At 68.7% G+C, this 57,671-nt stretch carries 49 protein-coding genes and 1 pseudogene (1 of these 50 cut by a window edge); 32 read left to right on the top strand and 18 right to left on the bottom strand.

Annotated features, from left to right (window positions below; translation table 11 throughout):
* On the bottom strand, positions 1 to 356 hold the 5' portion of the coding sequence (locus tag LPC10_RS06740) for a dimethylamine monooxygenase subunit DmmA family protein (protein ID WP_231346005.1). The gene continues 250 nt to the left of window position 1, outside the view; 356 of the gene's 606 nt are visible here — the first part of the coding sequence; its start codon is at positions 354 to 356; its stop codon lies beyond the left edge, outside the window.
* Positions 357 to 416: 60 nt separating this feature from the next.
* Positions 417 to 2,042 (bottom strand): APC family permease, encoded by a 1,626-nt coding sequence (locus tag LPC10_RS06735; RefSeq protein ID WP_231346004.1) that lies wholly within the window; start codon positions 2,040 to 2,042, stop codon positions 417 to 419.
* A 462-nt stretch (positions 2,043 to 2,504) separates the two neighbouring features.
* Between LPC10_RS06735 and LPC10_RS06730 the strand changes: the two genes are divergently transcribed.
* Together LPC10_RS06730 and LPC10_RS06725 are read left to right on the top strand one after the other, a co-directional pair.
* Entirely contained in the window at positions 2,505 to 3,671 is a 1,167-nt protein-coding gene (locus LPC10_RS06730; protein WP_231346003.1) for a helix-turn-helix transcriptional regulator, read from the top strand.
* Positions 3,658 to 4,725: a LuxR C-terminal-related transcriptional regulator gene (locus tag LPC10_RS06725; RefSeq protein ID WP_231346002.1), complete on the top strand. Its 1,068-nt coding sequence runs from the start codon at positions 3,658 to 3,660 to the stop codon at positions 4,723 to 4,725. Before LPC10_RS06730 ends, LPC10_RS06725 begins: the two co-directional genes overlap by 14 nt.
* A 593-nt stretch (positions 4,726 to 5,318) precedes the next feature.
* Here the strand turns inward: LPC10_RS06725 and LPC10_RS06720 are convergent.
* Positions 5,319 to 5,504, bottom strand: a complete 186-nt coding sequence (locus LPC10_RS06720; protein WP_231347154.1) for a hypothetical protein — start codon at positions 5,502 to 5,504, stop codon at positions 5,319 to 5,321.
* 251 nt (positions 5,505 to 5,755) lie between these two features.
* Between LPC10_RS06720 and LPC10_RS06715 the strand changes: the two genes are divergently transcribed.
* From LPC10_RS06715 to LPC10_RS06670, 10 genes are all read left to right on the top strand, one after another.
* Complete coding sequence (locus tag LPC10_RS06715) at positions 5,756 to 6,082, top strand: YnfA family protein (protein WP_231346001.1); 327 nt, start codon at positions 5,756 to 5,758, stop codon at positions 6,080 to 6,082.
* A 178-nt stretch (positions 6,083 to 6,260) separates the two neighbouring features.
* Positions 6,261 to 6,401, top strand: coding sequence for a hypothetical protein (locus tag LPC10_RS06710; protein WP_231346000.1), 141 nt, complete (start codon positions 6,261 to 6,263; stop codon positions 6,399 to 6,401).
* A gap of 559 nt (positions 6,402 to 6,960) precedes the next feature.
* Positions 6,961 to 7,050 carry a K(+)-transporting ATPase subunit F gene (locus LPC10_RS06705; RefSeq protein WP_231345999.1) on the top strand — a complete coding sequence of 30 codons (90 nt, stop codon included), beginning with the start codon at positions 6,961 to 6,963 and terminating at the stop codon, positions 7,048 to 7,050.
* A 23-nt stretch (positions 7,051 to 7,073) separates the two neighbouring features.
* On the top strand, positions 7,074 to 8,789 hold the full coding sequence (kdpA, locus tag LPC10_RS06700) for a potassium-transporting ATPase subunit KdpA (RefSeq protein ID WP_231345998.1): 1,716 nt from the start codon (positions 7,074 to 7,076) through the stop codon (positions 8,787 to 8,789).
* Between the two features lies 1 nt (position 8,790).
* Positions 8,791 to 8,991 carry a hypothetical protein gene (locus LPC10_RS06695; protein ID WP_231345997.1) on the top strand — a complete coding sequence of 67 codons (201 nt, stop codon included), beginning with the start codon at positions 8,791 to 8,793 and terminating at the stop codon, positions 8,989 to 8,991.
* Positions 8,992 to 9,051: 60 nt separating this feature from the next.
* Entirely contained in the window at positions 9,052 to 11,142 is a 2,091-nt protein-coding gene (gene kdpB, locus LPC10_RS06690; RefSeq protein WP_231345996.1) for a potassium-transporting ATPase subunit KdpB, read from the top strand.
* Positions 11,143 to 11,166: 24 nt separating this feature from the next.
* Positions 11,167 to 11,772, top strand: coding sequence for a K(+)-transporting ATPase subunit C (locus LPC10_RS06685; RefSeq protein ID WP_231345995.1), 606 nt, complete (start codon positions 11,167 to 11,169; stop codon positions 11,770 to 11,772).
* Between the two features lie 9 nt (positions 11,773 to 11,781).
* A complete protein-coding gene (locus LPC10_RS06680) occupies positions 11,782 to 14,502 on the top strand; it encodes a sensor histidine kinase KdpD (RefSeq protein ID WP_231345994.1) in 2,721 nt (906 codons plus the stop codon).
* Positions 14,499 to 15,245, top strand: coding sequence for a response regulator (locus LPC10_RS06675; protein ID WP_231345993.1), 747 nt, complete (start codon positions 14,499 to 14,501; stop codon positions 15,243 to 15,245). Before LPC10_RS06680 ends, LPC10_RS06675 begins: the two co-directional genes overlap by 4 nt.
* A 31-nt stretch (positions 15,246 to 15,276) precedes the next feature.
* Entirely contained in the window at positions 15,277 to 15,738 is a 462-nt protein-coding gene (locus LPC10_RS06670; RefSeq protein ID WP_231345992.1) for a PTS sugar transporter subunit IIA, read from the top strand.
* A gap of 65 nt (positions 15,739 to 15,803) precedes the next feature.
* Here the strand turns inward: LPC10_RS06670 and LPC10_RS06665 are convergent, their stop codons facing one another.
* From LPC10_RS06665 to LPC10_RS06645, 5 genes are all read right to left on the bottom strand, one after another.
* Positions 15,804 to 16,595 (bottom strand): 2-keto-4-pentenoate hydratase, encoded by a 792-nt coding sequence (locus LPC10_RS06665; protein ID WP_231345991.1) that lies wholly within the window; start codon positions 16,593 to 16,595, stop codon positions 15,804 to 15,806.
* A gap of 132 nt (positions 16,596 to 16,727) precedes the next feature.
* Entirely contained in the window at positions 16,728 to 16,901 is a 174-nt protein-coding gene (locus LPC10_RS06660) for a hypothetical protein (protein ID WP_231345990.1), read from the bottom strand.
* A gap of 75 nt (positions 16,902 to 16,976) precedes the next feature.
* Positions 16,977 to 17,213 (bottom strand): hypothetical protein, encoded by a 237-nt coding sequence (locus LPC10_RS06655; RefSeq protein WP_231345989.1) that lies wholly within the window; start codon positions 17,211 to 17,213, stop codon positions 16,977 to 16,979.
* Between the two features lie 500 nt (positions 17,214 to 17,713).
* Entirely contained in the window at positions 17,714 to 18,460 is a 747-nt protein-coding gene (locus LPC10_RS06650) for a glutaredoxin (RefSeq protein WP_231345988.1), read from the bottom strand.
* Positions 18,461 to 18,583: 123 nt separating this feature from the next.
* On the bottom strand, positions 18,584 to 18,751 hold the full coding sequence (locus LPC10_RS06645) for a hypothetical protein (RefSeq protein ID WP_231345987.1): 168 nt from the start codon (positions 18,749 to 18,751) through the stop codon (positions 18,584 to 18,586).
* Between the two features lie 865 nt (positions 18,752 to 19,616).
* Between LPC10_RS06645 and LPC10_RS06640 the strand changes: the two genes are divergently transcribed.
* The 6 genes from LPC10_RS06640 (at position 19,617) to LPC10_RS06620 (ending at position 24,268) form a co-directional block, all read left to right on the top strand.
* Positions 19,617 to 20,039 carry a hypothetical protein gene (locus tag LPC10_RS06640; protein WP_231345986.1) on the top strand — a complete coding sequence of 141 codons (423 nt, stop codon included), beginning with the start codon at positions 19,617 to 19,619 and terminating at the stop codon, positions 20,037 to 20,039.
* A 119-nt stretch (positions 20,040 to 20,158) separates the two neighbouring features.
* Positions 20,159 to 20,656, top strand: coding sequence for a PRC-barrel domain-containing protein (locus LPC10_RS06635; protein WP_231345985.1), 498 nt, complete (start codon positions 20,159 to 20,161; stop codon positions 20,654 to 20,656).
* Between the two features lie 186 nt (positions 20,657 to 20,842).
* Positions 20,843 to 21,058 (top strand): Rmf/CrpP family protein, encoded by a 216-nt coding sequence (locus LPC10_RS25570; RefSeq protein ID WP_370644668.1) that lies wholly within the window; start codon positions 20,843 to 20,845, stop codon positions 21,056 to 21,058.
* 83 nt (positions 21,059 to 21,141) lie between these two features.
* Positions 21,142 to 21,534, top strand: coding sequence for a hypothetical protein (locus LPC10_RS06630; RefSeq protein WP_231345984.1), 393 nt, complete (start codon positions 21,142 to 21,144; stop codon positions 21,532 to 21,534).
* Positions 21,518 to 23,584 (top strand): ATP-binding protein, encoded by a 2,067-nt coding sequence (locus LPC10_RS06625; protein WP_231345983.1) that lies wholly within the window; start codon positions 21,518 to 21,520, stop codon positions 23,582 to 23,584. Before LPC10_RS06630 ends, LPC10_RS06625 begins: the two co-directional genes overlap by 17 nt.
* 18 nt (positions 23,585 to 23,602) lie before the next feature.
* A complete protein-coding gene (locus tag LPC10_RS06620; protein WP_147018128.1) occupies positions 23,603 to 24,268 on the top strand; it encodes a response regulator transcription factor in 666 nt (221 codons plus the stop codon).
* A gap of 448 nt (positions 24,269 to 24,716) precedes the next feature.
* Here the strand turns inward: LPC10_RS06620 and LPC10_RS06615 are convergent, their stop codons facing one another.
* The 3 genes from LPC10_RS06615 to nhaA all read right to left on the bottom strand — a co-directional run bounded on the left by LPC10_RS06615 (position 24,717) and on the right by nhaA (position 27,873).
* Positions 24,717 to 26,021 (bottom strand): DUF2254 domain-containing protein, encoded by a 1,305-nt coding sequence (locus LPC10_RS06615; RefSeq protein ID WP_231345982.1) that lies wholly within the window; start codon positions 26,019 to 26,021, stop codon positions 24,717 to 24,719.
* Positions 26,022 to 26,087: 66 nt separating this feature from the next.
* Positions 26,088 to 26,567, bottom strand: a complete 480-nt coding sequence (locus tag LPC10_RS06610; RefSeq protein WP_231345981.1) for an MgtC/SapB family protein — start codon at positions 26,565 to 26,567, stop codon at positions 26,088 to 26,090.
* Between the two features lie 88 nt (positions 26,568 to 26,655).
* Positions 26,656 to 27,873 carry a Na+/H+ antiporter NhaA gene (nhaA, locus tag LPC10_RS06605; RefSeq protein ID WP_003599711.1) on the bottom strand — a complete coding sequence of 406 codons (1,218 nt, stop codon included), beginning with the start codon at positions 27,871 to 27,873 and terminating at the stop codon, positions 26,656 to 26,658.
* A 229-nt stretch (positions 27,874 to 28,102) separates the two neighbouring features.
* Here nhaA and LPC10_RS06600 point away from each other — a divergent pair, with 229 nt between their 5' ends.
* Positions 28,103 to 28,873, top strand: coding sequence for a potassium channel family protein (locus LPC10_RS06600; RefSeq protein WP_147025456.1), 771 nt, complete (start codon positions 28,103 to 28,105; stop codon positions 28,871 to 28,873).
* 347 nt (positions 28,874 to 29,220) lie between these two features.
* Here the strand turns inward: LPC10_RS06600 and LPC10_RS06595 are convergent, their stop codons facing one another.
* On the bottom strand, positions 29,221 to 29,460 hold the full coding sequence (locus LPC10_RS06595; RefSeq protein WP_231345980.1) for a mechanosensitive ion channel domain-containing protein: 240 nt from the start codon (positions 29,458 to 29,460) through the stop codon (positions 29,221 to 29,223).
* A 158-nt stretch (positions 29,461 to 29,618) separates the two neighbouring features.
* Between LPC10_RS06595 and LPC10_RS06590 the strand changes: the two genes are divergently transcribed.
* The 3 genes from LPC10_RS06590 (at position 29,619) to LPC10_RS06580 (ending at position 32,104) form a co-directional block, all read left to right on the top strand.
* Complete coding sequence (locus tag LPC10_RS06590; protein ID WP_147018131.1) at positions 29,619 to 29,879, top strand: hypothetical protein; 261 nt, start codon at positions 29,619 to 29,621, stop codon at positions 29,877 to 29,879.
* Between the two features lie 91 nt (positions 29,880 to 29,970).
* Positions 29,971 to 30,498, top strand: a complete 528-nt coding sequence (locus tag LPC10_RS06585) for a DUF421 domain-containing protein (RefSeq protein ID WP_231345979.1) — start codon at positions 29,971 to 29,973, stop codon at positions 30,496 to 30,498.
* Positions 30,499 to 30,823: 325 nt separating this feature from the next.
* A complete protein-coding gene (locus LPC10_RS06580; protein ID WP_231345978.1) occupies positions 30,824 to 32,104 on the top strand; it encodes a sodium:proton antiporter in 1,281 nt (426 codons plus the stop codon).
* Between the two features lie 455 nt (positions 32,105 to 32,559).
* Here the strand turns inward: LPC10_RS06580 and LPC10_RS06575 are convergent, their stop codons facing one another.
* Both LPC10_RS06575 and LPC10_RS06570 read right to left on the bottom strand, forming a co-directional pair.
* Complete coding sequence (locus LPC10_RS06575) at positions 32,560 to 35,355, bottom strand: PAS domain-containing sensor histidine kinase (RefSeq protein ID WP_231346982.1); 2,796 nt, start codon at positions 35,353 to 35,355, stop codon at positions 32,560 to 32,562.
* Between the two features lie 300 nt (positions 35,356 to 35,655).
* Positions 35,656 to 36,447: pseudogene (locus LPC10_RS06570) on the bottom strand (ATP-binding protein); the annotation flags it as partial.
* Between the two features lie 307 nt (positions 36,448 to 36,754).
* Between LPC10_RS06570 and LPC10_RS06560 the strand changes: the two are divergent.
* The 9 genes from LPC10_RS06560 (at position 36,755) to LPC10_RS06520 (ending at position 50,792) form a co-directional block, all read left to right on the top strand.
* A complete protein-coding gene (locus LPC10_RS06560) occupies positions 36,755 to 37,105 on the top strand; it encodes a DUF3140 domain-containing protein (protein WP_231345977.1) in 351 nt (116 codons plus the stop codon).
* A gap of 3 nt (positions 37,106 to 37,108) precedes the next feature.
* A complete protein-coding gene (locus LPC10_RS06555) occupies positions 37,109 to 37,300 on the top strand; it encodes a hypothetical protein (RefSeq protein WP_231345976.1) in 192 nt (63 codons plus the stop codon).
* 142 nt (positions 37,301 to 37,442) lie between these two features.
* Complete coding sequence (locus LPC10_RS06550; RefSeq protein WP_231345975.1) at positions 37,443 to 39,830, top strand: EAL domain-containing protein; 2,388 nt, start codon at positions 37,443 to 37,445, stop codon at positions 39,828 to 39,830.
* Between the two features lie 82 nt (positions 39,831 to 39,912).
* The gene (locus tag LPC10_RS06545) at positions 39,913 to 40,275 is read left to right on the top strand and encodes a hypothetical protein (RefSeq protein ID WP_231345974.1); all 363 of its coding nucleotides are present in this window, start codon (positions 39,913 to 39,915) and stop codon (positions 40,273 to 40,275) included.
* Positions 40,272 to 42,017, top strand: coding sequence for a methyl-accepting chemotaxis protein (locus LPC10_RS06540; protein ID WP_231345973.1), 1,746 nt, complete (start codon positions 40,272 to 40,274; stop codon positions 42,015 to 42,017). Before LPC10_RS06545 ends, LPC10_RS06540 begins: the two co-directional genes overlap by 4 nt.
* 479 nt (positions 42,018 to 42,496) lie before the next feature.
* Positions 42,497 to 42,634 (top strand): DUF1236 domain-containing protein, encoded by a 138-nt coding sequence (locus tag LPC10_RS06535; protein WP_231345972.1) that lies wholly within the window; start codon positions 42,497 to 42,499, stop codon positions 42,632 to 42,634.
* A gap of 280 nt (positions 42,635 to 42,914) precedes the next feature.
* On the top strand, positions 42,915 to 46,901 hold the full coding sequence (locus tag LPC10_RS06530) for a PAS domain S-box protein (RefSeq protein WP_231345971.1): 3,987 nt from the start codon (positions 42,915 to 42,917) through the stop codon (positions 46,899 to 46,901).
* Between the two features lie 244 nt (positions 46,902 to 47,145).
* Positions 47,146 to 49,641 (top strand): GAF domain-containing protein, encoded by a 2,496-nt coding sequence (locus LPC10_RS06525; RefSeq protein WP_231345970.1) that lies wholly within the window; start codon positions 47,146 to 47,148, stop codon positions 49,639 to 49,641.
* Positions 49,642 to 49,796: 155 nt separating this feature from the next.
* Complete coding sequence (locus LPC10_RS06520) at positions 49,797 to 50,792, top strand: HWE histidine kinase domain-containing protein (RefSeq protein ID WP_231345969.1); 996 nt, start codon at positions 49,797 to 49,799, stop codon at positions 50,790 to 50,792.
* A 553-nt stretch (positions 50,793 to 51,345) separates the two neighbouring features.
* On the opposite strand, the gene LPC10_RS06515 is transcribed toward LPC10_RS06520, so the two are convergent.
* The 3 genes from LPC10_RS06515 to LPC10_RS06505 form a co-directional block, all read right to left on the bottom strand.
* Positions 51,346 to 51,693 (bottom strand): hypothetical protein, encoded by a 348-nt coding sequence (locus LPC10_RS06515; RefSeq protein ID WP_231345968.1) that lies wholly within the window; start codon positions 51,691 to 51,693, stop codon positions 51,346 to 51,348.
* Entirely contained in the window at positions 51,693 to 53,390 is a 1,698-nt protein-coding gene (locus LPC10_RS06510) for a methyl-accepting chemotaxis protein (protein ID WP_231345967.1), read from the bottom strand. The genes LPC10_RS06515 and LPC10_RS06510 overlap by 1 nt, the downstream gene beginning before the upstream one ends.
* 726 nt (positions 53,391 to 54,116) lie before the next feature.
* Positions 54,117 to 55,658 carry a sensor domain-containing diguanylate cyclase gene (locus LPC10_RS06505; RefSeq protein ID WP_231345966.1) on the bottom strand — a complete coding sequence of 514 codons (1,542 nt, stop codon included), beginning with the start codon at positions 55,656 to 55,658 and terminating at the stop codon, positions 54,117 to 54,119.
* Positions 55,659 to 56,566: 908 nt separating this feature from the next.
* On the opposite strand from LPC10_RS06505, the gene LPC10_RS06500 reads away from it, so the two are divergent.
* On the top strand, positions 56,567 to 56,725 hold the full coding sequence (locus LPC10_RS06500; protein ID WP_231346980.1) for a DUF3325 family protein: 159 nt from the start codon (positions 56,567 to 56,569) through the stop codon (positions 56,723 to 56,725).
* A 103-nt stretch (positions 56,726 to 56,828) separates the two neighbouring features.
* Here the strand turns inward: LPC10_RS06500 and LPC10_RS06495 are convergent, their stop codons facing one another.
* Positions 56,829 to 57,470 carry a response regulator transcription factor gene (locus LPC10_RS06495; RefSeq protein ID WP_231345965.1) on the bottom strand — a complete coding sequence of 214 codons (642 nt, stop codon included), beginning with the start codon at positions 57,468 to 57,470 and terminating at the stop codon, positions 56,829 to 56,831.
* Positions 57,471 to 57,671 lie beyond the last annotated feature (201 nt).

The raw sequence follows: 57,671 nt of genomic DNA, 5'->3' as shown, positions 1-57,671 counted from the left end.
GCCCGCGCGATCACCGCGCCGACGAAGCTCTCGGACCCGGCGGCGTAGAGGCGTGTGCCCATGGTCGCGGCCTCGAGCACGCTGTCGAGGTCGGCGAGCAGGGCGCTCCAGCTCGCTACCGGATGAAACGCCGCCCAGCCGAGGCAGGCGAGCGAATCCGAACGCTGCGCGCCAAGATCCCCGGTCTCCGCGTAGAGCAGGATGGCCCGCGAGCGCGCGCCGCTCGCCCCTGTGAAGACGTCGAGGATGGCGCCCGCGCCCTCGTCCTCGGCGGCGATGAGGTGGGTCTTAGCCCTCTGATCGAGGGCGAGGCGGCCGTAGGTCGGCCGGCTGTCGAACTGGCTGATCTCGATCACGGGGATCTCCAAGTCTTCGACGGTCCCGGACGGTGCGCGGCAACGCCCGGGTCGGTTTCGTCAGAGCTGAAAGAGAAAGTTGGCGAGGAGGACGGTGGCCACGCCCGCCGCCAGTGTGAGGTAGGGAAGGAGGCCGGCCTTGCGCCCGCTCAGCAGCGCCTCGGTCCGCGTGACGCCGAGATCGTGCAGCATCTGCGGCGGAAACTGGCCGCGGTCCTGAACGTAGTGGCGGAACAGGAAGACCGGGATGATCGCACCGGCCGTGACGATCCCGGCCCACAGCGCCCAGGGGTGCCACACCTTCGCGCCCGCCCCGAGGAACACCGCGTTGGTGAAGCCGAACAAGGTGCCGATCGCGACGAGGAGCGTGGGCGCCCGGTAGGGCCGCTCAAGATGCCCGTTGTCGATACGGTGGATCCAGCCCGAATTCAGGTTAAGGAAGTTGAAGATGATGTAGCCGGCGTTCGACACCGCGAGGATGAAAAAGAACGAGGCCGAATCGGCGCAGGCGATAGCCAGCAGGCCAAGATTGACGGCGAGCCCGGTCCACATCGCGGCGATCGGCGCTCCGTGCCGGTTCGCCCGGCCGAGATACTTCGGCAACCAACCGTCGAGCGAGCCCTGGTAGAGCGTACGCGAGGCACCGGCCATGGCCGTCATCAGGCAGAGCAGGAGCGCGAAGATCATGAGCATGACGAGCGCGCTCGCCACGACCGGCCCGCCGCCGACCATGCGGGCCAAGGCGGCCGCGACGCCCGAACCGTCCACGATCGACGGATCCAGCATGCCCGTGAGGCCGAGCTCGCTCTGGAAGGTGAACGGGACCAGCAGGAAGATCGTCAGGCAGAGCAGGCCCGAATAGAAGATCGCCTTGAAGGTATCGGTCTTGGGGTTCTTGAACTCGCTCGTGTAGCAGATCGAGGTCTCGAAGGCATAGGTTGACCACGCGGCGAGGAACATCCCGCCGAGGACGAGGGTCCAGCCGGTGGCATTCCAATCGCCGGGCGCCGGCTTGTTGGCCTCGGCGAGCGGCACGAAGGGTGTGAAGTTGGCCCAATTCACCCCGTGCTGCAGCAGCGGAGCGACGCCGATGACGAGCAGCGGGATGATGACAGCGAGACCGATGATGCGCTGGACTTGGGCGGTGCCGCTGATGCCGCGAACTTGCACGGCGAAGGCCGAAAGCATGAGCGCGACCCCGATGAAGAAGGCTGCGTTCAGCGAGAAGGACACGGGACCGATGGAGCCGGCGGCTAGCGTCCATGTCCGGATCGTGGCGTTCGGGTCGGGCACCAGGGCATTGAGGATGTAGGCGGCGGCGATCGTGCAGCCCAGCGACAGGACGGGCGTCCAGGCGATCCAGTTGCACCACACCAGCAGCGGCGAGATTGGCCGGGCGTAGCGCATCCAGGCGGCTGCGCCGTAGACCGACGATCCGCCGGACTTGTTGGGGAAGAGCCCAGCCATCTCCGCGTAGACGAAGGACTGCAGGAAGCCCATCAGCATCGACGCCGTCCAGATCGCGAAGGCAGGCGTGCCGGTCGCTCCGGCGATGCCACCGATCGAGAATAGAACGAGGGGCGGCACGCCGCTCGCGACCCAGAACGCGCCCGTCCAGGATATGCTTCTCTGCAGGTGCCCTTCCTCGGCGGGAACGGGCGACAACTCGGCCGTTGCGATCGTCACGACTTACCCTCCCAAGCGATGCACGCCGTTGTTCGGCGTCGGAATGGATATTTCGGCAATATTGACGCACTCAATAAATTCAGCGACAAACACTCTCAATGGCAAGAATTCGTTCACGGCACGAGAGCTATATATTTGTGTCGATGCTCCCGATCGACTCATAACGCGGACGTCGCCGGCCTTTCGATGCCGCGCTTGGGGGAGAGCCCGCGCGGCCTCGCGCGACGAAGCCGCGCGGGATTGAGCGTGCGATCTACAAATTCTGGACCGGGTTCAGCGCACTGGAGGAGATTGTCGATATTCGATAAAATACTGAAATCATGGAGAAAAAATCAGTATTAGTGCGACATGCGGCATGCCTTTGCCTAGGCTCTCCTGTCAGAACGCACCAGTAGCTTTGCACGCCCTGCGATCAAGAACTTTTCTTCCGGGTCACAATTGCCGCGGCTGCACAGGAGTGCAATGGTGCAATTTGGCACCAACGGTTTGCTCAGCACCTGCCATTCGTCGCGGCGCAGCGGCTGCACTTGTCCGAAAGGACCCAGGATCGATGGCTCGGAAGTAATGGCACGGTCCCGATCTGCGAACGCTTCGAGCATCTTCAAAACGCCCGCGTGGAACCTGCATATCGGCAAGGTTATTCAATCCATCGGCTCGCCTTTTTTTCACGAAGAACTCATCGGCCTTCTCGACATGACGGTCGCGAGCGATGCTTTCTGGATCATCCGATATGCCGGTGAAACAAATCCAGACGTTGTGTTCACGCGCGGGGTCTCAGCACAGACGCGACGCGTGTATTCCAAGATTTGCGCGTCGATCGACCCTTTCTCGGCGCGATGGCGAAGCGAAAGGCAGTCAGGCATCTTCACGCTCGATCAGCTGCGATCGAACGATGCTGCATACAAGAGATACAGCGATGTATTCTTGGCGGCGGCCGGGATGGACGACGAGTTAGGCATCATTCTACCGATCACGGCCCATAGCTGCTTCGCGATCTTCCTGGAAAGGAAGCACGGCTTCTTCACCGAAGACGAGGTTCGCAATCTCGAAACCGTCTATCCGGCGATCGAAGGGTGCTGCCAATCTCATCTCGGCCTGCTCTTCAACGAAACGCGGAAATCGGATTTCTCGGCCGGCGCACCTGCAATCCAATCTCCGAGAGCCCTCTTCGATCATGCAGGACACCACGTCTACTCCAACGGCAATTGGAGCCAAGCGACGCATCGCTTTCCGAAGCTGAAGCAACTTTCCGCAGCACTCGCCGTCAGTGGCGGAGTCGAACAAATTTCGGAGGAATGGATCCTGCGGACCAAGCGCCTCAATTCGGATTTTCCGCTCGCTCCGAACGGAGCGATGCTAGTGCTCGAGAAAGTCACGGCCGCACCGACCTCGTACGTGTCCAACGAGGTTGCGGACCCACTTACCGTCTTCACACGCCGCGAACGCGACGTACTCCGCCTCGTGCTGAAGGGAATGAAGAACCCCGAGATCTCGAGCACGCTCGGAGTAGGTGGCGGCTCGATCCGAAACATCAAGCTTCGCCTTTATCGGAAATCAGGTGTCGCATCGGAAGGCGAACTGGTGTCGAAATTCATCGCTTTCGCGAAAGACTCTGATGCGAACAAATAGTCCCAAGCTCACGGATTTCGGCAGCCAGGAATGGTTTCAGCGTGTCGGCAACATCTCCCGCGCGCTCGGTGAAATGAATTTCCATGAAAATCTCATCGACCTACTCGGATGCCTGATCCATCACAGCGCCCGCTGGATCATCCGGTTCTCAGACACAGCTCCTCCTGAAATCATGTATACGTCGGGCGTACCACAATCCCTGCGCGATCATTACAATAAATTGTGTTCCGACGTTGACCCCTTTGCGGCTCATTGGCGACGGTACCAGGAGGTCGGTGTACGCGCGTTGTCGCAATTCAAGAGTACGGCTGATACCATCGATGCCGGAAACTACAACTTCGTCTTCAAGTCGGTTGCCAATGTAAGCGATGAACTGGGCTTGTTTCTGCCGACGATCGGAAACTCATCGATCGGCCTTTTTCTGGAGAGGGAACGCGGCGACTTCCGCAAAATCGAAATCGAGCGGGCCGAGGCAGCGTTTCCCATCATCGACGGCTTGGAACGCGCCCATATCGGCCGGATCTTCGACGCCACCAGCCAGGGCGGCTTTATCTCGGAGGCCGCGCAGCTTAATCCGCAACCGACCTTGGTGCAGGATCGGTGCGGCGTCGAACTCTTCTCCTCACGATCTTGGCGGGACGCGGCCGAGAGGGACCCGTCCCTCCTCGCCGTTGCCGTTCAGAACGAACAGAACGGCCCAATCATGCTCGACGATTTCATCGTCAACATCGAGCGTTTCGACAAATACTTCCCGCTTGCCCCCTCTGGGCGGATGCTTACGCTGACACCCTGTCCGGACGATCCGCAGGAGCGCGCCTCGACATGGGAGAGAACAGAGTTGATCCGTCGCCTGACGCGGCGTGAGCGCGACATATTCAATCTGATCGTCGGAGGACGCTCGTCGTCTGACATCTCACGCCTTCTATCGATGTCAAAGGGTACGGTCAAAAACTACGCTATCCGCATATGCCGAAAAGCAAATGTCAAATCTAGACTGGCACTAATTCATAAGTACAAAAATCGATTATTTTCAGAAAAATTAATACTGTCTTGATCAATTTAGAATGATCCGCGAAGGCACCCGATCCTCGTTCATTTCATTTATTTGTTGCTCTAGAGTGTGACCCGTCAGAGGCCGCGTGGTTGCCCCTTCCCGGGGCCTGCGATAGCGGTCGGCTTGCCTTCAGCCCTCTTGGCAGGCCGACCGTGAGGGTGAATGGCTGCGGTGCCTGGTCTCTTCGACCAATGGCTGCTGTTGGGTGGCGAGCGGCCCTTGCGGCTGCTCCCGTCAAAGGTCCGGAACTGGCGCACAGCCGAACAACTGGCATGCGAACTCCTGACCCCTTGCGGACATTCAAGCGTGTCGGCCCAGAGGTCTGCTCAGTGGGAGGAAGCGGACCTAGCAGCGGCGGCCACGACATCAGCATGTCGTGGCACAGCATGACCGGCATAGGTCGCGCCGGTCTCGGTCCCCTTCCGGCATGTGCAAGCCGCGACACCGGGTCTGGCGCCCGTACGCTCGTCCCTGAGCACTGCGCGGGCAGCCGAACCCGCCAAACCCTGACCAACCCGTCGTGCGTCGGCCTCGGCCTAATAGCCCATCGCAGCAGCGGGCCCCTTTGCAGCTCCGGATCGGGCGCCGCGTCCTCAGATGTCGATCCGGGCGCCGATCTCGACGGCCCTGTCCACTGGGATACGGAAGTAGCGTGACGCATCGGTCGCCGCGCGCGCCATGGCGATGTAGAGCTGGTCCTGCCAGACCGGCATGCCCGTCTCATGCGAGGGCACCAGGACCCGCCGCGTGCGGATCGGCCGGTGAACCCACGGCGACATCCGCACGCCCTCGAGTGACCGGCCCGACGGATGGGATGTCGGTGAGCGGAAGACGGGCTCGCGTCTTCGGGCGGTCGTGGTCCCGACGCTAAAACGGCTCGCATAAGGAAACGAGATGGATGGCGGGCGCGCGGTATAAGGAAGTCATCAGGATCGCGCAGCGGCGGCCAGGCCGGCGCGGCACAGGCGCCGAACCCCGCAGCGTGCAAGCATGGCTTGGCCGCATGGCCCGTGCGTGCGAACACGCGACCATGCCGACCTATCCCGTGTTCGCCGCCGCCGCGCTGGCCGAGATCGCCGGCTGCTTCGCATTCTGGGCCTGGCTGCGCCTCGACAAGTCGCCCTGGTGGCTGGCGCCCGGCATGCTTTCCCTGGCAGTGTTCGCCGATCTGCTGACGCTGGCCAAGAGCGAGGCCGCCGGGCGGGCCTACTCGGTCTATGGGGGCATCTACATCGTTGCGGCCATCATTTGGCTCTGGGGGTTCGAGGGACACCGACCCGACCGATGGGACATCGCGGGCGGCGTGGTGTGCCTGCTGGGAAGCGCCCTCATCCTGTTCGCACCCCGTGGCGCCTAGGACCGGCGAATGGAGCCGTACCCGCATCGGATGCGCATCGGCCCCGGTCCCGTGTCGCCAGCCCCGTCGACCGGTCCTTATGAGTTACCTATGCCGGAGGCCCGGTCTCCGTCTTGTTCCTTAACGGGGTAACGAGGACTTCTCGCCCACCGGGCCGTCGCCCGGGTGGAGTTTGCAGATGATAGTCCTACGGCACATCGCCGCCGAATGCAGGGCCGACCGCGTCTTCGCCCTGATGATCCTGGTCCTCGGCTCCTGGTCGGCCCTGTCCCTCGCGCTGCTCGCCCTGAACGCCCTCGACCTGCTGCCCGCATCTTGAGCGCCGGGTCCCCACTCGGCCTGCGGGCTCGCCTTGCCGGCGTCACGCCCCGCTTCCCGTCCAGCCGGGCTTCCCCCGACCCGGTCCCTGCGGACGCCCGAGCCGCGGATCTCCGCCGCGTCGTCGGACGCTGCCCGGCCTGCGGCGTGCCGTACAGCGGCTTCGCAGGGGCGGACACCGGCGTGATCCAGGTGGACCGCACGCTCTGGCGCGCCGCCTGCCCGAAAGCCATGCTCGTCGACGCCCCGGGAGCCTGCCAGGAGCTGCAGGCAGCCTGGCGTCCGAAGGCACGCCCCAAAGGCTCCGGACGAGCCTCGGAATTGGGCCCATCCTAATGAGTTCCTTATAGGATCGCCTCCCTTTCCGTCTCGAACCCTAATGCGGTTCCCGTCCACATTCGGGGTCGGCCCCCGTCGGTCGCGGAACGACCGCGACAAGCGGGCCGAACGGATACGGGACATCCCATGCTCGACATCGTCTTCCTGGCCGGGGGCCTTGCCTTCTTCGGCCTGGCCGCCGCCTACGCCACGCTCTGCGAACGCCTCTGAGGCACGCCGCCATGACCCTCGACCTCGCCCTCGGCGCCCTCGTGACCGCCGGCCTCCTCGTCTACCTCACCTACGCCCTCATCCGCCCCGAGCGGTTCTGAGCGGCCTTGCCGGACCACATCCCATGACCCCTAACGGCTGGATACAGATCGCGCTGTTCTGCGCGGTCATCGTCGCGCTCGTGAAGCCGCTCGGCTGGTACATGACACGCGTCTTCACCGGGGAGCGAACCCCTCTCTCGCCCGTGCTCGCCCCCGTCGAGCGCGGGCTCTACCGCGTCGCCGGCATCGACGAGCGCCATGAGCAGACCTGGCTCGGATACGGCCTCGCCATGCTCGCCTTCCACGTGCTCGGCTTCTTGCTGCTCTACGCGGTGCTGCGCCTGCAGGACGTGCTGCCGCTGAACCCGATGGGCCAGGCGGCGGTGGCGCCCGACCTCGCCTTCAACACCGCGGCGAGCTTCGTCACCAACACCAACTGGCAGAACTACGGCGGCGAGAGCACCCTCTCGTACCTCAGCCAGATGCTGGGGCTGACGCACCAGAACTTCCTCTCGGCGGCCACCGGCATCGCGCTCGCCGTGGCCCTGATCCGCGGCTTCGCCCGAGCCTCGGCCAGGACGGTCGGCTCGTTCTGGGTCGACCTGACCCGCTGCACCCTCTACGTGCTGCTGCCGATCTGCCTCGTCTACGCGCTGTTCCTGGTCTCGCAGGGCATGCCGCAGACGCTCGGCGCCTACGTGGACGCCACGACGCTGGAAGGCGCCAAGCAGACAATCGCGGTCGGCCCCGTGGCGAGCCAGGTCGCGATCAAGATGCTCGGCACCAACGGCGGCGGCTTCTTCAACGCCAACGCCTCGCACCCCTTCGAGAACCCCACCGCCCTGTCGAACTTCGTGCAGATCGTCTCGATCTTCGCGCTGGGCGCCGCGCTCACGAACGTCTTCGGCCGCATGGTCGGGGACGACCGCCAGGGCTGGGCCATCCTCGCCGCTATGGGCGTGCTGTTCCTGGCCGGCGTCGCCGTCACCTACGGCAGCGAGGCTTCGGGAAGCTCCGTGCTGAACGGGCTCGGGCTGACGGGCGGCAACATGGAGGGCAAGGAGGTCCGCTTCGGCATCGTAGCCTCGGCCCTGTTCGCCGTCGTCACCACCGCGGCCTCGTGCGGCGCGGTCAACGCCATGCATGACAGCTTCACGGCGCTCGGCGGCCTGATCCCGCTCATCAACATGCAGCTCGGCGAGATCATCGTCGGCGGCGTCGGGGCGGGCCTCTACGGCATGCTGGTCTTCGTCGTGGTGGCGATCTTCGTGGCCGGCCTGATGGTCGGGCGCACGCCGGAATACCTGGGCAAGAAGATCGAGGCGCGCGAGGTGAAGATGGCCATGCTCGCCATCCTGTGCCTGCCGCTGATGATGCTGGGCGGAACCGCCGTCGCCACCGTGGCGGCCGCCGGCCTCGCCGGCCCTGCCAACGCCGGGCCGCACGGCTTCTCGGAGATCCTCTACGCCTTCACCTCGGCGGCGGCCAACAACGGCTCGGCCTTCGGCGGGCTCAGCGGCAACACGCTGTTCTACAACAGCTTGCTGGGGCTCGGCATGCTGGTCGGACGGTTCTTCGTGATCATCCCGGCCCTGGCCATCGCGGGCTCGCTCGCCGCCAAGAAGCGGGTCCCGGCCTCCGCCGGCACGTTCCCAACCCATGGCGGCCTGTTCGTCGGCCTGCTGGTCGGCGTCATCCTGATCGTCGGCGGGCTGACCTTCTTCCCGTCGCTGGCGCTCGGCCCCGTGGTCGAGCACCTCGCCGGCGCGGCCGGCCAGACCTTCGGCACGGGGAGCTGAGATGCCACGCACCCTCCCGAACCGGCGCATCCCGCGCCACCACCTCATGCCGCACCGGCCGTCACGACGCCGACCCCACGGTTCCGAGGCCAAGCCGGTACGCGCCTCGGATCTCGTGTTGGCCCTCCTCGGCGTCGTCCTGCTCGGCGGCCTCGCCCTCGGCGCGGCCTTCACCCTGGCCACCGGCGCGACCGCCCCCTGAACCGGCAAGGCCCGGCGTCGCCCGCCGGGTCCCCTCGCCCCTCTCCGGACACCCGAACCCATGTCCCGCAAGAACTCATCGCTCTTCAGCGCCGCCCTCGTCGGGCCCGCGCTCCTCGGCTCGGTCAGGAAGCTCGACCCCCGCGCCATGATCCGCAACCCGGTCATGTTCGTAGTCGAGGTCGTCGCCGCGCTCACCACCGTGCTCTTCGCCCGCGACCTCGTCACCGGGGGCAGCGACCTATTCTTCTCCGGCCAGATCGTCCTCTGGCTGTGGTTCACGCTGCTGTTCGCCAATTTCGCCGAGGCGCTCGCCGAGGGGCGCGGCAAGGCCCAGGCCGATAGCCTGCGCCGCACCCGCACCGAGATGCAGGCCAAGCGCCTCACCGGCCAGGGACGCGACTTCGAGATGGTGTCCGGCACCTCGCTCAAGGTCGGCGACGTCGTCCTCGTGGAGGCCGGCGACCTGATCCCCTCCGATGGCGAGGTGATCGAGGGCGTGGCGAGCGTCAACGAGGCCGCCATCACCGGCGAGTCCGCCCCCGTCATCCGGGAATCGGGCGGCGACCGCTCGGCGGTCACCGGCGGCACGCAGGTGCTCTCCGACGAGATCAAGGTGCGCATCACCGCCGCCGCCGGCTCGACTTTCGTCGACCGCATGATCTCGCTTGTCGAGGGCGCGTCCCGCCAGAAGACCCCGAACGAGATCGCGCTGAACATCCTGCTCGCCGGTCTCACCATCGTGTTCGTGTTCGCGGTGGCCTCGATCCCGAGCTTCGCGAGCTACGCCGGCGGGTCCATCCCGGTCATCGTCCTGGTGGCGCTGTTCGTCACCCTGATCCCGACCACCATCGGCGCGCTCCTGTCCGCCATCGGCATCGCGGGCATGGACCGTCTGGTGCGCTTCAACGTGCTGGCCATGTCAGGCCGCGCGGTCGAGGCGGCCGGCGACGTCGACACGCTGCTCCTCGACAAGACCGGCACCATCACGTTGGGCAACCGTCAGGCGACCGAGCTCCGGCCCGTCCGCGGCGTCTCGGAGCCGGATCTCGCCGACGCGGCCCAGCTCGCCTCGCTCGCCGACGAGACGCCGGAGGGCCGCTCCATCGTCGTGCTGGCCAAGGACAAGTACGGCATCCGCGCCCGCGACATGGCCGGGCTTAACGCCACCTTCGTGCCCTTCACCGCCCAGTTGCGGATGTCGGGCGTCGACCTCGACGGCTCGTCCATCCGCAAGGGTGCGGTCGAAGCCGTCATCGCCTCGGTGACTGGACAGCCGATGGCGGCCCGCGGCTCGAACCTCGCCCTGGCCGTCCGCCCCGAGGCCGAGACGGGGGTCGTGGCCGAGATCCGGGCCATCGCCGAGGATATCGCCAAGGCAGGCGGCACCCCGCTCGCGGTAGCCAAGGACGGCCGCCTGCTCGGCGTGGTCTACCTGAAGGACATCGTGAAGGGCGGCATCCGCGAGCGCTTCGCGGAACTCCGCCGCATGGGCATCCGCACGGTGATGATCACCGGCGACAATCCGATGACCGCGGCGGCCATCGCGGCCGAGGCCGGCGTCGACGACTTCCTCGCCCAGGCCACGCCGGAGGACAAGCTGGCGCTGATCCGGAAGGAGCAGGCCGAGGGCAAGCTCGTCGCCATGTGCGGCGACGGAACCAACGACGCGCCCGCGCTCGCCCAGGCCGATGTCGGCGTCGCCATGAACACCGGCACGGTGGCGGCGCGCGAGGCCGGCAACATGGTCGATCTCGATTCCGACCCGACCAAGCTCATCGAGATCGTGGGCATCGGCAAGCAGTTGCTAATGACCCGCGGGGCGCTCACCACCTTCTCCATCGCCAACGACGTGGCGAAGTACTTCGCCATCATCCCGGCGATGTTCCTGACTCTTTACCCGCAGCTCCAGGCGCTCAACGTCATGGGGCTCTCCTCGCCCCAGAGCGCCATTCTCTCGGCCATCATCTTCAACGCGCTCGTCATCGTCGCCCTGATCCCGCTCGCGCTGAAGGGTGTGACCTACCGGGCAGTCGGCGCGGCTTCGCTCCTGCGGCGCAACCTCCTGATCTACGGCCTCGGCGGCGTCGTCGTCCCCTTCGTCGCCATCAAGGCCATCGACCTTGCCGTCACCGCCCTCCATCTCGCCTGAACCGAAGGTCGAAGGAGACCTGCCATGTTGAACCAGCTTCGCCCCGCCCTCGTCCTGCTCGTCGCCCTGACCGCGGTCACCGGTCTTGCCTACCCCCTCGCCGTCACCGGCATCGCCAGCGCGGTCTTCCCCGCCAAGGCCGCCGGCAGCCTGATCGAGCTTGATGGCAAGGTCGTCGGCTCCAGCCTGATCGGGCAGGGCTTCACCGGCGAGGGCTACTTCCATGGCCGCCCCTCGGCCACGACCGCGGCCGACCCGGCCGACGCGAGCAAGACCGTGCCGGCGCCTTACAACGCCGCCAGCTCCGCGGGCTCGAACCTCGGGCCGACCAGCGCTGCACTGGCGGAGCGTGTGAAGGGCGACCTCGATGCGCTGCGCGGGCAGAACCCGGGACAACCGGTGCCGGTCGACCTCGTTACGACGAGCGGCTCGGGCCTCGACCCCGACGTCTCGCCCGAGGCCGCCTTCTTCCAGGTGCCGCGGGTCGCAAAGGCCCGCAACCTGCCTGAGGACAAGCTGCGCGACCTCGTCGCCGGTCAGGTCCAGGGTCGTACCCTGGGCCTGCTCGGCGAGCCGTGCGTGAATGTCCTGGCGCTCAACATGGCCCTGGACGATCTCGCCAAGCGCTGAGGAGCCATCATGCCCGAGACCGGCCGCGACCCGAACCGCCCATCGCCCGACGCGCTGCTCGAAGCGGCGCGCCGGGAGGAGCGGACGCGCGGTCGGCTCAAGGTCTTCCTCGGCGCCGCGCCCGGCGTCGGCAAGACGTACGAGATGCTCACCATCGGACGCGCCCGGCTGAAGGCCGGCGCCGACGTGGTCGTCGGCGTGGTCGAGACGCACGGGCGCGCTGAGACCGAGGCGCTGCTCGACGGATTCGAGGTCGTCCCACGCCGCGCCGTGCCCTACCACGGCACGGTCCTGGAGGAGATGGACCTCGACGCCTTGCTCGCCCGCCGGCCGCAGATCGCGCTCGTGGACGAGCTTGCGCACACCAACGCGCCCGGCTCTCGCCACCCCAAGCGCTACCAGGACGTCGAGGAGTTGCTCGACGCCGGCATCGACGTCCTGACCACCCTCAACATCCAGCACGTCGAGAGCCTCAACGACGTGGTGGCGTCCATCACCCGCATCCGGGTGCGCGAGACCGTGCCCGACGGTGTCCTCGACCGGGCCGACGATATCGAGGTCGTCGACCTGAACCCCGACGACCTGATCGAGCGCTTGAAAGCGGGCAAGGTCTATGTTCCGACGAACGCCGAGCGGGCGCTGAAGCACTACTTCTCGCGCGGCAACCTCACGGCCCTGCGAGAGCTCGCGCTCCGCCGCACGGCCGACCGGGTCGACGACGAGCTCCTGAGCCACATGCGGGCGAACGCGATCCCCGGCCCCTGGGCCGCGGGGGAACGCGTGCTGGTCTGCGTAAGCGAGGACCCGCGCTCCGCCAGCCTGGTGCGCTACGCCAAGCGCCTCGCCGACCGCCTACACGCGCCCTGGACCGCCCTGGTGGTCGAAGGGCCGCGGGCCGCCTCCCTCACCGAGGCCGAGCGCGACCGGATCGCCGAGGTCCTGCGCCTCGCCGACCGGCTCGGGGGCGATGCCGTCACCCTGCCGGGCGGGCGGCGCATCGCCGACGAGATCCTGGCCTACGCGCAGTCTGCCAACGTCAACCACATCGTCGTCGGCAAGGCGACACGCTCCTGGGCTTTCGAGCTCGTCAACGGCTCGGTGGTGCACGACCTTGTTCGCCGCAGCGGCAACATCAGCGTCCACGTCGTCCCCGGCGAGGCCATGCCAACGGCCGATGCAGGCGCGCGCCGGCCCGTGGCCACCGTCGCCCCGCCCGCCGCCTTCGATGCCCGGACCTATATCGTCGCGCTGCTCGCCACCGGCGCGGCGCTCGGGCTCGCCCTGCTGTTGGAGCCTTACACGGGCATCGAGAACGCCGACCTCATGCTGCTCACCGCCGTCGTGGCGGTGGCCGTGCGCTGGGGGCTCGGCCCTTCCCTCGTCGCGGTGGTCGTGTCATCGCTTTCCTACAACTTCTTCTTCCTGCCGCCGGTCTACACCCTCACCATCTCGGACCCGACCAACGTCGCGGCCTTCCTGCTCTTCACCGTGGTGGCGGTGCTGGTCTCGAACCTCGCCGCCCGGGCGCGCCGGACCGCCGTCGTCAGTCAGGGACGCGCCAAGGCGACCGAGCGGCTGTTCGGCTTCTCGCGCAAGCTCGCGGCCTGTGGGACCCTCGACGACGTGCTCTGGGCGACCTCCGCCCAGGTCGCCGCCATGCTGAAGGTGCGCGTCGTGCTGTTGCTGCCGGACGGCAAGGCCGTGACCGTCCGGGCCGGCTACCCGCCCGAGGACATGCTGGACGAGGCGGATCTCGCCGCAGCGCAATGGGCCTTCGACAACGAGCGCCCAGCGGGGCGCGGCGCCGACACCCTGCCAGGAGCCAAGCGCCTGTTCCTGCCGATGCGCACCGGACGCGGCATCATCGGCGTGATCGGCCTCGACGCGGACGGCACCGGACCGATCCTGACGCCCGAGGCCCGGCGCCTCCTCGACGCGCTCGCCGACATGGGCGCGCTCGCCATCGAACGGGTGCGCCTCGTGGAGGATCTCGACCGGGCCGAGCGCGCAGCCGAGACCGACCGGCTACGCCAAGCGCTCCTCACCTCGATCAGCCACGACCTGCGGACCCCGCTGGCCTCAGTGCTCGGCGCCGCCACCACCCTGCGCGACCTCGACGCGGCCCTACCCGCCGAGGCCAAGGGCGAGCTCCTCGCGACGGTCATCGAGGAATCGGAGCGTTTGAACCGCTTCATCGTGAACCTGCTCGACATGACGCGGCTGGAGGCCGGCGCCGTGGCGCCGAACCTCGCCCCCCACGACGTGGCCGAGACCGTCGACACCGCCCTGCGTCGCACCCAGAAGGTCATGGCGGGTCACGTGGTTGCGGTCGAGATCGACCCGGACCTGCCGACCCTGCGCCTCGACCCGGTCCTGTTCGAGCAGGTTCTCGTCAATCTCCTCGACAACGCCGCCAAGTACGCGCCCGAAGGCTCCACCGTCACGGTCCGCGCCCGGCACGACGGCCAGGCGGTCCGGATCGAGGTGCTGGACGAGGGCTTCGGCCTGCCGGAGGCGGACGTCGAACGGGTGTTCGACAAGTTCTACCGGGTCCGGAAGAGCGACCACGTCCGGGCCGGCACCGGGCTCGGCCTCGCCATCTCCCGCGGGTTCGTCGAGGCGATGGGCGGCACCGTCACCGCGGGCAACCGGCGCGACCGGCTGGGTGCCGCCTTCACCGTGACGCTCCCGGTCCCGGCACGGACAACGCCAAGGGAACTCGCCGCATGAGCCCGACCATCCTCGTCATCGACGACGAGCCCCCGATCCGCAAATTGCTGCGCATGGGCCTGTCCACGCAGGGCTATGCCATCCTGGAAGCCCCGAACGCCGCCACCGCCCTGGAGGTGCTCGCTCAAGAGAGCCCGGACCTCGTCATCCTCGATCTCGGCCTGCCCGACATGCGCGGGCACGACCTGCTCCGGGCGATCCGGGTGACCCATCCGGGTCTTCCGGTGGTGGTCCTGTCGAGCCGGGACGACGAGGGCGGCAAGGTCGAGGCCCTCGACCTCGGCGCGGACGACTACGTGACCAAGCCCTTCGGGATGGCAGAGCTCCTGGCCCGCCTGCGCGCGGCCCTGCGCCACCAGTTGGCCGCCCGCGGCGAGCGCCCGGTCTTCCGGGTCGACGGGCTCTCGGTCGATCTGGTCCGCCGCGTAGTCAAGGTCGACGACGCCGATGTGAAGCTGACCCCGAGGGAGTACGACTTCCTACGCGTGCTGGTGCTGCATGCCGGCAAGGTCCTGACCCACGCCCAGCTGATGCACGAGGTCTCGGTCTCGTCGGAGCCGCAATACCTGCGCGTGTACATGCGCCAATTGCGCCAGAAGCTGGAGGCTGACCCGGAGCGCCCGCGCATCCTTCTCACCGAGACCGGCGTCGGCTATCGCCTGCGGGCCCCCGACGACGAACCGAACCTCAAGCTGCGTGCGGCGAACGACACCAAGCCGGCGACGACGGAGACGAGCACTTGAAACCCAGCCCCGCATGGAGCCGGCCAACGCGATGACCATCGACGACATCCTCGCGCCGGCGGACGTGGTCCACGGCCTGCGCGCCTCCGGCAAGACCGCCCTCCTCGAAGATCTCGCTCAACGTGCGGCCCGGTCCCTCGACCTCGATGCCGGCACGATCCTCGGTGCCCTCGTCCGCCGGGAGGGGCTCGGCTCTACCGGGGTGGGTGACGGTGTGGCGCTTCCGCACGCGCGGCTGGAGACGATGAGGAAGCCGTTCGGGCTGCTGGCGCGCCTGCGGGAGCCCCTAGACTTCGATGCGGTCGACGAGCAGCCGGTGGATCTCGTCTTTCTACTGCTGCTGCCCATAGGCGAAGGTGGGGGGCACCTGAACGCCCTGGCCTGCGTGGCGCGCAAGCTCAGGGACCCGGAGACCGCCACCGGGCTGCGGGGTGCGCGGGACGCTGCGGGCCTCTACGCGTCGGTGAGCGCTCGGTCACCCAGCAACGTATGAGGGCGCCTTGCGGGCGCCCCGCGCTACCGCATGACGGTGGCCGAGAGCGAAACGAGCCAATGCGTTCAGCGCAGTTCGAGCGAAACGGTGCCCAGGTGGCCGAACCGGGCCGACAGCGTCTGGCCCGGTAGCACCTGCGCCAAGCCGGTGCAGCTACCGACCGAGACGAGGTCGCCCGCGCTCAGCCCAGAGCCTCGTTCGGTGAGCCGTCGCGCCAACCAGGCCACCGCGGCGAACGGGTCGCCCATGACGTCGCGCCCGTGGCCGCGTACGACCACGTGGCCGTCGATGGCGAGGCTGGCCTCGGTCGCGGCGAGGTCGGTCGCTGCCCAGCCCTCGATCCACGGGCCGGCCACGTGTGCGACGTCGAGCCCGAGATCTGCGGTCGCGGAGCGTTCGTCGAGGACGGCCGGCGACAGGGTGCGCCGACCCAGTACGTGCAGGTCGATCCGGCAGGCAAGGCAGGCCTGGGACGCGTTGCGGGCGGTCAGCGGCTCCTCGTCCGTGAACGGGAACGAGCGACCGAGCAGGAAGGAGAGACTGACGCCCGCGCCGAGCACACCACGCGGCAGGCGTAGGGTGGAGGAATTCTCAAGCACCGTCTCGCGCATCAACGGGGCGACGACCGGTACGTCCAGGCGGAGCGTCCGTGCGACCGCCAAATGCGTGCCGACAAGGGCGTAGCCGACCTGCGCCCAGCCAAGCTTTCTCAGGGCCGCGTCGCGCACGTCCTCCGCCGCGTCGAGGTCTGCCAGGCCGGCAAGGTCCAGATCGGTGAGTTCGCCCGTGAGGCGCGCATGGGCGAGACGCTCGCCGATGGAGGTCATGTCGAGGACTGGCGAGGGAAAGGCGAGCATGGGAGGCCCCGGGACGCTTAAGTCACCGGAGCCTGCACCTTCCCGCATAAGGGTTCGAGAGGGCGAACGGGTCCGCCGTATGAGTATCACGTTAGGACCGGCCCGGCATCGGGTACGGTCCGGCCAGGGGCGTCAGATGCCCGCGAGACCCCCCAGGACGTCGGCGGCAAGCAGGAGGCAGAAGCCGCCGAGCGTGGCGACGCCGGCGACGGCGAGCACGAGGTCCGAAGTACGGACGACCTGGGTGCCACGGCGTCCGGAGCCCATGTGCCGGATGTGGCGGGCTCGGACGGAACGGGTGGACACGGGAAGCTCCTGCGGTTGACGACGGGAAGGATCTGGGATGCCGGGGCCGACCGCTCCAGGGCGTCGGCCATGGGTTCAAATGCGCAGCTCGATCCGCTCCCCGGACAGGAGCACGGCGTCGGGCCGGTGGTCGGTCTCGTCCTCGGCGTAGTCGACCGCGGCCTTGCAGCTCCGGAACAGGCCGCCGGCGCGCCCGTGGATCTCGATGGCGACCCAGTGGCCTTCCGGGTCCTGGCCGACGATGAACCGGGCCGCATCCGAGGCGGGGGCCTGAACATGGATGGCGGCAACTTGAACGGCGGGAGACATCATGTGTCTTGGGTTCGCGCGGGCTTCAGGAGACCGCGTTCCATATCTGCCCCCGACCGCATTAGGGTTCGAGCGGGAAGCGGAGCCAATCTCATAAGCGTCTCGTTAGGATTCCGGTCTTCGGCGGTCCGCGCCCTCGAAACCCGGCGGCGCATCGGCCACCTGGGCGCCAACATGGGGACGTTGTGGCCGCCGGGACCTGCTGTTCCATGCCAATGGCAGTTTTCGAAGGCTAAGCGGCCATTCCAGCGACTCTGTTAGGGGGGCCGCTTATGGCGCACAGCCGAACATGCGGCGAGCGAACTCCTGACCCCTTGCGGACATTCAAGCGTGCCGGCCCAGAGGTCTTCTCAGTAGGAGGAAGCGGATCTAGCAGCGGCGGCCACGACGTCAGCATGTTGTGGCCCATTGTCATGGGCGACAACGATGGAGCATGCCGCGCCGAGCAGCAGGCATGACGCGGCGAGGATGTGCAGCCAGGACGGGGCTATCGCGGCCTCCGCTCAGTGGTGGGCAACCAGCATCCAGACGGCCATCGCGACCATCATCAGGTTCTCGGTCAACGAGACGAAGCCGAGCGGCACGCTTCCCGAGCCGCCGACGCAGGCGCATTTGATTTCGCGCTTGTCGACGTAGACCGCCTTGACCACCGAGACGGCGCCGACCGTGCCGATGAAAAGGGCCACCGGGATCGAAAGCCAGTCCAGGGCGCCCGCCACCATCAGCACGCCGGCCAGCGCCTCGCAGAAGGGGTAGGCGTAGGCGTAGCGGACCCAGCGCCGAGCGAGCAGGTCGTAGCCCAGGAACATGGACGAGAAGGACTCGACGTCCTGCAGCTTCAAGATGGCCAGCACGCACATGCTGAAGGCGATGAACCACTCGCCTGCACGCATCGTCAGCGGCGTCCCGTAGGCCGCGTAGCTCGCCGCCAACGCCATCAGGGCGGTCATTGCGAACACGGCGACGACTGGCGTGTAGCTCGTCGCGTCGGGATCCTTGACCTCCTTGCCGAGGTGGCGCCGCAGGTCGTCGTAGCCGCCGATGCGCCGCCCGCCGATGAAAGTCTGCGGCGTGGTCTTCACGCCGTGCTCCGCCTTGAAGGCGTCGGTTTCCTCGCGCGTGGTCAGCCAGTGGTCGTCGACCGTGAAGCCCTCGCGTTCGAGCAGGTCCTTGGTCTTCAGGCCGTAGGGGCAGACGTGCTTCTCCATCACCATGCGGTAGACGGTTGCCCTGCGGGTGGTGTCGAGCATGGATCGTCTCCTTGTTGCCGGTGGTCCCGTTAGAGGGACAACCCGCGAACCGTCGTATCCGGCACGGGCGGCGGTGACGCGTCCGCCGGTTCCGTCCGGGAGGCCGGCCGAAACCCGCGACGGTCAGCCTGCCAGGTCGGCAGCGACGTTGGCCGCCGCCAGCAGGCAGAGGCTCGCGAGCAAGGACGTCGCGACGACGGCCAGGACCAGATCGGACGCGCGCGGAGCCGCAGGGCATGGCCCGAAGGCGAGTTGCCGCCAGTGGCCTTTGCGAAGCATGGAACGTGACATGATAGATCTCCTTCGGCCGGTTCGCTCCGGGGCGTGCGAATCGGGCTAGACCGTCGGCGCTCGCGAACGACCGGCATCAGGACGCGAGGATACCGGCCAGGCCGACGAGCAGGAGCAGATCCACCGCCATCCCGCCCGCGGCCCAAAGCGGCCACGAGGTGGCGCCGTTGTCGTTGGCCGGACCCGGCAGCTCGCTTAGCCAGCGCCGCTACCGTCGGCAGGTCGACGGGGCCTGCAGGACCGACTGGCCCGATCCGGTGTCATGGCGATGGCGACACGACATAACCGGGATATCGGATGCCGCGGCCGCCAGTGGCAGTGCCGCCAAGGACGCATTGAAGGTCGGCGTCGGCCGATGCCAGGCCACCGCCGAGGCGTGCCCAGTCCTCGATGGACACGTCCGCCGGGACCGTCGGCACCTGGGCGTCGCCCGTGCCGGCCGCGCTTCCGGTCTCCGGCCGTCTTCCCCAAGCGAGCCGAGCCTTCCGAACGATGGCTGACCTCATGTCTCTCCCTCGTCCCTGTGATCGGTCGGACGGGAGCCGTCGCCCGCAAGATGGCTACAGGGTCGGCGGCTCCGGTTTAAGCTTTCGTGAACCAAACCGGCCGCGCAAGCCGACCCCGAGGCGGCGCCCAGGGGCGTGTCAGGTTTGTCCCGACAGGAATGCGGTCTTCTCCGACTGCGCGCCCATCCACGGTGCCACAGATCACCCGATGAGCGGGGAGAGGGACGCCGAGCCCGAGCGTCCCCGGCGGTCCGGCGCAGCGACGTCCGGCCCGAGGGCCAAGGCATAGGCCCCCCCGTCGAACCCATCACGGTCGTGGCCCGCAAGGGTCAGCCACACCATCACGGAGCTGAAATCCGATGAAACGTCTCGCACTGGCCATCGCGGCCGTATCGAGCCTGGTACTGTTCTCGCCGTCGAGCGAGGCGCGGCCCTTCGGCAGGGGCCATGGCTTCCACCATGGCGGCTTCGCCGGCCACCACGGCGGCTTCCGAGGCGTCCGCCACGGCTTCCGTGGGCACCGTTCGGTCGGCTTCCGTGGCTATCGCCGCGGCTTCGGCGGGTACCGTCGCGTCGGCTTCGGAGGTCCGCGCTACGGCTACGGGCGACGCTACGGCTACCGCCGCGGCTATCCCGGTCTCGGCCTGGCTGCCGGCCTCGGGCTCGGCCTCGCCGCAACGGCGGTCCGGCCGGCCTACTACGGGGGATACGGCGGCTACGGTTATGCCCCGGTCGGATACGGGTACGGCGCCCGCGGCTCCTACTGCACCTGCGGCTACTGACCTTCGTAGAGGAGACTCGGCATTCCCGCCGGGTCGCCACCCGTTCCCGACTCCCTCGGCGTGCGCCGGTCCGACCTCGGGACGGGTCAAGCCCACGTCAGCATAGAAAGGTGAAACCGATGAAGAACCTCGCACTCGGCGTCTTCCTCGCGAGTTCCGTGCTCGCCGGCCCCGCGCTCGCACAGGACAAGGCGGCCCAGCCGCCAGCCGACGCCCAGACCAACCAGATGAAAACGCCGCCGGCCGGCACCGCGATGCCGACCTCGGCAGGCGGCGTGGGCGGAATGACCATGGCCGACACCGCGACCGCCAAGATCAAGTTCGTCACCGCCAAGCCGGCCGAGGTGACCTCGTCCAAGCTTGTCGGCAAGAACCTCTACAATAAGCAGAACGAGACCATCGGCGAGGTCGAGGATCTCGTCATCGACAACGGCAAGACGGTCACCGGCGTCGTCGTCAGCGTCGGCGGCTTCCTCGGCATGGGCGAGCGCTACGTGCTGGTCGACCCCTCGTCGATCTTCCTGCACAAGGCGGACGGCAAGCTCAAGGCGATGGTCGACACCGACAAGGACGCACTGAAGAACGCGCCCGAGTTCAAGTACAACAAGAACTCCTGACCCCCGATGCATGGTCCCGTGTCCGCGGGGCCACGCCCAAGCATTCCAGCGCCCGGGCGGTGTCGGGATGAACCTGACAGGCGTCGGTGAGAGCGGCAGCGCCCGGCGAAACCGCTTGTCGCCAGCTAGGATACGGGCGCTACTCGAAGCCACTTCGTAAACGTCGAGGCGGTGGAGGGAGTGGCGATGCTCATGGACGTCATCATGCAGGGATCCCGCGCCCGGGCTCTCGGGCGACCGCGGGATGCCTGCCCCCATCCGGCCGACTCCCGCGAGCGCCGGGCCTGGTACGAGGGTTACGATGGATCGACCTGGGACTTCGCCGAGCGAGTTCCCCATCCGGCCGTGACGGCTCGCGGCCCCGTGACCCGGAACGGGGCGGTTGACCCGAACTTGGTCTAGGTCGCGGACCTTTCTCTCGACCCCTGGTTTCCCTGGCCCTAAGGCAGAAATTTGAGGACCGTCGGGAAGGCGGCGGAGAGGCGATGGGACGGAAGCGACCCCGCTCGTTCGAGGGCCGGACCTTCGGGAGCCTCGAACGGGTGGTCACCGCCCTGGTCGAGGCGGGCTTGCAGGACTGTGCGGCCGCGCCGCCGAACCTCGTCGAACGGCTGCGGGACCTGGAACGGAACGCCGCCACCGGGGGCGACCGCCAAGTCCTGCAGGTGATCGCGTCGGGACGTCGCCTCCTCGGCGACGAGCAGACGGTGACCGACCCGCGCGTGCTGAGGGATGACGGCATCGCCGGCATGCCTGTCGAGGGCAGCGCAGTCGCGGCCGACCCTGTGGTGGAGAGCATGGCTCGGCCGGTCTCACCGGCGGGAACGTCCGCCACGGCCCCGCCTGATCGGTTGCCCCCGCATGTCCGCCGGACGTGAGAACGGCGATGCCGGCCGCCCCGAGATCCATCGCGGCAACGGCAGGACCTTCGTCGCGCTCGCGGTGGCGGCCGCCATTCCCGTGCTGCTGCTTAGCGGCTGGGTGGCGACGCTCATGGCGCAGCAGCAACGTGGACTGACCCGCAGCGCCGCCGTGGCGAGCGTGGCCCGGGTGGCCGAGCGCGTCGCCTCCGACATCGCCACGCAGATCGCGGTCCTCCGAGCCGAGGCCGCCTCGGCGAGCCTCGACCGGCCGGACCTCACCGCCTTCTATGCCGAGGCCGAGCGACTGAGGCGGGAGCACCCGCTCTGGGAGACCGTCGAGCTCGCCGGTCCCGACGGCGTGCAGGTCGTCAACCTCCTCCGCTCCCTCGACGACGAGCTCGGACCCACCGCCGACCGCGCGAGCTTCGATGCGGTGGTACGGACGGGGCGGCCGGTGGTCGGCGGGATCGGGCCGCTCGGGCCGATCTCGGGCAAGCGCCTCATCGCGCTGCGGGTGCCGGTCGTCCGGGACGGAACGCTCCGCCACGTCCTCTCGGTCGGTCTCGCCACGAGCGCGGTCAGCGCGATCCTTCGCGACGCGGGCGCGCCGGAGGGCTGGGTCGGGACCATCGTCGATGCGGCGGGCAACACCATCGCACGCACCCGGGCCGAGGCGGAGGAACTCGGCCACCCGGCCGGCGCCGCCCTGCTGGCGGCGATCCGGCGGGAGCCGCAGGGCTTCTACACCGGATCGACGCTGGAAGGGCCGGACGTCGAGGTCGTCTACCGCACCCTGAAGGACACCGGCGGCTGGTCGGTGCATTTCGGTATGCCGGTCGCCACGCTGAACGCGCCGGTTTCGCGTTCCTACATCCTGCTGGCCGGCGGCAGCGTGCTGAGCATCGGCCTCGGCCTCGCATTGGTCGGGCTGGTCGGGCGCGACATGGCCCAGCGGAGGGCGGGCGAGCAGGCGCGCTTCGCCCTCGCCCTGCGGTCGAGCAAGGAGCAGGGCGCCGTCGCCGCCGAGGCCGCGGAGCTCGGCACCCTACGGTGGGATACGGCCGAGGAGACCGTGACGGCCTCCCGACGCGCCGCCGAGCTCCTGGGTTGGGAAGCGGAGGTGCCGGAGGGGCGCGAAATGACCGCGGATGCCGACATCGCCTTCCGGGCGGTCGACGCCGGCGACCGGGAGCGGATGGCGGCGGCGGTGCGGCGAAGCCTCGCCGAGGGCAAGACCCTCGACGTGGAGTTCCGGGTCTTCCAGGCTGGTTCGGCGTCGCGCTGGGTGCGCCTGACCGGGCGAGCGCCCCGGCTTCGGCAGGGGGACCCTGCGGGCCTCGTCTACGGCGTGGTCTCGGACATCGAGCCGCGCAAGCGGGCCGAGGCGGAGCGGCTCGACCTGCTGCGCCGCCTCGGCGAGGCACAAGAGAATGAACAGCGCCGGATCGCCCGCGAGCTGCACGACCAGGTCGGCCAGACGGTGACCGGCCTGTCGCTCGGCCTCAAGGGGTTGGAACGTCTGCTCGACGCGCATGAAACCTCGACCGAAGCCGGACGGCAGATCCAGTGGCTGCAGCGCCTCGCCGGCGAGATCGGGCGCGACATCCACCGCGCCGCCATCGACCTGCGCCCGACCGCCCTGGACGACCTCGGGCTGCGCGAGGCGCTGGCGACGCTGCTGCGCGAGTGGGGACAGCGCCACGGCGTCCGATCCGATCTGGAGTTCGTCGGGGATGCGTCGCGCCTCCCGGCGGCCGTCGAGAGCGCGGTCTACCGGATCGTGCAGGAGGCGCTCACCAACGTCCTCAAGCACGCCCGCGCGGCCACCGTCAGCGTCTGCGTCGACCGTCGCCCGAACGAGGTCCAGGTCATTATCGAGGACGATGGCGTCGGCTTCGAACCGGGCCCTGCCGTTTCTGTGGGGCGCACGCCGACGGAGCCGCGGCTGGGTCTCTCGGGCATCCGCGAGCGTTTGACCCTCCTGAACGGCACGCTCGCGCTGGAGGCATCCCCGGGCGTCGGCACCACGCTGTTCGTCCGCATCCCGGTGACGCCAGCCGCCTGACCCACGAGAGGGAACAGCATGGACCGTATTCGCGTCATCCTGGCCGACGACCATCCGGTCGTCCTCGCGGGCATCCGGGCGCTGCTGAACGCCGACCCGGAGGTCGAGCTCGTCGGCGAGGCCACCGACGGCGGAGAGGCGCTGCCGATGATCCGCGCCGTCGCGCCCGACGTCGCCGTGGTCGACGTCTCGATGCCCGGACTGAACGGCCTCGAATTGACGGAGCGGGTGAAGGGTGAATGCCCCGGCACCCAGGTGCTGGTGCTGACCGTCCACGAGGACGCGGCCTACGTGCAGCCGTTGATGAGAGCCGGCGCGCGAGGCTACCTCCTCAAGCGCTCGGCTGCGGACGACCTGCTCCGGGCGGTCCGGGCCGTGGCCTCCGGCGGCGTCTATCTCGACCCCTCCATTGCCGGCCACGCCCTGGCGGAAACTTCCGGCTCGGACGGGCGCCCGGGCACGGCGGAAGGCCGCGAGCCGCTGAGCCCGCGCGAGGCCGAGACCCTGCGGTTGATCGCGCAAGGCTTCAGCAACAAGGAGATCGCCCGGCGCATCGATGTCAGCGTGAAGTCGGTCGAGACCTACAAGGCGCGGGCCGCCGAGAAGCTCGGGTTGCGAACCCGCGCCGAGATCATCCGCTACGGCGCCGCGCACGGCTGGTTCGACGCCTTGGCCTTGCGGTAGCGCCATACCTTTCGCTCCGCCGCGCACGCCACGGCCCGAACGGGCCTGCCGCAGAGAGTTCCCCGACGATCATCGGCTCCTTGCGTCGCGCGCCTTCGATGGGGCGGGCGTACCCCGGACCGACGACCCCCTCCTCGTGATGATCGGAGGAGTCCCGACCGCGCCGGGCCTTGCCTTTGGTAGGGTGCGGTCCTTTGTGAGTGCCCGCGCGCGATCCACCGCCCCCCCGTCTTGCGCGGCGGCCGGTTGTGGCATCAAGCCTCCTGCGAAGCCCATCAACGGGATGATCACGAGCGAGCGTGTCAGGGTCGAACCATATCTCGGCTTGTCGATCATCGGATCCTCGTCAGGCGCGGTCCTTCGCTCAACTTGTACAGCCGCCGCTTGATCCCGATGGGTCGACCCCGCAGGCGCCACGCTCTTCATCGACCTAGCATGCATTGTTCATTCACCCGACGGATCGACCCGCTCCGGTCCTCACCCGGACGAAGCGAGCGTGCCGCGCCTCAAGGTCGGCGCGGTCGCTCGGGTCGGCGACGTCGCGCCGCGCGGCGGCCAGGACGAGGTCGGCATGGCGCCCGAGCTCGGTCAGGCGCGAGGTCAGCCGCTCGACCTCTGCGGCGCGTGTCAGGACGTCCAGCATCCGCGCGAGCACGTGGACCGAGCCGGCGGCGTTCTGGCGGATCATGTGGAACATCGCGTCGCACAGGCCGTCGTAGTCCGTCACCGGATGGACGAGCACGATGCGACCCTCGCGCGCGACGGCCCCAGTCGGCAGGTGGCGCGGCGCGATCCGGCACAGGGCGTCGCCCAGGTGGTCCAGCACGCTGCCCGCCGTCATCGGGTCGTTGATGCCGGGCGAGAGCGCCCGTACCGCGATCTCGACGAGCTGCCGCACCGAGTATTCGAGATCCTGCAACGCCGCGGGGCGGCGTCCGAAAGTGAGCGCGCGGCCGACGGCCCCGGCGGCGTCCTCGACGCCCGCGGAAAGGAAGGCGACCGGGAATCCCCGTGGCACGAAATCGCCCGGACGAACCCTCAGGGCAAGGACGACGCGCCGCTCGTGCGCCCAGTCGGCGAGGCCATCCGTGTCGACCGCCTGCAGGTAGCCGCCGTCCGCCGGCGCGACCGGGCCGCCGCGCGGGGCTTCCGTCGGTGGCTGGACATCGGCCTCGTCGCGGGTCCGCGCCTCGACGGCCGCGCAGAGGTCGCGGTGGACGGCGTCGACCACGGTCTCGACGTTGATGCTGGTGGCGACGTGGTGGACGAACCACACCAGCGTCCCGAGAGAGACCAGCGCCAGCAGCACGGCACCCGAGACGGCGAGGTGCGGAACGAAGGTCTCCTCCTCGACGGTGCGCACCGTGCGCAGCACCATCAGCGCGTAGGCGAATGTGCCGAGGAAGATGCCGAGCACCAGTTGGTTGCGGGCGTCGCGCACGAAGTTGCGCAGGAGCCGCGGCCCCATCTGGTTCGAGGCCAGCGTCAGCGCCGCGATGGTGATCGAGAAGGTGGTGCCCGCCACCCCGATGGTGGAGGAAGCGACGGCGCTGAGCAGCGCCCTTGCCCCCTCGGCGCCCCCGGCCCAGCCCCAGTTCGCGTCCGGGGAGGACGGGTCGTAGCCGGCGATGTGCGCGGTCTCCAGCCACACGGCCGCCTGCGCCAAGCCGATGCAGGCCAGCACAACGAGCGCCGGACGCAGCCAGAACTGGTCGCCCAGGAACTCGATCCAGGCCCGTACCCTCGCCCTCACCGGCGCCCCTCCCATTCCGCCGCCCGAGCCCGGGCGGGTGGCACTTTCCCGTTCATCGACATCGGCTCAATCCTCCGTTTCCTCCCGGGCGAGCCCGAACCGCTTGAGCGCGGTGATCCGCACCAGGATGGCCAGCCCGAAGCCCATCGCCACCGCGAGCAACGTGAACTGCGCCGCGCCGGCCACGATGCCGGCCGAGGCCGCGAGCCAGACGCTGGCGGCCGTCGTGAGGTTGCGGACGGTTCGCTCCGCGTCGCCCCGGGCGACGAAGATCATACCGGCCGCGATGAAGCCGATGGCCTGCGCAAGCCCTTGGATGACGCGCAGGGGATCGGCGTCGCCGCCGCGGGCCTGCACCTCGGCGTAGAGGCTCAGGGCCGAGGTGGTGATGACCGCGGAACTCAAGGCGACAAGGGCGTGCGTACGGATGCCGGCGTCCTTGCCCTTGCGCTCCCGCTCGAAGCCGAGCGCCAGCCCGCAGACCGTGGCCGAGCCGAGTCGGAGGAGGATGTCCGTCAACGAGATGGCGGTGGCGTCGAGAAGCATGAACGGGTCCGGTCCCCCCGGGAGGTTTGGCGAGTGTCGAGGGTTCAACACGCGCCGGCCGCCCCCTTTCCCGGATTGGCCCGCTCGGTCAGGCCGGGCTTGGCCGCGCGCGTTGCTCCCTCGGGGTGGCGACCAAGAGGACGAGCGCCCCGGAGATCATGCAGGCGACCGAGCCGGCGAGCACGCCGATCTTGACCTCCGCCTCCAGGGCCGGCGCGTCCGCGAAGGCGAGCAGGCCGATGAACAGGCTCATGGTGAAGCCGACGCCGCAGAGAAGCGAGACGCCGTAGACCTGCGCCCAGGTCGCGTGGGCCGGACGCTGCGCCACCCCGAGGCGCACCGCGGCGAGAACGAGGCCGAACACGCCGAGCTGCTTGCCGACGAACAGGCCGAGCGCCACGCCGAGCGTGACCGGGTCGAGCAGCATGTGCGGGGCGAACCCGGCCAGCGACACGCCCGCGTTGGCGAAGCCGAAGACCGGCAGGATCAGGTAGGCCGACCACGGCTGCACCGCGTGTTCGAGGCGGTGCAGCGGCGAGGTCGGGTCGTCCGGCTTGCCCACGCTCAGCCGCAACGGCACCGTCATCGCCAGGAGCACCCCGGCAACGGTGGCGTGCACCCCGGACCTGAGCACGAGGACCCACAGGACCACGCCGAGCAGGAGGTAGGGCCAGAGGCGGGCCACGCCGGCCTTGTTCATCCCGTACAGCACGGCGAGGACCAGAGCGGCCCCGCCCAGCATCGGCAGCGACAGGTCGGCGGTGTAGAACACCGCGATGATGAGCACCGCGCCGAGGTCGTCGATGATGGCGAGCGCCGTCAGGAACACCTTCAGCGATACCGGCACCCGCGATCCCAGCAGCGCCAGGACGCCGAGGGCGAAGGCGATGTCTGTGGCGGCCGGGATCGCCCAGCCCCGCAGCGTCTCGGGCGAAGACCAGTTCACGGCGGCGTATACGAGGGCCGGGGCGGCCATTCCCCCCGCCGCGGCCAGCCCCGGCAGCACACGGTCGGGCCAGGTCCGCAGGCGCCCGTCCAGCATCTCGCGCTTGATCTCCAGCCCGACGAGCAGGAAGAACACGGCCATCAGGGCGTCGTTTATCCAATGAAGGACCGAGAGCGGGCCGAGATAGGCCTTGAGCGCGGCGAAGTAGGTGTCCGCCAGGGCGGAGTTCGCCACCACGAGCGCGAGCGCCGCGCTGGCCATCAGGACGAGGCCGCCGCCGGCCTCGCTGACGAGCGTGTCGCGCAGGGCCGACAGGGGACGGCGGCGAGGCCGCGCAACGGCATGGGGGGAGGACGACACGGGCACGGGTCTCCGGCGCTGGCGGCCCGACCAGCGCTCGTCCTGCCGGTCCGACCGACGGACCGCGCACCCTCGTGCGGGCTATCGCATCGGCGTGCGGCAGGCACAACCCGGCCCCGGTGACGACACAAGGCGGGTGCGACGGGCGGCACCCCGTTCAGGTGGCCGGAACCGTGTCCGGTGTACGGGTTTCGGCCTCCGAGCCCCGCGAGCGAGCATTTCCAGGCGCATGCCACACCTGACAGAGAGGCTTCGAGCCCTGTACGAAGGCGACACCGACCGCGCCCACCGCTTCCGCTACGGCCTGCTCGCCTTCGACCTCGCCACGCTGCTGTTCATCATCGTCTCCTCTTTCATGCCGCGCGAACCGCTCGTCGAGGGCGTCGACGTGCTGATCGGGGCGGCGGTGACCGCGGACTTCCTGTCGCGGCTGGCCATCTGCCCGCGGCCGGGCCGCGAGTTCCTGCGTCCGACCACCTGGGCCGACCTCGCGGCCATCGCCTCGTTCCTCGCGCCCATCGTCGGCGAGGGGGCGGGCTTCCTGCGCATCCTGCGCACCCTGCGGCTGCTGCGCACCTACCAGCTGCTCGACCGCCTGCGCGCCGACTTCCCGTTCTTCCGGCGCAACGAGGAGGTGATCATCGCGGCGGTGAACCTCGCGGTGTTCGTGTTCGTGATGACCGGCATCGTCTTCGCCACGCAGCACGGGCGCAATCCGGCCATCGGCAACTACGTCGACGCGCTCTACTTCACGGTCACCTCGCTGACGACGACGGGCTACGGCGACGTCACCCTGCACGGGACCGGCGGTCGCCTCGTCTCGGTGGTGGTGATGATCTGCGGGGTGACGCTGTTCCTGCGCCTCGCCCAGGTGCTGTTCCGGCCCTACAAGGTACGCTTCCCCTGCCCGACCTGCGGCCTGCAGCGGCACGAGACGGACGCCGTGCACTGCAAGGCCTGCGGCACCGGCCTGAACATCCCTGACGAGGGCGCCTACTGAGGAGGGCGCTCAAGCGCGTTCATCCCCGTCGGCCCCTCTCCGCTGCCATGTGACCTGCCAGCGGCCGAGCGGGGGATTCCGGCCGGCGGGCCAGCCCTCGCACAGACGAGAGCGGTTTCCGTAGGTCTCCTCGGCCTGGTCGTGGAACAGCACCTGGCTGGTCGGGTACGGCAGGTCGATGCCGGCGGCGTTGGGCGCTTCCTTGGCGATGGCGGGTCGAGGGCATCGACCGCGTCGCGCCGCCGGGGCGGATCGATTTACAGCCGGGCGGTCATGTCGACGCCGGCCGCTCCCAGCCCCGTGACCTGGGCCTCGGGCGGCGGGTCGGCCAGCACGCCCTCGGTTAGTCACCGGGAAGGTGAGGCGTCGCCTCTCGTGCGCGGTGATGACCGTGATCTTGTCCACGAACAGCGTCGCATTCGGGGCAGCACACGCTGGTTGTCGTAGGTGCAAAGTACTGTGGCCCGCACCCAGGCGTCCTCGACCGTGTACTCGTGGCTGCCCGCCTGGATCTGGTCGCCGATGACGAAGGGCTGCGTCGGCAGGATCAGGATGCCGGCGAGCAGTTTATGCAGCGCGCCGTTCACTTCCCATCCCGCCAGGAACCAAGCCGTTCGGGGAATACTTGCAACTCGGCATACCCGTCGCACGGGCGCATCGAACGAAGCGAGATCTCTTGGTGACCGCCGGTCGTCCTCTCCCTTATGGTTGTATCGCGGCCATCCTATTTGCCGGTGCCGTCGCGATGCTCTCGGGGGTCGTGGCGCTGCCGGCCGCCGCGCAGTCAGCCGGCAGCGCCATCGACCAGCCGACGGCCGGAACGCTCCCGCCCGGGACGTCGACGGTGAAGGACGATGGCGCCGCACCGCGCGAACAGCCCTCCGGCCAAGTCGCGCCGCCGAACGTCATCCAGTCCTCGACGGAGGTGATGCAGTCGGAGGGGACGGTCCAGGGCAAGGGAGGCGGGACGCACCCGGTCAAGCATCTGCCCAAAGACATGCGCTGACGGCCGGTTCCCGCACCCGTGCGGGCCGGTCTCCCGAATTGCCCGACGCGGTGGCGCAGCCCGCAGTCGACAATCCAAGAGGTCACCGTCGATGTTCTTCGACACTTGGCACGGCTTGCTCCGGGTCCTGGTCGTCGGGCCACTGGCCTATCTGGCCCTCATCCTGTTCCTCAGGATCTCCGGCAAGCGCACCCTGACCAAGCTCAACGCCTTCGACCTCGTCGTGACCGTGGCGCTCGGCTCGACGCTGTCCTCCATCGTGCTGACCAAGTCGGTGGCGCTCCTGGAAGGCGTGCTCGCCCTGGCGACGTTGATCGGGCTTCAGTTCCTGATCACGTGGTCGAGCGTGCGCTCGCCCACGGTCAAGGCGCTGATCAAGTCGGAGCCGACCCTGCTCGCCCATGACGGACGTTTGGTCGAGGGCGCGATGCGCCGCCAGCGGATGACCCGGGACGACGTCCTCGCGGCGTTGCGCTCCGAGGGTCTCGACGACCTTTCGCAGGCCGCCGCGGTGGTGCTTGAGACCGACGGGTCAATCAGCGTGCTGAAGGCCCTGTCCGGGCGCGGGGACGGGCTGAACGGCGTCGCGCGGCCGGGGACGGACCGGTCCCGCTCGTGACGGCGCTCGCGCACGTCACGGTGACCGTGGAGGCCGCGCCCCTCGCGACCGCGAGCCGCATCTCGCTTGTCCCGGCCGAGAGGCAGGTGGTGCGGCTGCTTCCACGGAGGCGGTTTCGCGGTGGTCTCGGTAGAATGTCTCGGCGCCTTTGGCTCGGACCACTTCCCTTATCTCCTGCGTCTCCGCGGCCGGTCCGGCGCAGGCCCGGCGGCGGAGGCGCCGCGGGAGGCCAGGAACGTCGGCGCGACCGAACGACTGCAGGCACATTGAGCCTGCTTTCTGCGAAGCCCCAAGCACCCGCCTGCGGCCTAAGGGGGGAACGCTCGTGATCTCCATCTTCGACCTCGCCGCTCTGCTGCTGACCCTGTCGGCCCTGTTCGGCTGGCTGAATCACCGCTACCTGCGGCTGCCGCACACCATCGGCCTTTTGGTGATGGGGCTGCTCGCCTCGCTCGCCCTCGTCGGCCTCGACTTGGCCTTCCCATCTCAGCACCTCTACGAGGATCTGACGCAGGTCCTTCGCCAAGTCGACTTCACCGACGTGGTGATGAACGGCATGCTGGCCTTCCTACTGTTCGCCGGCGCCATGAGCCTGGACCTGCGCGCCCTGCGCAACCGGGCCTGGGCGGTGGCGACGCTCGCCCTCGTCGGCACGCTGATCTCCACCGCCATCGTCGGAGGCGCCTTCTGGTTCGCGGCCGACGCCCTCGGCCAGCCCGTCCCCCTCGCTTGGGCCCTCGTGTTCGGCGCGCTGATCAGCCCGACCGACCCGGTCGCGGTACTGGCCACCCTCAAGAACGTGAGGGTGCCGGAGGCGCTTGAGGTCGAGATGCAGGGCGAGGCCCTGTTCAACGACGGCATCGGCATCGTGCTGTTCACGGTCCTCGTCGCGTTCGCCGCCGGCTCGGCCGGGGAGGCGACCAGCGCCGGCGGCGTCGCCCGCCTGCTCCTGCAAGAGGCCGGCGGCGGGCTCGTCCTCGGCGTGGTCACTGGCTACGTCGCCTACCGGGCCATGCGGGCCATCGACGACTTCCCCGTGGAAGTGCTGATCACCCTTGCGCTCGTCGCCGGCACCTACGCGCTCGCGCAGAAGCTCCACTTCAGCGGCCCGCTCGCGGTGGTCGCGGCGGGGCTGCTCGTCGGCGACCGGGCGCCGCGCGACGCGATGAGTGACGAGACGCAAGGGTACGTGTCCTCGCTCTGGACCCTGATCGACGAGGTGCTGAATTCTGTGCTGTTCCTGCTTATCGGCTTGGAGGTCTTGGTCCTGCGCTTCCAGGCCGGCGGGCTCGTCCTCGCCGCGTGCGCCGTCCCCATCGTGCTGGCCGCGCGGCTCGCGGCAGTCTCGGCGCCGCTCCTCGCCTTCCGGTGGGGCGGCAACCTCTCGGCGCGCAACGTGCCGTTCCTGACCTGGGCCGGCGTGCGCGGAGGCATCTCCGTTGCGCTGGCCCTTTCCGTGCCGGAGGGCGAGCACAAGCCAGCGCTGCTCGCCGCGACCTATGCCGTCGTGCTGTTCTCCATCATCGTCCAGGGCTCGACCCTCGGCCTCGTCGCCCGCCGCATGGTCGATGGGGCCGGTGGCAGCCGCAGGTCACCGGCGCCGTGATGACCGTCATGCGTATTGCCCTCGCATCAGCATCCGCTCTGGCGTCAGAAGCGGACCTTTGATCGTTTAAGGCTTAAGGTCTCCTACTGGCGCATAGCCGAACCGGCGGCATGCGAACACCTGACCCCTTACAGACCTTCGAGCCTCCCGGCCCAGATGTCCGCTCCGTAGGAAAAAGCGGACCTGTAGGCGGCGGCCACGACATCAGCATGTCATGGCCCATTTAGCGGCTGTCGATGCGGGCCAGGCTTGCGCCGTGTGCGGCGTCGGCGGCGACGTTGCCGGCGCTCTCGCCGTGCCGCACGATCCACAACCGGCTTGGCCAGCGCTGCTGCATGGGGTGGTTGTCCTCCTGCGGTGTCCGGCAACGTCCGTCGGGCATGGCGGTTCACGCGAGACAGCGTCGGCACTCACTCACGGTCACCGAGCCGCCCCATGCCTGACGGACGTTGGCGTCACGCCTCGATCATGTCCCGGATGCGTGAGGCCAGGGCTTCCATCACGAACGGCTTCGTGAGCACCTGCATGCCCGGTTCCAGGTAGCCGTTGCCCACCACCGCGTTCTCGGCGTAGCCGGTTATGAAGAGGACCTTCAGCCCAGGCCGGGTCACCCGGGCCGCGTCAGCGACCTGCCGCCCGTTCATGCCGCCGGGCAGGCCCACGTCGGTGATCAGGAGGTCGACCCGCGTGTCCGACTGCAGCACCCTCAGCCCGGAGGGACCGTCCGCCGCCTCGATGGCTGCGTAGCCCAGGTCCTCCAGCACCTCGGCCACCAGCATGCGCACGGAGGGCTCGTCGTCCACGACCAGCACCGTCTCCCCGGGTTCAGCCCGGGGCGCGTCGGCAAGGTCCGTCAACGCCCCGCTTGCAGGGACGTCGCCGTGGTGGCGCGGCAGGTACAGGCACACGGTCGTGCCCTGCCTGACCTCCGAGTAGATGCGCACTTGTCCGCCCGACTGCTTCGCGAAACCGTAGATCATAGACAGGCCCAGCCCGGTACCCTGGCCGATGGGCTTCGTCGTGAAGAACGGGTCGAACGCCTTCGCGATCACGTCCGCGCTCATGCCGGCGCCGGTGTCCGAGACGCACAGCGACAGGTACTGCCCGGGCGGCAACTCCCTCTCCCGGGCCGCGCGATGGTCGAGCCACCTGTTGGCGGTCTCGACCGTGATGCGGCCTCCGTCCGGCATGGCGTCACGGGCGTTGATGCAAAGGTTCAGGAGCGCGTTCTCAAGCTGGCCCGGGTCCACGAGGGCCGGCCACAGACCGCCGGCCCCGACGACCTCGATGTGGACGGACGGTCCCACGGTCCGGCGGATCAGCTCCTCCATGCCGTGGATCAGGGCGTTCACGTCCGTCGGCTTCGGGTCAAGCGTCTGCCGGCGTGAGAAGGCGAGCAGGCGGTGCGTCAGCGCGGCCGCGCGCTTAGCCGCCCCCTGCGCGGCCGTCATGTACCGGTCGATGTCGGTCAGGCGGCCCTGGCTCATGCGGGTCTGCAGCAGCTCCAGGCTGCCGGAGATGCCGGTGAGTAGGTTGTTGAAGTCATGGGCGATGCCGCCCGTGAGCTGGCCCACAGCCTCCATCTTCTGCGACTGCCGCAGCGCCTCCTCGGTCTCCGCGAGCGCCTGCGCCGCCTCCTTCTCCGCCGTGACGTCCCGCCCGACCGCGTGGATGAGGTCCTCGGCCGGAACGGCAGTCCACGAGAGCCAACGGTAGCTGCCGTCCTTGGCGCGGTAGCGGTTCTCGAAGCGCAGGGTGGTCAGCCCTTCCGACAGCTTGCCGACCTCGGCCAGCGTCGGCGCGACGTCGTCCGGATGGACGAGGTCCATGAAGGCGCCTCCGACGAGGTCGCGCTCGCCCCAGCCGAGCAGCGTCGTCCAGGCCGGGTTCACCGCCTCGATGACGGCGTCGTAGCGGGCGACCAGCATGATGTCCGTGGAGAGCCGCCACATGCGGTCCCGGTCGGCGGTGCGCTCGGCCACCAAGCCTTCGAGTTCCTCGCGCGAGCGCGCCAGCACGTCCCGCGCCTCGACGATGTCCTGGATGTCAGTGCACGTCCCAAACCAGCGCGTGATGCGTCCGGCCGCGTCGCGCATGGGCAGGGCGCGGCCGAGCGTCCAGCGGTACTGCCCGGACTTGTGCCGCAGCCGGTATTCAATCCGATAGGGCTCGCCGCTCGCCAGGCACTCACCCCAGACCTTCAGGGTCCGCTCTCTGTCGTCCGGATGGACGATGCCCTCCCACTCCGCGCCGTCCGTCGTTCCCGCCGGCACGCCGGTAAAATCGTACCAGCGCTGGTTATAGTAGTCGTGGTAGCCGTCCGCTCGGGTCGACCAAACCATCTGGTCGATGGAGTTGGCGATGGTCTGGAACCGCGCCTCGGCCTCGCGCAGCGCGTCCTCGCGCTCGCGCCGCTCGGTCACGTCCCGGTAGAACAGCGCAAGCCCTTCGGGATGCGGGTAGGCGCGTACTTCCAGCCAAGCCGCGTGCCCGTCCGGCCAGATGTAGCGATGCTCCAGCGTGAGAGAGACGCGCTCGCGCATGGCCCGCAGGTACATCTGCCCGATGGGCATCGCCTCAGAGCCCGGGTAGACTTCCCAGTGCGAATGCCCGACGACCTGATCCGGCGGTCTTTCCTCCAGGCGGAAACCCTCGGTGTTCATCTGCAGGATGCGAAACTCGTGGTCGAGGAGCATGAAGCCCTCGCCCATGCCTTCCAGCACGCCGGACGCCCCTGCCTCGCTGGCGCGCAGCGCCTCCTCGGCCCTGACCCTGGCGGTGGTCTCGGTGCAGGAGCAGAACATGCCGCCCACGACGCCGGCATCGTCGCGGATCGGCGAGTAGGAGAAGGTGAACCAGGTTTGCTCGTCGTAGCCGTGCCGGTTCATCGTGAACGGCAGGTTCTCGGCCCAGGTCGCTTCGCCGGCCATGGCGCTCTCGACGTAGGGCGTGATGGCCTCCCAGATCTCGGGCCAGATCTCGTGGAAGCGGCGCCCGAGGGCGGCCGGGTGCTTGTCGCCCAGGATCTCCGCGTAGGCGTCGTTGTAGACGAAGGCGAGGTCCGTCCCCCAGGCCGCGAACATCGGGAACCGGGAGCCGAGCATCAGGCTCGCGACCGAGCGCAGCGCCTGCGGCCAGGTTTCCGGCCAACCGAGCGAGGAGGACGACCAATCGTGGACGCGCATGCGCGCCCCCATCTGGCCACCTCCCGACAGGAAGGCAACGGTCGGGGGCGCGGCGGTCTTGGACATGCTCTGCGGTGGGGCCTGGATGGGAAACGCGGCGGCCAGGGTGGTCTCCTTGCCGGCCGGGGATGCAGGGCCGGCCATGATACGCGGTGATGGCGAGTTTGCGGCCACTCCCGCCACGAACCCTAGGCAGGCTCTGGCGGAGAGCTGAGGCCAAACTGAAACCGCTTCGGGACACGAGCGGTTGCAGCACCCCTCCTCGCATCGACCCGACTGCCCCCGCATGCCCCCGAAGCCTTCCGGCCGCCGACCGTCGCCCCTGGCCGTCGAGGACGAGGCCTGAGCGGCCGTCCGGCGGCGGACTCAGCCCCGCCGCAGGGGGAGGCGCTGGAGGATGCGCGAGATCTGCTCGGCCGAGTAGGGCTTGTGCAGGAGCTCGAAGCCGTGGCCGTCTTCCTGGGCGAGCACGTGGCTGTAGCCGGACGTCAGCACCACCGGCAGGCCCGGCTTCCGCCGCCGGATCTCGCGGGCGAGGTCAACGCCGTTCATGCCCGGCCTGACGACGTCCGAGAACACGGCATCGAAGTCCGCACCGTCCGGGCCGAGCAGCGCCAATGCCTCCCCCACGTTCGCCGCCCAGGTCGTCTTGTACCCGAGATCCTCCAGGATCTGCGTGGCGAAGCGGCCGACCTCGACGTTATCCTTGACAACCAGCACCCGCTGGCCCGACCCACCCGTCCCCGCCTCCAAGCGGTCTGCCGCCTCCTCCCCGCCCCCGGCCCCCTCGACCTGCGGCAGGTACAGGGTGAAGGTTGTGCCGTGGCCGAGCGCGCTTGCCACGTCCACGTCGCCGCCCGACTGCTTGGCGAAGCCGAACACCTGGGACAGGCCGAGCCCAGTTCCCTTACCCACCTCCTTGGTGGTGAAGAACGGCTCGAAGATTCGCCCGACCACCTCCGGCTGGATGCCTGAGCCCGTGTCGGCCAGCGACACGGCGGTGAAGGGGCCGGGGGCGGGGGCATGCCCCCGGATGGCCGGCTTCGGCGTCCCGCAGGCCAGCCGCAGGGTGAGCGTGCCCTCACCGTCCATCGCGTCGCGGGCGTTGACCGCCATGTTCACCAGGGCCGTCTCGAATTGGCTGCGGTCGGCGCGCACTGCATGCCATCGCGCAGGACGAGACGCTGAAGAACCTCTACGCGGGCTAAGCTTATCAGTACGACCAGGCCGCCGCCTACCGCTCGCTCGCAGTCATCGCCGAGCGGGCCGGCCAGTCGGACAAGGTCACGGGCTTCCGCGCGGCCGTCGAGGAAGAGACGCAGGCCGCCGAGGAGATCGCCGCCCTCATCGAGCGGGTCACCAAGACCTACCTCGACCTGACGCTGAGCGGCTCCAAGGCCGATAGCTGACCTCAATCCCGGGCGGCGCCCAGCGGGGTCGCCCATCACCCGACCGGAGACGAACGATGGCGGCGAACGAGGACCACGAGGAGAGCTACAAGGAGTTCAAGGTGGTCGTGAATATGACGGCCTCGGCCCTGGAGAAGCACCTCAAGAGCGAGGAGAGCCAGTCGGTCGGTCAGAAGAAGGACGGCGGCGAGTCCACGGGCCACGTCGAGCGCCGGCGCATCGTCGAGATGCAGCACAAGAAGAAGTCCGAGCTCACGGATGAGGACTATGGGCACATGCGCAAGGTCGTCGGCTACGTGCGCCGGCACCTCAAGCAGGGCGGACCGAAGGACAAGGACGCGGTGAAGGACTCGCCCTGGCGGCTGTCGCTGATGAACTGGGTTTACGACCCGCGGAAGGACGCCTGAGGCATGGACGATCCCACGCCGGTCAACGTCACCGTCGAGGCCTGCGGCGAGAACCACGGCCAGTACCGTTGGCACCTGACCGACGCCGACGGCGTCTCCGTCAGGGTCTCGCCGGAGGCGTACGGCGCCGCGGCGGACGCGGGCGCCGCCGGGCAGGCGGCCCTCAAAGCGTTCGGGGCCGTCGCCCAGGCTTGAACGGGAGCACGGAGTTGCGACCGGGCGCCGCAGCAAAGCTTCAGGACGCAGCCTGTGGATCCATATGCCGATTGCACGCCATTAAATCGATCTACACGGACGTGGCCCAACATGGTGATTCGAACGTCCCCAGGGCTGCCCTATGCTCACCGTCGTTGGATGCCTCGTCGAAGCTCATGACTTCCGGCTTGTCGCCTTGGCGGCTGGCATCTGCGCCCTCTCGGCCCTGACGACGATCTGCCTCGTCAGCCACGCGCGCAGGGCGGGCGGGTGGGTCCAGGCCGGATGGCTCGCCGTCGCGGCGACGGCGGGCGGGTCCGGCATCTGGGCGACCCACTTCATCGCCATGCTCGCCTTCGCGCCGGGCGTGCCGAGCGGCTACGACGTGGCGCTCACCGGCCTGTCCCTCGCCATCGCCGTCGCCCTGGTCGGCTTTGGCCTGTCTCTCGCTGTCCTCGTCGGGGGCCGGATCGCAGCCTGGGCCGGCGGCGCGATCCTCGGGCTCGGCATCGCGGCGATGCACTACACCGGCATGGCCGCCTACGACGTGGCCGGCGACAAGACGTGGGATCCCGCAACCGTCGGCGTCTCGCTCGCGCTGGGCGGCATCCTCGGCGCTGCCGCCCTGGCGGCCCAGCTCGGCGCCCGCGGCCTCGTTCGCCAGGTGCCGGCGGCGCTCCTGCTGCTGCTTGCCATCTGCAGCCACCACTTCACCGCCATGGGCGCCGTCACCGTCACGCCCGACCCAACACGCGCCGTGTCGGAGGCCGCGATCCCGAACGCCTGGCTCGCGGTGGCCGTGGCCCTCGCGAGCTTCGCCATCCTGCTGCTGGCCGGGGCCGCACTCGCGCTCGACGTGCGCGACCGCCGCCACGCCAAGGTGGAGGCCGACCGCCTGCACAGCCTCGCCAACGCCGCGGTCGAGGGGCTCGTGGTCTGCACCGGCGACGCGATCGTCAGCGCCAACCGCAGCTTCGCCAAGCTGGTTGGCTTGCCGCCCGGTGCGCTCGCGGGCACGGCCCTATCGGCGTACCTGCTGGGCGACGCGGCCCGGCTCGCGCTCGCCGGCCAGCCCGAGCGCCGGGTCGAGGCCGAGCTGCGCCGGGCCGACGGGACGCTCGTGCCGGTCGAGATCATCATGCAGCCGGTCGATCATGCCGGTCGGCCGCACTACGCCGTCGCCGTGCGCGACCTGCGGGCGCGGCGCCAAGCCGAGCGCCAGATCCAGTTCCTCGCCCACCACGACGCCCTCACCGGGCTGGCCAACCGGGCCAGCTTCGCCAAGCGCCTCGACCAAGAGCTGCGCGCCGCCGACGCGGGCGGGCGCAAGCTCGCGGTGCTCTGCCTCGACCTCGACCGCTTCAAGGAGGTAAACGACCTATTCGGCCACGCCGCCGGCGACGCCATGCTGGAGAGCGTCGCCCGCATCGTCGCGGGCGAGCTCGACGACACGCAGATGATAGCGCGGCTGGGCGGCGACGAGTTCGCCGTGCTGATGCCGTGCGAAGGCCCCTCCGAAGCCGGCCGCCTCGCCGAGCGCATCCTGGAGGCGCTGCGCGCCGGCAGGGCGGACGCAGGCGGCCCGCAGATCGCGACCAGCATCGGCGTAGCCCTGTATCCGGACGACGCGCAGGAGCGGGCCTCGCTCCTAAGCTACGCCGACACCGCGCTCTACCGCGCGAAGTCGGAGGGGCGCGGCACCTACCGCTTCTTCGAGGCCAAGATGGGCGTGGAGGTGCGCGAGCGCCGCCTGCTGGAGCACGACCTGCGCCACGCCGTGGCCCGTGGCGAGATGCAGCTCGTGTACCAGCCTCAGACCGACGTCGGCTCGGGCGAGGTAATCGGCTTCGAAGCGCTGCTGCGCTGGAAGCACCCGGAGCGCGGCTACGTCTCGCCCGCCCTGTTCATCCCCATCGCCGAGGAAAGCGACGCCATCCTGCAGATCGGCGAGTGGGTGCTGCGCGAGGCCTGCCGGGAGGCAGCGACCTGGCCGAATCCGCTGTCCATCGCCGTCAACGTCTCGGCGGTGCAGATCCACAGCCCGTACTTCGTCGGGCTGGTGCATGAGGTGCTGCTCAAGACCGGGCTGGCGCCCGGCCGCCTTGAGGTCGAGGTGACCGAGACGGCCCTGATCAGCGACCCGAACCGGGCGCTCCTCACGCTGCGCCAGTTGAAGGCGATCGGCCTGCGCATCGCCATGGACGACTTCGGCACAGGCTACTCGTCGCTCTCGAACCTGCGCTCGTTCCCGTTCGACAAGATCAAGATCGACGGCTCGTTCGTGCGCTCCGTCGACAGCAACGAGCAGACCGCGGCCATCGTGCGCTCGGTGCTTGGCCTGGGGCGCGGCCTCGGCCTGCCGGTGCTGGCGGAAGGCGTCGAGACCGACGCCGAACTCGGCTTCCTCGCCGCCGAACAGTGCCACGCTGCCCAGGGCTACCTGATGGGCCGCCCGTCGCCCATCGGACAGTTCGCCCAGCACACGCACGGCACGGTTCTCGTCGTCGCCGACGACCGGAAACGCGCCTGAGCCTGTGGGCGGGGGCGAGCGTCGATCTCGCCCGCATAAGGGTGTCGGGTCGGCTTGGACGGGGGCGGGCATGAAGGGGCGCATGACACGAGACACGTCCACGACGCTCCCGCCGCTCCGGGTCGCCGCTTTGACATGCGCCCTGGTCGCCGGCTGCGGCCTCGCCCCGGTCGCCCTCGCCCTCGCGCCACGCCCCGGCGAGCCCGTCGCGGTCCTCACCCTCTTCCCCGACGCCCCAATCCCCAAGGCCGTCGCCGCCTCGGGCGCCTCCATCCTGTGGCTCTCCACCGGCGGGCACGTCGCGGTGCTCGATGCCTCCGGGCGCGACGCCGCCGCCGACCTGCGCCGGGCCGGCGCCTTCCTCGTCCTCGCCGCCGGGCCCCTGGGCGCCTGCTTCCCGGGCTACCGGTCTCCCCCAATCCTCACCGGATCATCCCCATCATGACCGACAGCAGCAGCCTCGACCGCCTTCGCCTCGCCTTCCTGCCGGTGATGCTCGGCGCGCTCGGCGTGCTCGCCGCCATCGTCACGGCATTCGCCTGGTGGCGGGACGTTATGCCCGTGCTCGTGACGGTCCTCGCGGTCCTCCTGCCCGGCGCGACCCTCGCCGCCGCCCGCCGGCACGGGGCGGCGGCCATCACGCGCCACCTCTCGTCGGCCGCCATGATGATGCTGGTCGGCCTGCTGGTGCTGGCCGCCTCGGGCACGCACCTGCAGATCGACCTGCACATGGTCTTCTTCGCCGCCCTCGCGGTCGCCGCCGGCTGGTGCTGCTGGTCGTCCGTCCTCGTGGCGGCCGGCGTCGTGGCCGTCCACCACCTCGCGTTGAACGTACTCTACCCGGCCGCCGTGTTCCCGAACGGGGCCGAGTACCTGCGCGTCGTGCTGCATGCCGTCGTCCTCGTCACCGAGGCCGCCGCCCTGGTGCTGGCTGCCCGCCAGCTCGCTAAGGCGCTAGCCTCCGCCGAGGCGGCCACCCGGCAGGCCGCCGACAGCGTGTTGGCGCAGCGCCGCGCCGAGGCGGAGGCCGGCCAGAACCGTAACCTGGAGGCCCACCGCCAGCGCCGCCTCGGCGAGGTCGTCGCCAAGTTCCGCGACGCCCTCGTCGAGATCGAGCGCACGGTCGAACGCGAGACCGGCGGCATGCGCGAGACTGCGCTCGCCCTCAGCGGCGTCGCCGAGCATTCGAGCCGTCAGGCGGCCGCTTCCGAGGCCACGGCGTCGGCGACGGCGCAGAACGTGCTCTCGGTCTCGGCGGGGGCCGAGGAACTCAGCGCCTCCATCTCCGACATCGCCGGCCAGACGGAGCGGGCGAGCCAGCTCATCGCGCGCATGACCGAGATCGCGCGGACCACGAACGAGGAGGTCGAGCAGCTCGCCGTCGTAGCCGACCGCATCGGCACCGTCATGGGCCTGATCAAGTCGGTGGCCGATCAGACCAACCTCCTGGCGCTCAACGCCACCATCGAGGCGGCACGCGCCGGCGCCGCCGGCCGCGGCTTCGCGGTTGTGGCCTCGGAGGTGAAGGCGCTGTCGGGCCAGACCATGCGGGCGGCCGACGAGATCGTGTCCCAGGTGGAGGCCATCCAGGCCTCGACGCGGCGCACCGTCGGCTCCGTCCACGCGATGGCCTCGGCCACGCAGGAGGTGAACGCTTTGACCACGTCGATTGCCGTGTCGGTCGATCAGCAGCGGGCGGCGACGCAGGAGATCTCCCGCACCGTGGCGCAGGTCGCCCAGGGCAGTTCCGAGGCGCACGCCGGAGCCGTCTCGGTCTCGCAGGCCACCTTGGAGACGCAGCGGCACGCCGACAGCGCCCTGTCCGCGTCCGAGTCCCTCAAGGCGGTCGCGGCCGACCTCGCGCGTTCGGTGACCCAGTTCGTGCAGCGGGTCACGACCGACCTGGAGGAGCGCCGCGGCACGGTTCGGGGCACCGTCGACGAGGCGGCCTTCCTGCACGTGCGGGGGCGGCGGCATTCGGTGCGCCTCGCGGAGGTCTCCTCCCACGGCGCCCGCATCGCGGGCGCCCCGCAACTTGCGCCCGGCGAGGCGGTCGAGTTTGAGACGGCCGATGGGGGGCGCACGCCGGCGGCGGTCGCGTGGAGCGAGGGCGGCACGGCGGGGCTCGACGTCCGCGCCGGCCTGCGCCACCCGGCCCTCGAAGGGAGACTCGGCGTGGCGGCCTGACGGTAGCCCACGCCTGGCCGGCTCGCCGACCGCCATGACGTCGACTACCTCCGACACCGCCGACGTTACGCCACCGCGGAAGCGGCCTGAAGCTCCGGGGCCTTCCAGGAACCGAGGCTGTTGGGAAGGGTGAGATACTCAAAGCGGCCGCTCGCACGCCTGCCCGGCCTCAAAAACCCCAAGCTACGCACCGCGTCCCTTCCGCCCGTGGCCCGGCGAGCGTGTGTCGGGCGGGCGAACGCAGCGGCGGGCGTGACGGCGCCTCGGAGCGGACCGGCGAGCGCGGCGGTCGCGGCGAGACCGGGGTCCGAGGCGAACATGGCGGGGCTGGTGCCAGCCGCGGCGAAGCTCGCGGAGCGGTGAGCCGGCTCGACACGACCAAGCGCACCGAGTTCCGCCAGTCGATCACGCGCTCCGGCGTCAGCCGTGTCGACAACGTGAACTTCAGCCTTAGTGTCTGAACCGCGATCCCACGCTCCGTGACCCTGCACCCACTCCCGGCGGCGGTGATCAGCTTGGTGCCGGCCTACCAAAGCTACCGCTTCATCCTGGTGTGCGACGATATCGTCAACATCGACCCCGATACCTACGAGATCGTGGACGTCATCCCGGCCTGAGCCAACTCGACGGTAGCCGCAGCCGGGGTCCGGGCTCGCCCGCGGGAGCCCGGACCCCGATGATCTGGTAGAACAATCGTGTCCGCGGCGATTGCGTAGCCGGCCGGCACGGCCTACGCCGGCCGGCCATCCCGAGCGAGAAGGCCTTTCTTCGAGTTGGACCGCAGAGCACCACCCGTTCCGGACACGTCCCCCGTCATGTCCGATACTCGATCCGACCGGCCAGCGGTCCCGACGGTACACGCACGCCGCCGACGCGTCCAAGCCGCAGGCGCCGACCGTGTGTGAGGCGACGAAGCTGCGCCAGCTCGACGAAGCCACTCCCCGATACGAGGCTCACTGCCAAGCCATCTTCGACAGTACCGTCGACTTCGCCGTCATCGCTACCGACCCCACGGGACGGATCACCGCCTGGAACCCAGGCGCCGAGCGCATCCTGGGTTGGCCGGCCGAGGAGGTGCTCGGGCAGCCCTCCGCGATCTTCTTCACCCCGGAGGACCGCGCCGCGGGCCAGCCGGCGGCGGAGATGCGCCACACCATCGAGACCGGACGTGCGGCCGACGAGCGTTGGTACCTGCGCAGGGACGGCTCCCGCTTTTGGGCCAGCGGCGAACTCATGCTGTTGCGTGGCCGCGACGGTGCCAACCTGGGCTTTCTCAAGATCCTGCGCGACCGTACCGAGGCTAGGGCGCGGGAAGGCGAGGCCCGCCGCGTCCGGAACGAGTTGCAAGTCGTCACTGACGCGCTGCCGGTGCTGATCTCCTTCATCGACGAGGACCACGTCTACCGGTTCGCGAACCGGCACTACGAGACTTGGTTCGGACGGCCCGCGAGCGAGATCCTCGGCCGGAAGGTCCGGGATATCCTTGGGGAGGAGGTCTACGCGGAACGGCTCTCCTACATGGCGCGGGCGCTGGCCGGCGAAGAAGTCACCTTCGACGCGCCCATGCCGTACCGGGACGGCACGTTCCGGCAATCGGAAATCCGCTTCCTCCCATGCCGGACCGAGGACGGGACCGTGGACGGCTTCTTCGTCATGGGCACCGACATCGCCGAGCGCCAGCAGGCGCAGGCCGACCTGCAAGAGGCCGAGGACCGCCTCAGGCTGGCGCTCGAAGGATCCGGTACGGGCATATACGACTATGACCTCGTGACCGGCGCGCTGACCTGGGACGCGCGCACCCGCGCCCTGTTCGGGCTGTCGGCGGACGACCCTGTCTCGTACGAGGACGCCTTCCTGCCCGGCGTGCACCTGGACGACCGCGAGCGGGCCCATCAAGCCGTCCAGGCGGCCATCGGCTCGCCCGAGGGCTTCGACATCGAATACCGTGTCATCGGGCGCAGCGACGGGGTCGAGCGCACGGTCGCCGCCAAGGGCAACACCGTCTACCGTGACGGCAAGCCCGTGCGCTTCGTGGGCACAGTCCGCGACATCACCGAGCCCCGCGATGCCGAGGCGCAGCTGCGTCGGCTGGCCGCCCTCGTCGAGCAGTCGAGCGACTTCATCGGCATCGCGGGCCTTGACGGCAAGGCCGAGTTCCTGAACGAAGCCGGCCGTAGGCTCGTCGGGCTTGCCAACTTGGAGGAAGCCCGCCGCTACGAGGTGGCTGACTTCTTTGAGCCGAGCGACCGCCCGACGGTGCTCGGGCAGGTGCTCCCGGCGGTTCGCGAGACCGGTTTCTGGGAGGGTGACCTCGCCTTCCGCAACTTCGTGACCGGCGTTCCGGTCCCCGTCCACTACACCCTCTTCCCTGTCCGCGACGCGGGGGGGGCGGTCACTGGCTACGGCACCGTCACCCGCGATCTTACCGAACGCCGACGGCAGGAGTCGTTCCGGGATGCGCTGATCGCGTTCGGGGACAGGCTGCAGGCCTGCGCCGACACCGCCGAGATGGCGGCGGTCGGTGCAGAGATCATGGCGCGAACCCTCGGCCTGGATCGGGCCGGGTACGGCACGGTCGACGAAGCGCTGGAGCACATCGAGATTGAGCGGGACTGGACGGCGCCCGGTGTTGCTAGTGTAGCAGGCCGTCACCGCTTCGACGACTACGGCGAGGTCCATGCTGGCCTGGAACAAGGCCGCGAGATCATCATCCCGGACGTGACCACCGACCTGCGGACCGCCGGAAATCCGGGGCCGCTCCTCAGCATCGGCGTCCGGGCCCTGATCAACGTGCCGGTGATGGAGCACGGTCGCGTCGTGGCGGTGTTCTTCCTGCATGACCGCAACGTGCGGGATTGGCGGCCGGACAAGCTCGTCTTCATCCGCGACATCGCCGAGCGTACCCGAGCGGCCATCGAGCGTTACCGCGCCGAGGCGAGCCGGCGCGAGAGCGAGGAGCAGTTCCGGGTCTTCGCGCAGGCCATCCCGAACCAAGTATGGGCCGCATACCCCGACGGCGCGCTGTACTGGTTCAACGACCAGTTCTACGCCTATTGCGGCGAGCCGACAGGAAGCCTGCTCGGTCCGGATGCTTGGGCCAGCATTGTCCACCAGGACGACGTCGGACCGACGTCGGCCGCCTGGGGCGGGGCCCGCGCGACCGAAACCATCTACGAGACCGAGTATCGGCTGCGCCGCGCCGACGGCGCCTACCGCTGGTTCCTGGCGCGGGGCGAGCCCGTACGCGACGCTGCCGGGCGTATCACGCGCTGGGTCGGCACCAACACCGACATCGACGACCAGAAGCGCGTCGTCGCCGAGTTGGCGCGGCTGGCCGGCAACTTGGAACAGCAGGTCGAGGAGCGCACGCGCGATCGCGACCGCATGTGGCGCCTGTCCTCAGACGTGATGCTGGTGGCGCGCTTCGACGCGACCATCGTGGCGGTCAACCCGGCCTGGACCGCGCAGTTCGGCTGGAGCGAGGACGAACTGATCGGGCGCTCCTTCATGGAGTTCGTCCATCCCGACGACGCGACCTCCACCGCAGCGGCCGCGGGCGACCTCTCGGCCGGGACGGTCATCCCGCGCTTCGAGAACCGCTACCAGCACAAGGACGGCAGCTACCGCTGGCTGTCGTGGACGGCGGTGCCGGACGAGGACTACATCCACGCGGTCGGGCGCGACGTCCAAGTCGAGAAGGAAGCCGCCGAAGCGCTCGCCAATGCCGAGGAGGCCCTGCGGCAGTCGCAGAAGATGGAGGCGGTCGGCCAGCTCACCGGCGGCATCGCCCATGACTTCAACAACCTGCTCGCTGGCATATCTGGTTCGCTGGAGCTGATGCAGACCCGACTCGCCCAGGGACGGCTGACGGATCTAGACCGCTACATGACTGCCGCCCAGGGTGCCTCGAAGAGGGCTGCGGCCCTGACCCATCGGTTGCTGGCCTTTTCGCGGCGCCAGACACTCGATCCGAAGCCGACCGACGTGAACGCGCTTACCCACGGCATGGAGGAGCTGATCCGGCGCACGGTCGGCCCGGCGATCCACATCGAGGTGGTCGGGGCCGCGGGCCTGTGGCCGGCGTTGGTCGACCCGCCGCAGTTGGAGAACGCGCTTCTGAACCTGTGCATCAACGCCCGCGACGCGATGCCGAACGGTGGGCGCATCACCATCGAGACCGCCAACAAGTGGCTCGACGAACGCGCTGCCCGGGAGCGGGACCTGCCCCCAGGGCAGTACCTGTCGCTCTGCGTATCCGACACGGGCACCGGCATGACGCCCGAGGTCATCGCGCGCGCCTTCGACCCGTTCTTCACGACAAAGCCGACCGGCCAGGGCACCGGACTCGGCCTTTCCATGATCTACGGCTTCGCCCGGCAGTCGGGTGGGCAGGTGCGCATCTACTCAGAGGTAGGCCAGGGCACCACGATGTGCATCTACCTGCCTCGTCATGACGGGGTCGCAGAGGGCGCCGAGAGCATACCGGACCTCGCCGCCGCGCCGCGCGCTGGGCAGGGCGAGACGGTGCTGATCGTCGATGATGAGCCGACCGTGCGCATGCTGGTGACCGAAGTGCTGGAGGACTTGGGCTACACCGCCATCGAGGCGGCTGATAGCGTCGCCGGCATGAAGGTGCTGCAATCGGACGTGCGGATCGACCTGCTAGTGACCGACGTGGGCCTGCCCGGCGGCATGAATGGACGGCAAATGGCGGACGCCGCACGGGTCGGCCGTCCGGACCTGAAGGTTCTGTTCATCACCGGCTACGCCGAGAACGCTGCGGTCGGCAACGGCCATCTGGAGCCCGGCATGGCCGTGCTGACCAAGCCGTTCGTCATGGAGGCACTCGCCTCGCGCATCAAGGAACTCATCGCGGCGTCCTGACCCTCGGCACCGCGCCGCCCGAACGGCTCGGACCGATGGGGCTCCTCCTGAATGGCTCCATCCGGAAGCCGCATCGGTAACCTTGGCGGGCGGGTAAGCTGCACCAAACAGCCGTTATGCGCTATGCAAGCGTGATTCGTTCGCGGTCGGCCGGCTTCCGGCGTCCGGCATGGCGCACGGGTGTCCACCCCGCGCTCCGCCGCGCTCGGCAAGCCTGCCGAAGCCCCTTACCGCCAACCCGCCGATGACCGTGCTCGAAGCTTCCCCTGCCGACGTCCATGATCCGGCCCGGCTCGCCATCTTGGATGCCTACGACATCCTCGACACGGCTCCGGAAAAGGGGTTCGACGACGTCGTCTTGCTTGCCCGCAACATCTGCGAGACATCCGCCGCCCTGGTGAGCTTCGTCGCCGGCGATCGGCAATGGTTCAAGGCGAAGATCGGCTTTCCCGAGTGCGGGACCGACCTCAACGCGTCCGTTTGCGTCCACGCAATGGCCGAGCCGGGTCTCCTCGTCATCCCCGACCTGACGCTGGATCCGCGGACGCGGGACAATCCCTTGGTGACAGGCGGCCCAAGCATCCGCTTCTATGCCGGCGCGCCCCTCCGGACACCGGATGGCAAGGCTCTGGGTAGCCTCTGCGTCATCGACATGGAGCCCCGACCCGGGGGCCTGACCGAGCGCCAGGCCGAGTCTCTGCGGGCGCTTGCTGGCCAGGTCATGGCGCAGTTGGAACTGCGCCGCATGCTCGGCGGCGAGCGGCGCCTACTCGCGCAGGGCGAGGAACTCATTCGAACCCAAGCTGCCATGTTGGGCGCCAGGGGCGATCTCGCGGTCATGCTCGACGCCCTGGTTGCGGGCGCGATGGAGGCTGTCCCCCACGCCGAAGGTGCCGTCATCGAGATGCGCGAGGACGAGGAACTGGTCTATCGCGCCACCAGGGGTGCGCTCGTCCCTCACACCGGCTTGCGGGTGCCGCTGCGCGCCAGCCTCGCGGGCGCCTGCCTGCTATCCGGCGAGCCGATCCTCGTGCCTGACGTGCTGAAGGACCCTCGGGTCAAGCACGACCTCGTCGCCACCCTTCGCCTGCGCTCCTGCGTCCTGGTGCCGGTCAGACGTGCCGGCGAGGCGGTTGGGGTGCTGAAGCTGCAGTCGAGCCGGCGCGGCGCCTTCACAACCATGGACCTCAAGCTCGCCCAGGTTCTCGCCGGCACCGTGTCGGCCGGGCTGGCCGAGGTGGGCGAGGCCGCCGCGCGGCGCGAGGCCGAGACCCGGTTGCGGCGGGCGCAGGAGGCCGGCGGCGTCGGCGTGTTCTCCATAGGCCTCGACGGAATTTTGCACGCCACGCCCGAGTTCTGCCGCCTCTACGGACTGCCGCCGCGCGACAGCTACCCCTCCACGGCCTTCGAGCAACTCATCATCCCCGAAGATGTGCACCTCATCTCGACCGCGGAAACGCGGCGAAGCGGAAAGGCTCCGCGCGACGTGGAGTATCGCATCCACCGGCCGGACACGGGCGAGCTACGCTGGATCGCCCGCAAGGGCGAGCTTGAATACGACGAAGTTGGCCAACCGATCCGCTTCGTCGGCGTGGCGCGCGACGTCACCGAACAGCGAACCGAGCGAGTCGCCCTTGCCGAGAGCGAGCGGTACAAGACGGTGCTGCTGGAACTGGGCGATCGGCTACGCGATCTCACCGATGTTCCCGGGGTGACGCAGCTGGCGGCCGAGGTCGCCGGCACGGCTCTCGGCGCCAGTCGAGCCGGCTTCGGTCGGCTCGACGCGACGGGCGAGCATGTGAGCGTCGAGCCGGACTGGACGGCACCCGGACAGACGAGCATCGCCGGTGACCACCGCTTCGCTGACTACGGCGACTTTCATCACGGTTTCAAGCTGGGCAAACCGCTGGTGGTCTACGACGTGACCACCGACCCTCGCACGGCCTCTCATGCGCCAGCGCTTCAAGCCATCGGCGTGGCAGCCTTCGTCGATATTCCCCTGCGCGAACGCGGCAGCAACGTCGCCCTCTTCTTCGTGCACGACAACGTGCCGCGGACCTGGACGGAGCAGGAGCTGGCCTTCATGCGCGCCGTGGCGGACCGGGTTGAGGTCGGTGTCGCGCGCCTGCGAGCCGAGGAGCGGCAACGCCTGCTCAACCACGAGCTCTCGCACCGAATGAAGAACCTGTTCTCGATGGTGCAAGCCATCGTGACACAGACCCTGCGGGGCGCCACCGACATCGAGACCTCGCGCGAGGTGCTGGTGAAGCGACTGATCGCCCTGGGCAAGGCGCACGACATCTTGCTCGGCGGGGCGGCCGAGCGCGCCCCGCTTGCCGCGGTGGTTCGTGAGGGCATCGGCGTCCTGGAGGCTGCATCGGAACGGGTGGAGATCACTGGACCCGAGGTCGAAATTAGCGGAAAGGCAGCGCTCTCGCTGGCGCTGATGCTCCACGAGATGACAACGAACGCCGTCAAGTACGGCGCCCTCTCCCTCCCGAGCGGTCGGGTCACTTTGTCTTGGTCGGTGTACCCGGCCGAGAAGGGGCAAATGCTGAGGCTCTCCTGGCGCGAACGCGGGGGACCTTGGGTCGCGCCGCCATCCCGCAAGGGCTTCGGGACGCGCTTGATCGAACGGGGGCTGACCGGACAGATCGGGGGCACCCTATCGATGGAGTATCCGCCGGAGGGTGTGACCTGCACGGTAGAGGCGCCGCTGCAGGACTTCCAGGCGGAGTGAGAGGCCTAAGCTCGGCTGAGGGGCGCGACCGCGTCGCACAGCAACCCGTATAGCCATCGTAGGTTAAACCCGGTGGACGGATGCGAGCTCGTGTCGGCCTCTCTGGCCGGTGGACGGAGGCCGATCCTGGAGGGTGTGGGTTGTCTAGGGGAGATATGTCGGGGGCAGGCGCGGTCGACCTCAGGCTCCTGCGCGCCGCGGTCCAGGCCTTCGGCGAGGCCATCCTGATCACCTCGGCCGATCTCGACGAGCCGGGACCCCGTATCGAGTACGCCAACCCAGCTTTCCTGCGCCTGACTGGATACGAGGCGTACGAGGTGGTCGGACATACGCCGCGCATCCTCCAGGGGCCGGACACGGACCGCGCCGAGCTGGACCGCTTGCGGTCCAGGCTCGAAGCCGGCGAGGCCGCCCAGGGCGAGGCGGTCAACTATCGGAAGGACGGTTCGACCTACGTAGTCGAGTGGGTGATCACGCCTGTGCGAGAGGCCGGCGGGCGCATCACGCACTGGGTCGCGACGCAACGAGACGTGACCGAGCGACGTGCTTACGAGGACCGCCAAGACTTGATGGTGCGCGAGCTTCACCACCGCGTGAAGAACACGCTGGCGACCGTCCAGGCCGTGCTGAACGCGACCGTGCGCAGCTCCCTCAGCATCCCGGAATTCACCCGCGCCTTTTCGGGTCGGATCGCGTCGCTGGCGCGGACGCACGCGCTGATCACCGAGGACGTCGCCCAGGCCGCCTCGTTCGAAGGACTGCTTCGGGCCGAGCTAGACCCCTATAACGAGGGCGGGCGCGTATCCTTAGACGGACCCAGGGTCGTGCTGCCGTCCGATCACGCGGTGCCGGTCGGCATGGCCCTGCACGAGTTGACCACCAATGCCTTGAAGCACGGCTCTCTGGCTGACCCGAATGGGCGGCTCCAGGTGACGTGGTGGATCGAAGATGGACATGCCGGGCACGCCCTGCGCTGGGACTGGGCCGAGCACGACGGCCCACCGGTCGGACATCCCACCCGCGAGGGCTTCGGCCATCGCCTCCTCAACAAGGTCCTGGCAACACAAACCGGCGCCGAGGTGGCGGTCGACTTCGCCCCGGACGGGTTGCGGGTCTCCGTCCGCATGCCTCTTCCAACGGGCAAGGACTGAGAGGGCGAGGTCGCGTCAGTCCTTCTCGCGCCCGGTCCTCCACCATATCGCCCGACGAATTCGGATGTCCGAGGGCGGAACCGCTGGGTTGGCAGGCGAGCGCTCCGTCCAAGCGCTGCGTTGCGTCGCCGTTTGCCTGAAACGGTCAAGCCGAGGAGCATGCCACTCGCATCCGCTTCGCGTGGACGGCCTCCCTCGTCACCGCCGATCGAGCGGATCGGGCCGCTCCGTCAGGCCCACCTCATCCCACCCTCGAACGGCCTGAGTGTGGCCGCCTGGACCAGCCATTCCATGCCAACGGCAGCCCTCGGAAGCCAAGCGGCCACTCCAGCGGCTTTGCTTGAAAGGCTGCTTATGGCGCACAGCAGCGGTACAGCCTCCGCCTGCTCAAATGCCATTTCTCAACCCGAGCCGCCCTCTCGTTGTGCGATCAGACATCCGAGAAATATGACCGTTTTTCAGCCGCTTAGATGTGCGCAGAAATCGAGCAGAAGAAATCAGATTCCAAGGAGCGAGACCGTTAGGTGTTTATAAGGGATCTGCTGCGCGTCGGTCAGAGCTCGGGAGCGGCGTCTGCTGACCACGAGCCTTGACCTTGATGCGGGTAACGGCGAGCCATATCAACGAGTTGCCGAACCTCTTCCAGCAGATGCTGCAGCATCACTCCAGCGTGTCGGCCGCGCCCACCGAGTTGCTCCAAGGCCAACCACAGGCCAGCGAGTTCGCGCTCCAGATCGTCGTGCAGGTTCAGAAGCGCATCGCTGTTGGCTTGGATGTGCGGCACCCGTGAGCCGAGATCGACCCCTGCTGCATGCGCCTCGGCCAGCTCGCTGACGATGCGGCTGACCTGCAGTGTCGCGAGGCCCGTGGTCGGCAGGACGTGGATCTCGGCTCCCCTCATCAGGCGGCCCGCACCGTGTTGAGGAAGCGCGCCACCTCCGCACCGAGATGCTCGGACTGGCGCGAGAGCTCGGACGCCGCGGACAGCACCTGGCTAGCGGCCGCCCCTGTCTCCTCGGAGGCCTGTGCCACGCCTGCGATGTTGCTCGTCACCTGGCCCGTGCCGGTGGCAGCCTGCGAGACGTTGCGCACGATCTCCTGCGTGGCTGCCCCCTGCTCCTCCACCGCGGCGGCGATCGTCGCCGTCACCGCGTTGATCTCCCGAATCCGGCTCGTAATCGTCCCGATTGCTGTCACCGCCTGACCCGTCGCACCCTGGATCTGTGCGATCTGCCCCGAGATCTCGTCGGTGGCCCGCGCCGTCTGTGCCGCCAGTTCCTTGACCTCGCTCGCCACCACCGCGAAGCCGCGGCCCGCCTCGCCGGCGCGCGCCGCCTCGATGGTGGCGTTCAGCGCCAGCAGGTTCGTCTGCCCGGCGATGTTCGAGATCAGGCTCACAACATCGCCGATCCGGGTTGCGGCTTGGCTCAGTGCGCCAACGAGGTGGGCCGTCTGGTCCGCTTCGCCCGCGGCGGTTTGCGCGAGGTTGGCAGAACCGCTGACCTGGCGTCCGATCTCCTGGACGGAGGCGCCGAGCTCCTCAGCGGCGGCGGCGACGGTGCTGACGTTGGAGGCGGCCTCTTCTGCAGCCGCCGCAACGGTGGTGGACTGGCTCGCGGTTTGGGTTGCTGTGGCGGTCATCGTGCTGGCGGTCGCCTGCAACTCGGTGGCAGATGACGAGACCATGCCGACGATCCCGCCCACGCTACGCTCGAAGCCGTCAGCCAGCTCCAGCATCGTGCGCTTGCGCTCGATGGCGGCTGCTTCATCGGCGATGCGCCTGACCTCGGCCTGCTCGACCGCCTTCTGCGCAACCATGGCCTTGATGCCCTCGACAGCCTTGCCGATAGCGCCGATCTCGTCGCCGCGGCGGGCCTCCGCGATCTCGGCGTCGATGTCCCCCTTGGCCATGCGCTGGAGCACGTCGACGAGCCGGCCCATCGGCCGGACGGCGCCCCAGATAGCGATAGCGCCGAGCAGGCCGAACGCTGTCAGCAGGCCCGCCACGGCGAGGCTGGTGAGGGTGACGGAGGCCGCCCCGGCGATCTCCGCTGCCTGCGCCTTCGCTGCTTCAAGGTCGCGCAGATTGGCTTCAACGCGCTGGACGACGGATTCGACAACCTTTCGGCGAGCCGGACGAACCTCGGTGTTGGACACCTTGGAAGCCTCGACGCTGCTGTTCTTAAGGCCCAGCGCGATCGACCGCTCCGCCGCGGCGAAGAACGCGTTCAGGTCGTTTTTAATGCCCAGATTAATTGTGCGGCGAACGTCTGTGTCAGCCAGCGCGATCAGGCGATCGATGGCGGCGAGTGCCTGCTGCTTGTACTTCTTGTAGTTCTCGACCTGAGCCGCCATCGCCGCATCTTCGGTCTCGATAATCGTGTTCTTCTCGCTGATGGACGCCTCGTCGAGGGCGACGTTCATCTGCAGGGACAGGACGGCGCGCGCTGCATTGACGTCGACGATGTGCTGCGTGTTCTCCGCTAGTGTCGCCAGCTTGTCTCGCGCCAACAAGATTATGCCGGCGGAAACGATGAGCATCACCGCCGCTGGAATGGCCAGTTTGCCGAGCAGCCGGAGATTAGTAAGCCAGGACATGGACGACTTCTGAGGGGGCAAATGAACTGCATCCGCGAGCTGCCCGTGTGCCTACGGATGAGGCACCATCACGTTTTGTTGGCTAATAACCCATTAACATCAAGAAGACTGGCTTGCTGCCATAACATAAGTAGAGCCAGCTCCATCAACGCGTGATATTCGTCCGTTTTGCGCGATCACGGTTGTATGTCGGAATAATGCTAGCAGAGTGCTTTTCCCACTTTGTTCCTTAGCCCGGTGTCACACTCATTGATAACATACAGCCTCGTGGTCTGAAGGCCAGTTTAAGGTTTATAATCCAGGCAGGATTGATGAGGGCGTTGGCGGCCATGAGACTGGCGTCGCAGGCGAGCCTTCCGGTTTCGACGTCGCCCTGGAGGGTGCGCTCACGGTGCAGGCCGCCTCAAAGGCTGAGTGGGTACCGGCTTGGAGAAAGGAGTCTGGCGCGTACTCACCGCTTCGCTATGCGCACGTCCAGCGGCACGGCATCGAAATCGTGTCTGGGATCAATGACGTGAATCTCAGTCTGCGCACGGTCTTCATCAAGGGGCCAGACGGCACCATAATCGAGCTGCTGCAGCGGTTGCCCCATCCCTGAGGAAGGCCGCAGCTGTCCGATCCAGGATTGCTCGTCACCGCACCCTGGAATCGGATGGTTCGATCAGCCAGCACTGTACAACCCCGATCTTAACCGCACTCCCCGGGAGTCTCGAAGCCTGCATCGGTCTATTGGGCCCTCACCAGACGAAGCTCGCGTGGCACGCTCTCGGGGTGACCCGTCAGGCCAGAGGCGCACCGGGTTTGGTTGCGCCCGCCCGCCTTCGCCTCGTAGAGGGCCACGTCCGCCGCCCGGTACAGCGCCTCCGCCGGCTCCCTGGGCGAGCCGGAGCCGGTCGCGAGGCCGATGCTCACCGTGACCGCGCCGGCTCCGATGCCGGCTGAGGGCAAGGTGAGCGCCGCAACCGCCTCGTGGACCTTGCCGGCGATGCGCGAGGCACCTTCCTCGTCCGTGTCCGGCAGCAGCAGGACGAACTCCTCGCCGCCCACCCGGGCCACGAGGTCGTCGGGCCGGCTGACGCTCGCGGAAAGGCAGCGGGCCAGCGCCTTCAGCACCTCGTCGCCGACGGCGTGGCCGTAGCGGTCGTTGTAGCGCTTGAAGTGGTCGGCATCGACGATGAGCAGCGACAGCGGCTTGCCCTCATGCCACGCTCTCTTCCAGGCACGCTCCGACACCTCGTCGAAGCGGCGCCGGTTCGGCAAATCGGTCAGGGCATCGGTCCGCGACAGCCGGGCGAGTTCCGCCTGCAGCACATCGCGGCGGCGAAGATCCCGTCCGTACAGCAGAGACAGGAACACGGTCAGGCCGCACAGAACCAGGACCTCGCTGCTGATGACGAGGGCCTTGAGGCGCCAGCCGGCCTCGATGTCGCGAGTGGCGAGCGCCACGTTGAGGACAAGTGGCAGGTCGCCGACCCGGGTGAAGGTGTAGTGGCGCTCGACCCCGTCGCGCACCGAGGTGCCCACGAAGCTCCCGGAGCGCTCGGCCACGAACCGCCGGAAGGTCGAAGCACCGGCGATGTTCACGCCGATGTCCGCCTCCTCGTAGGGCTGGCGCATGAGGCGCGTGCCATCGCGCAGGTAGAGATTGATCGCGCCGTCCCGACCGAGGCCGATCTGGTCGAAAAGGCGACTGAAGTAGTCGAGCTTGAGGCCCGCCAGGACCACCCCGCCGAAGGAGCCATCGGGCTTATCGATGCGGCGGCTCAGCACCACGATGCGCGAACCTGTCAGTCGGGAGAACAGCGGCTTGCTGACGTCCAGGCCCAGGTTCGGATCGGCCTTGTGGGCCTGGAAGTAGTCGCGGTCGGCGTTGTTCAGACGGCGCGCTGGGACCGCCCCGGCGTCCAGGACGCTTTCGCCGTGCTCGTCGAGGACGAGCATCACGCCGAGGTCGCGCGCGGTCCCGGCACGGTCGAACAGGACGAGCTGGCGCATCTCAGGGCTCAACGTGTCGAGGCCAGGGACCCGGAGATTGTCGACGACCGCCTGCAGGGAGAGGTCGATGATCTCGACGTTGCGGGCGATGTCGCGCTCGATGACGTGGAGCAGGTTCTTCGAGGTCTGCTCAGCCTTGTCCCAAGCGTCCTGCCGCAGGTCGAGCAGCATCAGCCCGAAGACGACGAGCATGCCGACAGGGGCCAGCACGCCCAGCGCGATCCAGGTGCGGACGGAGCGCAGCCGTCGCGCGAGGCGGGGCGGCAGGACCATCGGCGGGTTCTCCCAAGCTTCTTCGTTGCTTAGTATCTGGAGCCTGCCGCCTAACCGGCAGTTTCTTCGGACGCCGCTCCTGGCCCTTCAACGTTGTCGTGACTAACGCCGCGTTGAGGAGGCCGAGAGGATCCTCATCGTCCGCGGGGCTCGGTTGCGCGGTGTTCGAGGCGGTCACCGGCGAGGCCGTCGACCCGCGGTCGCTGCCCGCTTCTACCCGGGTGTCGTGGCCGAGACAGGCACGCTGGTATGGACGACCCAGCGCAGGCCAACGCACGACGAGTTGATCCGGGCTTGGCCCGCGCGGGAGGAAGCGGGCCTAGCCGAAATTGCACGCGGCTGGTGGCAGCCGGCCATCGATATATTGCGCGAGGAGCGCCGCAGGACGGCACCCCTGGAACGAGCTCGCGCATCGCGTCGGTCCGGAGCGATGCGATTATGCTTATTGGACCGCGAACCGCTTAGCTTCACTGGCAGCGAACCTCATGATGATGTCGGCGAACCCACGTCTGAGAAGGGCCCTGGTGGCTCGCCAGCCGAATGTCGCCTGCGCGGAGGCGGAAGCGGGAGGATTCAGGCGACTTGCTCCGAGTTGAAGGCTTTGCTGCCGGGCCAGCAGCCCTCCCCAAGCCTAAGCTCTCTGAAGCCACGCCTCCACATCCGAGTCTGCTCACGCATCCACAGCGGACCTGCCGCCGCATGAGGGCGCATGTCTGCAAGTGGCGCTCAGCCGAACAAGGGCGAGCGAACTCCTGACCCCTTGCGGACATTCGGGGCGCTGCCGCTGAAGGTCTGGATGGGGTGGAAAGCTGACGTTCAACATTACCCGCTGAACGACCGCTTCCTGCTCGCAGCGGACCATCGCTTGCCTCGGCTGGGCCGGCCACGTCTTGGGCCTGCTCGTCGCCGTGGAGGCAAGGGGCCGGGGCTCCGGGCCAGTGCAGTGGATCTACGTGCTGTCGGGCGCCGCCGCCGGTCTCGTCCTTCTGCTGCCCTATCGCCCTTGCCTCGTCGCTCCCGCCGGTATCGCCTCGCGCTGTCGGGGCGCGATCCTGCACTTCGCTTGACCGTGGGTCTCGCAGCGGCGTCCCGCCTCCCTATACGTGACAGTTGTTCTTCACTGAGGGCAGCGCATTAGCCCATCACGAGATGCGCCGCGACGAGGGCGGATCACATCCCAACCCGGTCGAAATCCAGCGCCGAGGCGCAGAGCGCCACCTGGGTCCGGTTGCGCACGCCGAGCTTGCGCATGATCTCGGAGACGTGGGCTTTCACCATCGAAACGCCGATGCCGAGCTCGAACGCGATCTGCTTGTTGAGCTTGCCCCGTTTGATCATCGATAGCACGTTCATCTGCGCGGGCGTCAGCGCGGCGATGCGCGTGGAGGCGTCCGCCGTCTCGCTCGCGTCGGCATCGGGGGCCTGGGCCAGTTCGGGCACGAAGATCGAGCCCCGCATCACGCTCTCCAGCGCCTCCATGTAGGTCGCCCGCGTCGCCGATTTCGGCACGAAGCCCGCCGCGCCGAGCCGCAGGGCCTCGCGCACGATCCGGCTCTCCTCCAGGCCCGAGCAGACCAGGATCGGGATGCGCGGGAAGCGAATGCGCAGGGACATCATCCCGTCGAAGCCGGTGACGCCCTTCATCGACAGGTCGAGCACGATCACGTCGATGCCGGGCCGCTCGGCCAGCACGGTCTTGGCCGCCTCGATCGAGTCCGCCTCCTCGATCCGGGCATGCGACAGCCCGAGGCGGATCGTGCTGCGCAAAGCCTCGCGGAACAGCGGATGGTCGTCCACCAGGATGATGTGCATCGCGTCCACTCGTTCGGGCGCAACCCGCGGCGCCTGGACTGTAAAAGTGATGCTCGCGCGGCCGGACGAGCGTCAAGGGCGCAGTTTCAAACAAATTCATTATGGTCATCGAGCCGGATCGCAATTCTGATATGGCAAATCAGGCCGGGATGAACTTGCAATTTTAAGACTTCCCTATGAGGCATGGACAAAAGTTAGCGT

Origin of the sequence: Methylorubrum sp. B1-46, assembly GCF_021117295.1 — a bacterium.
In the GTDB taxonomy this organism is placed as follows: Bacteria; Pseudomonadota; Alphaproteobacteria; order Rhizobiales; family Beijerinckiaceae; genus Methylobacterium.
This window is presented reverse-complemented; position numbering and strand designations above follow the sequence as displayed.

Coding starts and splice junctions, on each gene's coding strand:
- LPC10_RS06730 (WP_231346003.1), top strand. CDS start 2,505: ATGGTGCAATTTGGCACCAACGGTTTGCTCAGCACCTGCCATTCGTCG.
- LPC10_RS06725 (WP_231346002.1), top strand. CDS start 3,658: ATGCGAACAAATAGTCCCAAGCTCACGGATTTCGGCAGCCAGGAATGG.
- LPC10_RS06720 (WP_231347154.1), bottom strand. CDS start 5,504: ATGTCGCCGTGGGTTCACCGGCCGATCCGCACGCGGCGGGTCCTGGTG.
- LPC10_RS06715 (WP_231346001.1), top strand. CDS start 5,756: ATGCCGACCTATCCCGTGTTCGCCGCCGCCGCGCTGGCCGAGATCGCC.
- LPC10_RS06710 (WP_231346000.1), top strand. CDS start 6,261: ATGATAGTCCTACGGCACATCGCCGCCGAATGCAGGGCCGACCGCGTC.
- LPC10_RS06705 (WP_231345999.1), top strand. CDS start 6,961: ATGACCCTCGACCTCGCCCTCGGCGCCCTCGTGACCGCCGGCCTCCTC.
- kdpA (WP_231345998.1), top strand. CDS start 7,074: ATGACCCCTAACGGCTGGATACAGATCGCGCTGTTCTGCGCGGTCATC.
- LPC10_RS06695 (WP_231345997.1), top strand. CDS start 8,791: ATGCCACGCACCCTCCCGAACCGGCGCATCCCGCGCCACCACCTCATG.
- kdpB (WP_231345996.1), top strand. CDS start 9,052: ATGTCCCGCAAGAACTCATCGCTCTTCAGCGCCGCCCTCGTCGGGCCC.
- LPC10_RS06685 (WP_231345995.1), top strand. CDS start 11,167: ATGTTGAACCAGCTTCGCCCCGCCCTCGTCCTGCTCGTCGCCCTGACC.
- LPC10_RS06680 (WP_231345994.1), top strand. CDS start 11,782: ATGCCCGAGACCGGCCGCGACCCGAACCGCCCATCGCCCGACGCGCTG.
- LPC10_RS06675 (WP_231345993.1), top strand. CDS start 14,499: ATGAGCCCGACCATCCTCGTCATCGACGACGAGCCCCCGATCCGCAAA.
- LPC10_RS06670 (WP_231345992.1), top strand. CDS start 15,277: ATGACCATCGACGACATCCTCGCGCCGGCGGACGTGGTCCACGGCCTG.
- LPC10_RS06665 (WP_231345991.1), bottom strand. CDS start 16,595: ATGCTCGCCTTTCCCTCGCCAGTCCTCGACATGACCTCCATCGGCGAG.
- LPC10_RS06655 (WP_231345989.1), bottom strand. CDS start 17,213: ATGATGTCTCCCGCCGTTCAAGTTGCCGCCATCCATGTTCAGGCCCCC.
- LPC10_RS06650 (WP_231345988.1), bottom strand. CDS start 18,460: ATGCTCGACACCACCCGCAGGGCAACCGTCTACCGCATGGTGATGGAG.
- LPC10_RS06645 (WP_231345987.1), bottom strand. CDS start 18,751: ATGTCACGTTCCATGCTTCGCAAAGGCCACTGGCGGCAACTCGCCTTC.
- LPC10_RS06640 (WP_231345986.1), top strand. CDS start 19,617: ATGAAACGTCTCGCACTGGCCATCGCGGCCGTATCGAGCCTGGTACTG.
- LPC10_RS06635 (WP_231345985.1), top strand. CDS start 20,159: ATGAAGAACCTCGCACTCGGCGTCTTCCTCGCGAGTTCCGTGCTCGCC.
- LPC10_RS25570 (WP_370644668.1), top strand. CDS start 20,843: ATGCTCATGGACGTCATCATGCAGGGATCCCGCGCCCGGGCTCTCGGG.
- LPC10_RS06630 (WP_231345984.1), top strand. CDS start 21,142: ATGGGACGGAAGCGACCCCGCTCGTTCGAGGGCCGGACCTTCGGGAGC.
- LPC10_RS06625 (WP_231345983.1), top strand. CDS start 21,518: ATGTCCGCCGGACGTGAGAACGGCGATGCCGGCCGCCCCGAGATCCAT.
- LPC10_RS06620 (WP_147018128.1), top strand. CDS start 23,603: ATGGACCGTATTCGCGTCATCCTGGCCGACGACCATCCGGTCGTCCTC.
- LPC10_RS06610 (WP_231345981.1), bottom strand. CDS start 26,567: ATGCTTCTCGACGCCACCGCCATCTCGTTGACGGACATCCTCCTCCGA.
- LPC10_RS06600 (WP_147025456.1), top strand. CDS start 28,103: ATGCCACACCTGACAGAGAGGCTTCGAGCCCTGTACGAAGGCGACACC.
- LPC10_RS06590 (WP_147018131.1), top strand. CDS start 29,619: ATGCTCTCGGGGGTCGTGGCGCTGCCGGCCGCCGCGCAGTCAGCCGGC.
- LPC10_RS06585 (WP_231345979.1), top strand. CDS start 29,971: ATGTTCTTCGACACTTGGCACGGCTTGCTCCGGGTCCTGGTCGTCGGG.
- LPC10_RS06575 (WP_231346982.1), bottom strand. CDS start 35,355: ATGTCCAAGACCGCCGCGCCCCCGACCGTTGCCTTCCTGTCGGGAGGT.
- LPC10_RS06560 (WP_231345977.1), top strand. CDS start 36,755: ATGGCGGCGAACGAGGACCACGAGGAGAGCTACAAGGAGTTCAAGGTG.
- LPC10_RS06555 (WP_231345976.1), top strand. CDS start 37,109: ATGGACGATCCCACGCCGGTCAACGTCACCGTCGAGGCCTGCGGCGAG.
- LPC10_RS06550 (WP_231345975.1), top strand. CDS start 37,443: ATGCTCACCGTCGTTGGATGCCTCGTCGAAGCTCATGACTTCCGGCTT.
- LPC10_RS06545 (WP_231345974.1), top strand. CDS start 39,913: ATGACACGAGACACGTCCACGACGCTCCCGCCGCTCCGGGTCGCCGCT.
- LPC10_RS06540 (WP_231345973.1), top strand. CDS start 40,272: ATGACCGACAGCAGCAGCCTCGACCGCCTTCGCCTCGCCTTCCTGCCG.
- LPC10_RS06525 (WP_231345970.1), top strand. CDS start 47,146: ATGACCGTGCTCGAAGCTTCCCCTGCCGACGTCCATGATCCGGCCCGG.
- LPC10_RS06520 (WP_231345969.1), top strand. CDS start 49,797: ATGTCGGGGGCAGGCGCGGTCGACCTCAGGCTCCTGCGCGCCGCGGTC.
- LPC10_RS06515 (WP_231345968.1), bottom strand. CDS start 51,693: ATGAGGGGAGCCGAGATCCACGTCCTGCCGACCACGGGCCTCGCGACA.
- LPC10_RS06510 (WP_231345967.1), bottom strand. CDS start 53,390: ATGTCCTGGCTTACTAATCTCCGGCTGCTCGGCAAACTGGCCATTCCA.
- LPC10_RS06505 (WP_231345966.1), bottom strand. CDS start 55,658: ATGGTCCTGCCGCCCCGCCTCGCGCGACGGCTGCGCTCCGTCCGCACC.
- LPC10_RS06495 (WP_231345965.1), bottom strand. CDS start 57,470: ATGCACATCATCCTGGTGGACGACCATCCGCTGTTCCGCGAGGCTTTG.